Annotated in this window: 53 protein-coding genes (2 of these 53 cut by a window edge); all 53 read left to right on the forward strand. The window is 42.4% G+C overall.

Features of this window, described 5'->3' with window-relative positions:
• Nucleotides 1–736, forward strand: the 3' portion of a protein-coding gene (gene fliR / locus E0485_RS03695; RefSeq protein WP_132416622.1) for a flagellar biosynthetic protein FliR. The gene continues 53 nt to the left of window position 1, outside the view; only the last 736 of its 789 coding nucleotides appear in the window; its start codon lies off the left edge, out of view; the stop codon is at nucleotides 734–736.
• A gap of 14 nt (nucleotides 737–750) precedes the next feature.
• Nucleotides 751–1,842 (forward strand): flagellar biosynthesis protein FlhB, encoded by a 1,092-nt coding sequence (gene flhB / locus E0485_RS03700; RefSeq protein WP_132416623.1) that lies wholly within the window; start codon nucleotides 751–753, stop codon nucleotides 1,840–1,842.
• A 21-nt stretch (nucleotides 1,843–1,863) separates the two neighbouring features.
• Complete coding sequence (gene flhA / locus E0485_RS03705) at nucleotides 1,864–3,897, forward strand: flagellar biosynthesis protein FlhA (protein ID WP_132416624.1); 2,034 nt, start codon at nucleotides 1,864–1,866, stop codon at nucleotides 3,895–3,897.
• Entirely contained in the window at nucleotides 3,894–5,168 is a 1,275-nt protein-coding gene (gene flhF / locus E0485_RS03710; RefSeq protein ID WP_132416625.1) for a flagellar biosynthesis protein FlhF, read from the forward strand. The genes flhA and flhF overlap by 4 nt, the downstream gene beginning before the upstream one ends.
• The gene (locus tag E0485_RS03715; protein ID WP_132416626.1) at nucleotides 5,161–6,042 is read left to right on the forward strand and encodes a MinD/ParA family protein; all 882 of its coding nucleotides are present in this window, start codon (nucleotides 5,161–5,163) and stop codon (nucleotides 6,040–6,042) included. The genes flhF and E0485_RS03715 overlap by 8 nt, the downstream gene beginning before the upstream one ends.
• Nucleotides 6,043–6,090: 48 nt before the next feature.
• Entirely contained in the window at nucleotides 6,091–7,242 is a 1,152-nt protein-coding gene (locus tag E0485_RS03720; protein ID WP_132416627.1) for a protein-glutamate methylesterase/protein-glutamine glutaminase, read from the forward strand.
• Nucleotides 7,243–7,292: 50 nt separating this feature from the next.
• A complete protein-coding gene (locus E0485_RS03725) occupies nucleotides 7,293–9,389 on the forward strand; it encodes a chemotaxis protein CheA (protein WP_132416628.1) in 2,097 nt (698 codons plus the stop codon).
• 33 nt (nucleotides 9,390–9,422) lie between these two features.
• The gene (locus tag E0485_RS03730; RefSeq protein ID WP_132416629.1) at nucleotides 9,423–9,887 is read left to right on the forward strand and encodes a chemotaxis protein CheW; all 465 of its coding nucleotides are present in this window, start codon (nucleotides 9,423–9,425) and stop codon (nucleotides 9,885–9,887) included.
• 28 nt (nucleotides 9,888–9,915) lie between these two features.
• A complete protein-coding gene (locus E0485_RS03735; protein ID WP_132416876.1) occupies nucleotides 9,916–10,503 on the forward strand; it encodes a chemotaxis protein CheC in 588 nt (195 codons plus the stop codon).
• Nucleotides 10,500–10,994: a chemotaxis protein CheD gene (locus E0485_RS03740; protein ID WP_132416630.1), complete on the forward strand. Its 495-nt coding sequence runs from the start codon at nucleotides 10,500–10,502 to the stop codon at nucleotides 10,992–10,994. Before E0485_RS03735 ends, E0485_RS03740 begins: the two co-directional genes overlap by 4 nt.
• A complete protein-coding gene (locus tag E0485_RS03745; RefSeq protein ID WP_132416631.1) occupies nucleotides 10,994–11,398 on the forward strand; it encodes a hypothetical protein in 405 nt (134 codons plus the stop codon). Before E0485_RS03740 ends, E0485_RS03745 begins: the two co-directional genes overlap by 1 nt.
• 15 nt (nucleotides 11,399–11,413) lie before the next feature.
• Entirely contained in the window at nucleotides 11,414–12,196 is a 783-nt protein-coding gene (locus tag E0485_RS03750; RefSeq protein WP_132416632.1) for a FliA/WhiG family RNA polymerase sigma factor, read from the forward strand.
• Between the two features lie 64 nt (nucleotides 12,197–12,260).
• Nucleotides 12,261–13,670 (forward strand): DUF342 domain-containing protein, encoded by a 1,410-nt coding sequence (locus E0485_RS03755; protein ID WP_132416633.1) that lies wholly within the window; start codon nucleotides 12,261–12,263, stop codon nucleotides 13,668–13,670.
• A gap of 51 nt (nucleotides 13,671–13,721) precedes the next feature.
• Complete coding sequence (locus E0485_RS03760) at nucleotides 13,722–14,051, forward strand: hypothetical protein (RefSeq protein WP_132416634.1); 330 nt, start codon at nucleotides 13,722–13,724, stop codon at nucleotides 14,049–14,051.
• Nucleotides 14,052–14,065: 14 nt separating this feature from the next.
• Entirely contained in the window at nucleotides 14,066–14,713 is a 648-nt protein-coding gene (locus tag E0485_RS03765; protein WP_132416635.1) for a hypothetical protein, read from the forward strand.
• Nucleotides 14,710–15,186: a hypothetical protein gene (locus E0485_RS03770; protein ID WP_132416636.1), complete on the forward strand. Its 477-nt coding sequence runs from the start codon at nucleotides 14,710–14,712 to the stop codon at nucleotides 15,184–15,186. The genes E0485_RS03765 and E0485_RS03770 overlap by 4 nt, the downstream gene beginning before the upstream one ends.
• A gap of 288 nt (nucleotides 15,187–15,474) precedes the next feature.
• Nucleotides 15,475–16,173, forward strand: a complete 699-nt coding sequence (gene rpsB, locus E0485_RS03775) for a 30S ribosomal protein S2 (protein ID WP_132416637.1) — start codon at nucleotides 15,475–15,477, stop codon at nucleotides 16,171–16,173.
• Between the two features lie 95 nt (nucleotides 16,174–16,268).
• Nucleotides 16,269–16,919, forward strand: coding sequence for a translation elongation factor Ts (tsf, locus tag E0485_RS03780; RefSeq protein ID WP_132416638.1), 651 nt, complete (start codon nucleotides 16,269–16,271; stop codon nucleotides 16,917–16,919).
• 86 nt (nucleotides 16,920–17,005) lie between these two features.
• Nucleotides 17,006–17,737, forward strand: a complete 732-nt coding sequence (gene pyrH / locus E0485_RS03785) for a UMP kinase (protein WP_132416639.1) — start codon at nucleotides 17,006–17,008, stop codon at nucleotides 17,735–17,737.
• Entirely contained in the window at nucleotides 17,737–18,291 is a 555-nt protein-coding gene (gene frr, locus E0485_RS03790; RefSeq protein WP_132416640.1) for a ribosome recycling factor, read from the forward strand. Before pyrH ends, frr begins: the two co-directional genes overlap by 1 nt.
• 154 nt (nucleotides 18,292–18,445) lie before the next feature.
• Nucleotides 18,446–19,237 (forward strand): isoprenyl transferase, encoded by a 792-nt coding sequence (locus tag E0485_RS03795; RefSeq protein WP_132416641.1) that lies wholly within the window; start codon nucleotides 18,446–18,448, stop codon nucleotides 19,235–19,237.
• A 33-nt stretch (nucleotides 19,238–19,270) separates the two neighbouring features.
• Nucleotides 19,271–20,074 (forward strand): phosphatidate cytidylyltransferase, encoded by an 804-nt coding sequence (locus E0485_RS03800; RefSeq protein WP_132416642.1) that lies wholly within the window; start codon nucleotides 19,271–19,273, stop codon nucleotides 20,072–20,074.
• A gap of 35 nt (nucleotides 20,075–20,109) precedes the next feature.
• Nucleotides 20,110–21,261: a 1-deoxy-D-xylulose-5-phosphate reductoisomerase gene (locus tag E0485_RS03805; protein WP_132416643.1), complete on the forward strand. Its 1,152-nt coding sequence runs from the start codon at nucleotides 20,110–20,112 to the stop codon at nucleotides 21,259–21,261.
• A 249-nt stretch (nucleotides 21,262–21,510) separates the two neighbouring features.
• Nucleotides 21,511–22,776 (forward strand): RIP metalloprotease RseP, encoded by a 1,266-nt coding sequence (rseP, locus tag E0485_RS03810; RefSeq protein WP_132416644.1) that lies wholly within the window; start codon nucleotides 21,511–21,513, stop codon nucleotides 22,774–22,776.
• Between the two features lie 209 nt (nucleotides 22,777–22,985).
• Nucleotides 22,986–24,443, forward strand: a complete 1,458-nt coding sequence (gene proS, locus E0485_RS03815) for a proline--tRNA ligase (protein ID WP_132416645.1) — start codon at nucleotides 22,986–22,988, stop codon at nucleotides 24,441–24,443.
• Nucleotides 24,444–24,624: 181 nt separating this feature from the next.
• Complete coding sequence (locus E0485_RS03820; protein WP_132416646.1) at nucleotides 24,625–28,932, forward strand: PolC-type DNA polymerase III; 4,308 nt, start codon at nucleotides 24,625–24,627, stop codon at nucleotides 28,930–28,932.
• A gap of 221 nt (nucleotides 28,933–29,153) precedes the next feature.
• Nucleotides 29,154–29,612, forward strand: a complete 459-nt coding sequence (gene rimP, locus E0485_RS03825) for a ribosome maturation factor RimP (protein WP_132416647.1) — start codon at nucleotides 29,154–29,156, stop codon at nucleotides 29,610–29,612.
• Nucleotides 29,613–29,655: 43 nt separating this feature from the next.
• Nucleotides 29,656–30,753 (forward strand): transcription termination factor NusA, encoded by a 1,098-nt coding sequence (gene nusA / locus E0485_RS03830; protein WP_132416648.1) that lies wholly within the window; start codon nucleotides 29,656–29,658, stop codon nucleotides 30,751–30,753.
• 31 nt (nucleotides 30,754–30,784) lie between these two features.
• Entirely contained in the window at nucleotides 30,785–31,102 is a 318-nt protein-coding gene (gene rnpM, locus E0485_RS03835) for an RNase P modulator RnpM (RefSeq protein WP_132416649.1), read from the forward strand.
• On the forward strand, nucleotides 31,095–31,394 hold the full coding sequence (locus tag E0485_RS03840; RefSeq protein ID WP_132416650.1) for a YlxQ family RNA-binding protein: 300 nt from the start codon (nucleotides 31,095–31,097) through the stop codon (nucleotides 31,392–31,394). Before rnpM ends, E0485_RS03840 begins: the two co-directional genes overlap by 8 nt.
• Nucleotides 31,395–31,479: 85 nt before the next feature.
• A complete protein-coding gene (infB, locus tag E0485_RS03845) occupies nucleotides 31,480–34,116 on the forward strand; it encodes a translation initiation factor IF-2 (protein ID WP_407944828.1) in 2,637 nt (878 codons plus the stop codon).
• A gap of 4 nt (nucleotides 34,117–34,120) precedes the next feature.
• Complete coding sequence (rbfA, locus tag E0485_RS03850; RefSeq protein WP_132416652.1) at nucleotides 34,121–34,477, forward strand: 30S ribosome-binding factor RbfA; 357 nt, start codon at nucleotides 34,121–34,123, stop codon at nucleotides 34,475–34,477.
• A complete protein-coding gene (locus tag E0485_RS03855; RefSeq protein WP_132416653.1) occupies nucleotides 34,474–35,466 on the forward strand; it encodes a DHH family phosphoesterase in 993 nt (330 codons plus the stop codon). The genes rbfA and E0485_RS03855 overlap by 4 nt, the downstream gene beginning before the upstream one ends.
• On the forward strand, nucleotides 35,463–36,407 hold the full coding sequence (truB, locus tag E0485_RS03860) for a tRNA pseudouridine(55) synthase TruB (protein ID WP_132416654.1): 945 nt from the start codon (nucleotides 35,463–35,465) through the stop codon (nucleotides 36,405–36,407). The genes E0485_RS03855 and truB overlap by 4 nt, the downstream gene beginning before the upstream one ends.
• A gap of 20 nt (nucleotides 36,408–36,427) precedes the next feature.
• Nucleotides 36,428–37,381 (forward strand): bifunctional riboflavin kinase/FAD synthetase, encoded by a 954-nt coding sequence (locus E0485_RS03865; protein ID WP_132416655.1) that lies wholly within the window; start codon nucleotides 36,428–36,430, stop codon nucleotides 37,379–37,381.
• Nucleotides 37,382–37,578: 197 nt separating this feature from the next.
• Nucleotides 37,579–37,848, forward strand: a complete 270-nt coding sequence (rpsO, locus tag E0485_RS03870; protein ID WP_132416656.1) for a 30S ribosomal protein S15 — start codon at nucleotides 37,579–37,581, stop codon at nucleotides 37,846–37,848.
• Nucleotides 37,849–38,162: 314 nt separating this feature from the next.
• Nucleotides 38,163–40,262 (forward strand): polyribonucleotide nucleotidyltransferase, encoded by a 2,100-nt coding sequence (pnp, locus tag E0485_RS03875; protein ID WP_132416657.1) that lies wholly within the window; start codon nucleotides 38,163–38,165, stop codon nucleotides 40,260–40,262.
• Nucleotides 40,263–40,513: 251 nt separating this feature from the next.
• Nucleotides 40,514–41,533 carry a polysaccharide deacetylase family protein gene (locus E0485_RS03880; RefSeq protein WP_132416658.1) on the forward strand — a complete coding sequence of 340 codons (1,020 nt, stop codon included), beginning with the start codon at nucleotides 40,514–40,516 and terminating at the stop codon, nucleotides 41,531–41,533.
• Nucleotides 41,534–41,631: 98 nt separating this feature from the next.
• Entirely contained in the window at nucleotides 41,632–42,885 is a 1,254-nt protein-coding gene (locus E0485_RS03885) for a M16 family metallopeptidase (protein ID WP_132416659.1), read from the forward strand.
• Nucleotides 42,886–42,907: 22 nt separating this feature from the next.
• A complete protein-coding gene (gene dut / locus E0485_RS03890) occupies nucleotides 42,908–43,333 on the forward strand; it encodes a dUTP diphosphatase (RefSeq protein ID WP_132416877.1) in 426 nt (141 codons plus the stop codon).
• 159 nt (nucleotides 43,334–43,492) lie between these two features.
• Entirely contained in the window at nucleotides 43,493–44,392 is a 900-nt protein-coding gene (gene dpsA / locus E0485_RS03895; RefSeq protein WP_132416660.1) for a dipicolinate synthase subunit DpsA, read from the forward strand.
• The gene (locus tag E0485_RS03900; RefSeq protein WP_132416661.1) at nucleotides 44,392–44,985 is read left to right on the forward strand and encodes a dipicolinate synthase subunit B; all 594 of its coding nucleotides are present in this window, start codon (nucleotides 44,392–44,394) and stop codon (nucleotides 44,983–44,985) included. Before dpsA ends, E0485_RS03900 begins: the two co-directional genes overlap by 1 nt.
• A gap of 53 nt (nucleotides 44,986–45,038) precedes the next feature.
• Nucleotides 45,039–46,079, forward strand: a complete 1,041-nt coding sequence (locus E0485_RS03905) for an aspartate-semialdehyde dehydrogenase (RefSeq protein ID WP_132416662.1) — start codon at nucleotides 45,039–45,041, stop codon at nucleotides 46,077–46,079.
• Nucleotides 46,080–46,090: 11 nt separating this feature from the next.
• Nucleotides 46,091–47,308 carry an aspartate kinase gene (gene dapG, locus E0485_RS03910; RefSeq protein WP_132416663.1) on the forward strand — a complete coding sequence of 406 codons (1,218 nt, stop codon included), beginning with the start codon at nucleotides 46,091–46,093 and terminating at the stop codon, nucleotides 47,306–47,308.
• A 37-nt stretch (nucleotides 47,309–47,345) separates the two neighbouring features.
• Nucleotides 47,346–48,209 carry a 4-hydroxy-tetrahydrodipicolinate synthase gene (gene dapA / locus E0485_RS03915; RefSeq protein WP_132416664.1) on the forward strand — a complete coding sequence of 288 codons (864 nt, stop codon included), beginning with the start codon at nucleotides 47,346–47,348 and terminating at the stop codon, nucleotides 48,207–48,209.
• A 258-nt stretch (nucleotides 48,210–48,467) separates the two neighbouring features.
• Nucleotides 48,468–50,144 carry a ribonuclease J gene (locus E0485_RS03920; protein ID WP_132416665.1) on the forward strand — a complete coding sequence of 559 codons (1,677 nt, stop codon included), beginning with the start codon at nucleotides 48,468–48,470 and terminating at the stop codon, nucleotides 50,142–50,144.
• A 161-nt stretch (nucleotides 50,145–50,305) separates the two neighbouring features.
• Nucleotides 50,306–51,133, forward strand: a complete 828-nt coding sequence (locus E0485_RS03925; RefSeq protein WP_235857394.1) for a ClpP family protease — start codon at nucleotides 50,306–50,308, stop codon at nucleotides 51,131–51,133.
• Nucleotide 51,134: 1 nt separating this feature from the next.
• Complete coding sequence (locus E0485_RS03930) at nucleotides 51,135–51,353, forward strand: YlzJ-like family protein (RefSeq protein ID WP_132416666.1); 219 nt, start codon at nucleotides 51,135–51,137, stop codon at nucleotides 51,351–51,353.
• 85 nt (nucleotides 51,354–51,438) lie between these two features.
• Nucleotides 51,439–53,934, forward strand: coding sequence for an FtsK/SpoIIIE family DNA translocase (locus tag E0485_RS03935; RefSeq protein WP_132416667.1), 2,496 nt, complete (start codon nucleotides 51,439–51,441; stop codon nucleotides 53,932–53,934).
• A gap of 131 nt (nucleotides 53,935–54,065) precedes the next feature.
• Complete coding sequence (gene sleB, locus E0485_RS03940; RefSeq protein WP_132416668.1) at nucleotides 54,066–54,821, forward strand: spore cortex-lytic enzyme; 756 nt, start codon at nucleotides 54,066–54,068, stop codon at nucleotides 54,819–54,821.
• 109 nt (nucleotides 54,822–54,930) lie between these two features.
• A complete protein-coding gene (yfmF, locus tag E0485_RS03945) occupies nucleotides 54,931–56,208 on the forward strand; it encodes an EF-P 5-aminopentanol modification-associated protein YfmF (protein ID WP_132416669.1) in 1,278 nt (425 codons plus the stop codon).
• An 8-nt stretch (nucleotides 56,209–56,216) separates the two neighbouring features.
• Nucleotides 56,217–57,497 carry an EF-P 5-aminopentanol modification-associated protein YfmH gene (gene yfmH, locus E0485_RS03950; RefSeq protein ID WP_132416879.1) on the forward strand — a complete coding sequence of 427 codons (1,281 nt, stop codon included), beginning with the start codon at nucleotides 56,217–56,219 and terminating at the stop codon, nucleotides 57,495–57,497.
• Nucleotides 57,498–57,537: 40 nt separating this feature from the next.
• Nucleotides 57,538–57,671 carry the 5' portion of an elongation factor P 5-aminopentanone reductase gene (gene ymfI / locus E0485_RS03955; protein ID WP_132416670.1) on the forward strand. The gene runs 613 nt beyond the window's last position, so 134 of the gene's 747 nt are visible here — the first part of the coding sequence; its start codon is at nucleotides 57,538–57,540; its stop codon lies beyond the right edge, outside the window.

Consider the following 57,671-nt stretch of genomic DNA (forward strand, 5'->3'; position numbering starts at 1 on the left):
TAGCGCTTTCTTTGTCGTAGCTCCGATATTTTCTGCTCGAAATGTGCCAGTGATGCTCAAAATTGGACTCGCTGCTCTCATTTCATTTATTGCTTTTGCTACCGTCGGAACAGAGCTCCAAATTGAGATGAACGCGATGTATATCATGTATGTCATCCGAGAAGTGCTAGTAGGTCTAATGTTAGGATTCTTGGCATACATGTTCTTTACTGTCGTACAAATCGCAGGTTCCTTAATTGATTTTCAGATCGGGTTTGGTATTTCAAATGTAATTGACCCTATGTCTGGCACTGCTGCACCCGTAATCGGTAATTTTAAATTCATGTTAGCGACTTTGCTATTCTTAGCGCTGGATGGGCATCATCTGTTCATCAAGGGAATGCTAGAGAGTTTCAACTGGATCCCCCTAACGAATGAATTATTTGCAAAAATATATGATGGACAAGTCTCTACCTTTATCGCGGACTCATTTGTTAATGTTTTTGCACTTGCATTTCAGTTGGCAGCACCTGTGTTAGTTTCCTTATTCTTAACGGATTTGGGACTTGGGCTATTAACACGTGTTGCACCGCAGTTTAACGTGTTCGTAGTAGGGATTCCGGTCAAACTTCTAGTCGGACTCATTATGATTCTTGTATTGTTATCCAGCATGTCTTCTTTATTCCAGGATGTATTTATTCAAATGCTAAGGGCTATGGAGAAGCTGATGCACATTATAGCAGGGGAAGTACAGTAGGAGGTTGACCATCCATGTCTCGTTATTTTGTGAAGGTTGATCTACAGCTATTTTCCCAGGAGAAGACGGAAGAAGCTACACCGAAGAAGAAACAGGAATCTCGTGAAAAAGGGCAAGTTGCCAAAAGTATGGAACTGCCTGCCGCCTTTATTTTATTTTTTACTTTTTTGTTTTTTATTCTGTTTGGCGGCTTCATGAAAGAAAGATTCATGTCTCTTATCAGTGGGATATTTGAAAATAACTTATTGATGGATTTAACAGAAGGCAATGTAAGGCCATTTTTTACAAACTTGATATTTCAGGCAGCGATTATCTTAGCTCCAATCATGTTAATGGCGATGGTGATCGGAATTGTTGGCAATATCATGCAATTTGGCTTCTTATTCACTACAGAGCCTCTCAAAATGAAGCTGAGCAATTTAAGTCCACTCAAAGGCTTTAAACGTATTTTCTCCATGCGTTCATTAGTGGAATGTTTGAAATCCATCATTAAGATTCTGATTATCGGGCTTGTCGTTTACTCCACAATTTGGGGCCAAATTGACGAGATTGTCAAGCTTGGCAGAGTGCCTCTCACAGATGTGTTTTCTGTTGTAGCAGACATTACTTTATCGCTTGGAATCAAAATTGGCGGTATGCTGATCGTCATCGCATTTATCGATTTTATGTATCAGAAGTATGAATACAACAAAAATCTGCGAATGTCCAAGCAAGATATTAAGGATGAATATAAGAAATCAGAAGGTGACCCTTTAATCAAAGGGAAAATTAAGGAAAAACAACGCCGAATGGCGATGATGCGCATGATGCAGGATATTCCGAAGGCCGATGTTATCATTACGAACCCAACTCATTACGCGGTTGCGTTAAAGTATGATGACAAGCAGATGGAAGCACCTACGGTGATTGCCAAGGGAACTGATTTTGTCGCACTCAAAATAAGAGAAAAAGCCAAGGAACATGGAATCGCAGTTATGGAGAATAGGCCATTAGCTAGAGCGCTTTATGCTCAAGTCGAAATTGGAAAATCAATTCCTGCGGACCTATTCCAAGCTGTTGCGGAAGTACTTGCTTTTGTCTATAAGACAAAAGGCAAAAAGAGATAATTGTGAAAGGAGGCAGGAATCATGAAATTAAGAGATGTAACAGTGCTATTGGGGATTATCGGCATCGTACTCATGATGGTTATCCCTGTCAATATTCACCTCCTTGATTTTTTATTAATGATTAATATCGCACTCGCGCTTATGATTTTACTAGTAGGCATGAATACACGCGATGCGCTGCAGTTCTCAATTTTTCCTGCACTATTGTTAATTACAACATTATTTCGACTTGCGCTTAACGTATCAACAACACGTAATATTCTAGCTGAAGGGGAAGCAGGTTCAGTCGTAAGCACGTTTGGTAATTTCGTGGCTGGCGGCAAGCTAGTTGTTGGATTCGTCATCTTTCTTATTCTTGTGCTTGTGAATTTTATTGTTATCACGAAGGGTTCAGAGCGTGTTGCTGAAGTATCAGCCAGGTTCACACTCGACGCAATGCCTGGTAAGCAAATGAGTATTGATGCTGATTTAAATGCTGGACTCATCAATGAAATTCAAGCGAGAGAACGCAGGCAGAAGATTGAGCGAGAAGCGGATTTCTATGGAGCCATGGATGGTGCATCCAAGTTCGTTAAAGGGGATGCCATTGCGGGCATCATTATGTTGCTCATTAACTTAATTGGTGGTCTGGCCATTGGAATGTTCATGGAGAATCTTCCAATTGCGGAAGCACTTCAGAAGTATGCGATTCTTACCATTGGGGATGGACTCGTATCACAAATTCCTGCGCTGCTTATTTCGACATCTGCTGGTCTGATTGTTACGCGAGCAGCCTCAGAAGGCAATCTCAGCGAAGATATTATTAAACAAATTACAGCTCAGCCAAAAATGATGTATATCGTAGCAGGTACGCTTGTTTTTCTAGGAATCTTTACACCAATCACTTGGTATGTACCGATGTCTCTTGCAGCCGTTCTTGCCATTGGCGCATATCGAATGCAGAAGGATCTGGATCGTAAACAAGTACAGGAGGAGCAGCTGGAAGAAGAACAGCAGATCGAGGAAGTTCGTTCGCCGGAAAGTGTTATCTCCTTATTGCAAGTTGATCCGATCGAATTTGAATTTGGGTATGGCTTGATCCCGCTTGCTGATACACAGCAGGGTGGCGATTTGCTTGATCGAATCATCCTGATCAGACGACAATGTGCGCTAGAATTAGGCATAGTTGTGCCAGTTATCCGAATTCGCGACAATATTCAACTTAGACCGAATGAATATATTATCAAAATTAAAGGAAATACAGTAGCTACTGGTGAATTATTACTTAATCACTATTTGGCAATGAGTCCTGGAATCGATGATGATTCCGTTAACGGGATTGAAACCAAAGAACCTGCATTTGGATTCCCTGCTTTGTGGATTGATGAAGCAACGAAGGAACGTGCAGAGTTGTCTGGTTATACCGTAGTAGATCCGCCATCAGTTGTAGCTACGCATTTAACAGAGATTATTAAGAAGCATGCACATGAATTGCTAGGACGTCAAGAAACGAAAGCATTGATTGACAATACGAAAGAAGCATACCCAGCACTTGTTGATGAATTAATACCGAATGTACTTACGATAGGTGAAGTACAGAAGGTATTGGCTAAACTACTTAGAGAAAAAGTGTCTGTTCGAGACTTGGTAACGATTCTTGAAACATTGGCTGACTACGGGACTTATTCCAAGGACCCTGAAATTCTAGCCGAATATGTGAGACAATCGCTATCCAGACAAATTACAAACCAGTTTGCATCTAGCAATGATGCGCTTCGGGTTATTACAGTTGGTCCTTCACTTGAGAAGAAAATTGCTGAATCTGTTCAGCAATCAGAGCATGGTTCTTATCTCGCTTTAGATCCATCTTCCTCTCAATTGATTTACCATAAACTAAGTGAGCAAGTAACGAAAATGCTTCAATCAGGTCAACAACCGCTTATCCTTACTTCACCGACAATTCGCATGTATCTAAGACAACTATTGGAACGCACAATGCAGGAGATTCCAGTATTATCTTATAGCGAGTTAGAGCCTAGCGTTGAAATTCAAAGCGTGGGAGTTGTCAATTTATGAGGGTTAAACGTTACTTAGTCGATTCGATGCCTGATGCGTTGCAGAAAATTCGTAGTGAATTAGGTAATGATGCGATTATTGTAAGCACCAAGGATGTCAAGCAAGGTGGATTTCTAGGTATGTTCGGCAAGAAGAAGATTGAAGTCGTTGCAGCGATTGACACGGCTGCTGCTAATAAAGCGCCCGTCCAACCTGCTCCAAGACCAGTCCCGACAATACCTTTGGATCTGATTAAACCGTTTATGGGTGGATCAACCTTGGGTGGATCAACGTCGACTGATGAAACGAGACCGCAAGATACTAATATTTTCCAAATCAAACCTGAAGTTAAAGTGCAAACGCAAGCTGAACGCTCTCGTGTACCAGAAACAAAGAGTACATTGAATGAAGATGCCATTCTGGCTGAAATGAAGAGTATGCGAGAGATGATTCAGAAGCTCTCCACAGCATCAATGGGTTCGTCAGATAGCCAGAGTCTGCCAGATATGCTGCTCAAATACGAAGCGCGTTTTATTGATCAAGAGGTAAGCCAAGAGATCATTAAGCAGTTGATAGATAGGTGTTTGGAAGAGCTGAGTGTTGACGGAGATTTCTCAGAAGAAGCTGTACGCAAATCACTTCGAACTCAGCTTATGAGTTACTTCCCTTCCGAACAATATCGATCGATTTCTGAAAATACGCGTATCGTTCATTTTGTTGGACCAACAGGTGTCGGTAAGACGACTACAATTGCGAAACTTGCAGCTGAACAGGTCTTAAAATATCGTCATCGCGTTGGCTTCATCACATCCGATACGTATCGAATTGCTGCAGTCGAACAGTTAAATACATATGCTAATATTCTCAACATCCCAACTGAGGTCGTCTTCTCACCAAAGGATTTAAGCAGAGCATTCGATCAGCTTCGTGAAGTCGATATCATCTTTATGGATACAGCAGGACGCAACTATCGTAATGAAATGTACGTGTCAGAGTTGCATACACTTCTGCAATCTGAAGGACAGAGTGAGACTTATTTAGTTCTAAGCATGACAACCAAATATCGAGATATGAAAGCTATCACAGCTAATTTCCAAAAATTCAATTTGGACAAGGTAATCTTAACCAAATTCGATGAGACAGATTCGTATGGCTGTATTCTTAATCTAGTTCATGACTTTGGCTTAACATTCTCCTATATCGCTAATGGGCAGAATGTGCCAGATGATATTGAGCTATTTAAAGCAGAGCGAATCATTGATCTTATTATGGGGGATAGCTTCAATGAATGATCAGGCACAAGGATTACGCGACCTTGTGCAGGGTGGATGGGATAGTCGCACAGGTGAAACCAAAATCATCACAATCTCTAGCGGCAAGGGTGGAGTCGGAAAGTCGAATTTTGCACTTAATTTTGGACTTTCCTTGCAAGCTAGAGGACATAAGGTTTTGATATTTGATGCAGATATCGGAATGGCGAATATTGACGTTCTGATGGGAATCTCGCCTCAATTTAACTTATATCATTTATTAAAGAAACAGAAAACGATTTGGGAGATTGTGCAGACGACGCAATATGGCATTAGCTTTATCGCAGGCGGTTCTGGCTTTAACGATCTTATTTCCCTTACGGAAGAAGACTTAAGTTATTTCAACGAACAGGTAGGCGAGCTCGCAGGTCATTTTGATTATATTATTTTTGACACGGGAGCAGGTTTATCGAAAGAAACGTTGAAGTTTATTTTAGCAGCAAATGAGACAATTATCGTCACGACTCCCGAACCTACTGCAATTACTGACGCATATGCGCTTATCAAGATGGTGCATACAATGGGTCATCAGGTTTCATTCAGGCTCGTGATTAATCAAGTTACAGATATGAAGGAAGGTAAACAAACAGCCAACAAAATACAACTTGTTGCACAGCAGTTTTTAAGCCTTGATATCGCAGTATTAGGTTACATAGAAAGTGATTTGAATGTGTCGAAAGCTGTCAAAAGACAAATACCATTTCATATAGCCTATCCGAATAGTAACGCATCTAAGAGTATTCGTAGACTTGCTGATGACTTTCTATCGAACGAGCACAAAGCTCTTAGCAAGGTTACAGGCTCTAATGGTGTTAAAGGCTTTCTTATCAGAATGCTGCGGCTAATGAACAAATGATTTAATCGTCAAGAACTACATAAACTTACTAAATTTAGGGTGAAAATTATGGCTTCATATCGGGTATTAGTTGTTGATGATTCCGTTTTTATGCGCCGAATTATAACTGACCTCATAACGGAGAATTCGCAATTTCAAGTTATTGATACAGCCAAGAATGGCAAAGAAGCTGTTGAGAAAGTGAAGCTTCATAAGCCTGATGTTGTAACGATGGACATTGAAATGCCAGAAATGAATGGCTTAGACGCTCTGAAGCAGATTATGGCAGAGCAGCCTACTCCAGTCGTTATGCTTAGTTCATTGACACAGTCAGGAACGAATGAAACCATTCGGGCACTAGAGTATGGAGCGGTTGATTTTATCCGCAAGCCCTCAGGCTCTGTTTCACTAGATTTATTTAAGGTCAAAAAGCAACTACAGGAAAAATTACTAATTGCAGTGCAATCCAGCTTCAGGAAATCAAATTCGCTACCTGAGAATACAGAAACACCTAAGCCTAATGTTCTTACACCTAAGGCTCCTGTGACAACACCTAAGGTTCCTACTGCAATTCGCAAAGCGATTGTTAAACCCGAGGCTAAGGATGATCCGTCTGCAGTTCCAGGGAATTTGCAATATTATAAGCATATTGTTGCAATTGGAACCTCTACTGGAGGTCCAAGGGCATTAACCGCTGTTCTATCTCAGATTCCTGCTTCTATTATGGCACCTATTCTGGTTGTGCAGCATATGCCTCCTAATTTCACGAAGTCTCTTGCAAATCGTCTCAATGATATTTGCCAGATACAGGTTGTGGAGGCAGAGGATGGAATGAAGGTACAAAGAGGTACAGCTTATATAGCACCAGGCGGCTGGCATATGGAGATGGTCAAGGATGCTATGCAAGGGTACCGAATCACTCTATCCAAGTCAGATCCCGTATCTGGCCATAGGCCTTCCGTTGATGTTCTGTTCAATTCATTGGTACCGCTTAAAGAACTTAAACGACACGCCGTCCTGATGACAGGCATGGGCAGTGATGGAGCTAAGGGGATGTTAGCCCTGCTTGAAGCAGGTGCCAAGACAACAATAGCAGAAGCTGAAGAAACATGTGTCGTATACGGTATGCCTAGATCCGCTGTTCTACTGAATGCAGCCACAATTGTGTTACCGCAAGACAAGATACCGCAACAAATTATCCAAGCTATTCAGACAGATTGACTATATCCTAGGGCGAAGAGCAAATAGTTAATATCGGGGGTGTATGTATTTTGGAATTAAACCAGTACTTATCCATTTTCATCGATGAATCGAGAGAGCATTTGCAAGCACTCAATGATAATATGCTTACTCTTGAGAACAATCCAGAAGATATCTCGATCGTGCAGGATATCTTTCGTTCCGCTCACACCCTCAAAGGGATGTCAGCTACTATGGGGTTTGAGGACTTAGCGTCGCTTACGCACGAAATGGAAAACGTGCTAGATATGGTGCGTAATCATAAGCTCCAAATGGACTCCTTTATTTTTGATTGCATTTTCAAAAGTCTAGATTCACTAGAAACTATGGTAGACGATATTATTCAAGGTGGAACTGGCAAAGCCGATGTTTCACAAATTGTTAAGGATTTGAAGTCCATTGTTTCTGGCGAGTATCTTGCTAAACAGGAGGTTGCTGCTGCCCAAACTTCTAACAACAATGTAAGTTCGATTCTGGACGACGTGAATACAGATCAAATTCTTGACGAATATCAATATTCGATTATTCTTCAATCGATTGAATCTAAATTTCACGTATTTTTTGTAGAAGTAACTTTAAGCAGTCAATGTGTCCTTAAAGCTGCAAGAGCTTATATGGTATTTAATGTGCTCGAAAATCGAGGTGAAGTTGTTAAATCAAATCCTTCTGTTCAAGATCTCGAGCAGGAGAAATTTGACTTATCATTTTCACTTTTCTACATTTCACAGATTGATCGCGAATCGCTAGAGAAAGAATTGATTAACATTTCAGAAGTTGAGTCTGTTAATATTCTTCCACTCGATCGTACAACACTGGATGAAATGTTATACCAAGAAGCACTCGAGCTAGCAGCCACCAATCGTGCAGCAGAAGAAACAGCAGCGGCTACAGCAACAGTAACGCCTGTAGCGAAGAAGTCAGAAGAGAAAGTTCAAAATGTAAAGCCGAAAGCTGCGTCTGCGCCTCATGCAGCAGTAGCTACACGTACAATTCGTGTGGATATTGATCGATTAGACAAGCTGATTAATTTATTCTCAGAGCTTCTGATTGACCGTGTACGTCTTGAGCAATTGGCATCCGAAATTCGCAAGAATGAGCTGACTGAAACTGTTGAGCATATGGCAAGAGTAAGTACCGATCTTCAGAATATGGTACTTAAGCTGCGCATGGTTCCAATCGATTCTGTATTTAACCGTTTCCCTCGAATGGTTCGTGATTTAGCGAAAACCTTGAACAAGAAAATTGATTTTGTTATTACAGGTGCTGAAACCGAGCTGGATCGTACGGTTATTGAAGAAATCGGTGATCCGCTTGTGCATTTATTAAGAAATTCACTTGATCATGGCGTGGAAACAGTTGAGGAGCGAATTCAAGCTGGTAAGATTGAGACTGGAACTGTACATTTAAGTGCTTTTCACAGTGGAAACCATGTCTTTATTGAGATCGTGGACGATGGTAAAGGGATTAGTCGCGAGAAGGTTCTTAAGTCAGCGATTAAGAAAGGCAGCATAACCGAAGAGCAAGGCGCTAAGATGACCGACCAGGAAGTATACCAATTGTTATTTGCATCGGGATTCTCAACTGCTGAGAAAATTTCAGATGTATCTGGACGAGGAGTCGGGCTTGATGTGGTGAAAACCAAGATTCAATCCTTAGGCGGCTCGGTACAGGTTGAATCAACATTAGGCGTTGGCACGAAGTTCTCCGTTCAGCTTCCATTAACGTTATCGATTATTTCTGCGATGCTAATTCGTTTAGGTGATGAGAAATATGCGTTCCCGCTATCATCAATCGTCGAGACGGCTGCTATTGAAATTAGCAAGATTCGCTATGTTCATGGTAATGCGATGCTGGAATACCGTGATACGGTTATTCCGATTCTTACACTTGGAACGATGCTTCAAGTTCCTGGCTATTCACTCCAAGATAAGACAGAAAGCGATCTTGTCATTATTCGTAAGGGGGACAAGCTTGCTGCAGTGCTCGTAGACGAATTGGTCGGACAGCAAGAAATTGTTCTCAAGCCGCTTGGCAAGTATTTGACAAATCTATTTGCCGTTTCAGGTGCTACCATCCTTGGTGATGGACATGTTGCGTTAATTATCGATACGAATGCTTTACTTAAATAATAAGGTTAAGTAATCATAAGGAGGTTTCCTATAATGGCAGATGAGAAGAAAATTATCGTGTTTTCACTAGGTCAAGAAGAATACGGTGTAGAAGTTGAGAAGGTCAAAACAATTGAGAGAATGCAGAAGCTTACACGCGTTCCTAAAACTCCTGTATTTATCAAAGGGGTAATTAATTTAAGAGGCGTTGTTATTCCAGTAATTGATTTACGTTCCCGTTTCGGATTGCCTGAAAAAGAGTACACGGATAATTCACGGATGATCATCGTATCTCAAGGCGATATCGAGGTTGGTATGATTGTTGATTCAGCGAATGATGTAACGGATATCGATGGTGATCTTGTTGAGAATCCGCCTGAAATCGTTGGTGGCATTCGTGCCAAATATTTGGATGGAATCGCGAAGATCGGAGATCGCTTACTTGTATTGTTAAACCTTGAAGAAGTGCTAAACAAACAAGAACTTATGCAGCTAGAAGAATTAGAGCTTGGGGTATAATTCCGTGGAGCAATTAGCTGAATTCCAGATGGACGTGCTGAAAGAGATCGGAAACATTGGTGCAGGGCATGCAGCGACTGCACTATCCGTTCTTCTCAATAAGCCTGTAGACATGCTTGTTCCCATTGTCAATATTCTTCCATTTGAAGAGATCGCTTCGGTTGTTGGTGGACCTGAAGCACTTGTACTTGTCATTTACCTGCGCGTTATTGGTGAAGCGCCTGGTAATCTGTTTTTTATCATGAATGTAGAATCTGCTAAGAAATTGCTGAAAGAAATGGTTGGTATAGACATTGCAGATGATACTTGGTTCTCCGATATGGAGCTGTCTGCTCTAAATGAAATTGGCAACATTCTAGCAGGCTCCTATTTATCTTCTTTAGCTGATTTTACTAGATTAACGATGGTACCTTCCGTTCCAGCCTTAGCGATTGATATGGCAGGTGCGATTCTAAGCTTTGGCCTCATTCAATCCGGTCATATGGGGGATCAAGCTTTGCTGATTAATACGAGATTTTTGGAAGGAAGTCAAGAGGTAAAAGGGCATTTTTTCTTTATTCCTGATCCCGATTCTTTTTCGAAAATTTTTGCCTCCTTGGGAGTCGAGCATGCATGATTCAAGATAATGTAATTAAAGTAGGAATGGCTGATTTGAATGTTGCGCACACGACCGGCGTGCTCAAAACAACAGGACTTGGTTCCTGTGTTGGTTTAACTCTCTATGATCCTCAATATAAAATTGCCGGAATGGCACATGTGATGCTGCCTACTTCTGACATTGCAAGAGAAGAGAATTTCAATATCGCTAAATATGCAGATACAGCGATCCCTGAGTTAATTGACCGTATGACAAAGTTAGGTGCTTCTGTCCATCGGATAAAGGCCAAAATGGCAGGGGGAGCCCAGATGTTTGCCTTTACTTCTGGTCAAGACACGATGAGAATTGGACCACGTAATGTGGAGTCATGTAAGCAAATGCTTCAGAACTACAAGATTCCAATCATTGGTGAAGACACAGGTGCCAACTACGGTAGAACGATTGAATTTAGTGCTGAAACAGGAATATTACTCATCCGGAGTATTCAGCACGGTGTAAAGGAAATGTGATGATGATTGGTACTTTACTTTGGAATATAATTGGCGGCGGAATCGCTTTTGTAGGGACTTTTCTCCTATCGATACAATCTAATTTACTAACAACTTCATTACTCAGAGGGCTATATAGCTTTATCATTATGTTTGTTCTCATATTTGTTGCTCGATGGGTGATTGCTATTCTGTTGTTACCTTCACCTGCATCGAAGGTGCAATCTGCTGAGGGTGCCTCTCAAGAAGAGGAGCAATCACATGTTGGTCAGCGATTTGATATGGTGACACCAGAAGATGAGCCTGCATCTTCCGGGGGTTCAGAGGGTGGATTTACTCCGTTAAGCCCACCTAAGTTAGAGACGAAGCCTGATCCGACTCCCGAGAGTGTTGTTCAAGCGATTCGTCACCTGTCAGAAGAATAAAGGCGGTGAATGAGTATGATCGATAAAAAGGAGTCACATCTTGCAAATATCGACCTTTGGAAGAAGTGGAAGGAAGCTGGATCCATCCAAGCTAAACAGCAGATTATCGAATCTCATCTGCCATTAGTTGATTATGTAGCCAGCAGACTTGCCATTGGACTTCCCAAAACAGTATCTCGTGAAGATTTACAAAGCTTTGGAGCTATGGGGTTAATTGACGCGGTTGATAAATTTGACTATGAGCGTGGTTTGCAATTTGAAACCTATGCAACATGGCGGATTCGCGGAGCCATTATCGATGGCTTGCGTCAAGGGGATTGGGTCCCAAGGTCTGTTAGAGAAAAAGCAAAGAAAATCGAAGATGCTTATCAGAAGCTGGAACAGCAGCATATGCGTTCCGTTACTGATGCTGAGATGAGTGAGTACCTAGAAGTAAGTACCCAAGAATTTTCTCACATGGTACAAGAGCTTGCCGTGACAACCGTCTGCTCGATTGATGATCCAATTCGCGAAGAAGAATCAGAGACAAGATTGTCATTATTGATCGATGAGAGAGCGAAGAACCCGGAATACAAAGTAAATGAATTTTTTCTGAAGGAAACATTAGCACGTGCAATTGATAAATTAACTGAGAAAGAACGTACCGTCGTCTCTCTGTTCTACTTTGAAGAGTTATCTCTTAGTGAGATTGCAGAGGTCATGAACTTATCACCTTCCCGTATATCGCAATTACATTCAAAAGCTATTATTCGAATGCGTGGAGCATTAAGTCGATATAAAGTACAGCTTTTTGAGTGATATGGAATCATAGCTTTCGTATCACAACTTCTAAGTATAGTTTTTAGCGGAGGTGGAATCGGTTATGTCAAACCAGAATATGCCGTTAGACAAAATCATTCAGGTCACAGTATCTGAAGATAAGCTGTATGCTTATTTACAATTTATGTCGGTACCAGATTCTTTTTCTATTACTGTGGAACAACTTAGCGATGTGATTCGTAGTAACAATGTCGTTTACGGTGTTAATTTTCCTCATTTAATCGAAATTGCCAAGGATCCCAGATCATATATGTATGCGCGAACGGTAATCGCCAATGGAACAAAGCCTATTAATGGCCGTGATGGCAGCATCAAATATGTATTTGATATGAAGGTCGCAGCGAAGAAGCCGCTCGAACGTGATGATGGAACGGTTAATCTTAAAGAGTTAGTTACAATAAATAATGTAAAAAAGGATGAATTAATAGGTCAACGCTACATAGCAACAGAAGGTACGCCAGGCAAGTCCGTTACAGGTGATATTTTAGTGCCTACTCGTGGTAAGGATGCTAGATTCAAAATAGGCAAAAATGTCTATCTTGATCAAGATGGATTATCGGTATATGCAGCAATAAGCGGCATGGTTTCGATGACGGATCGCGATAAGATCAACGTATTTCCAGTTTACGAAGTTAATGGAGACTTGGATTATTCGATTGGGAATATCGAATTTGTAGGAACAGTCGTCATTCGAGGGAATGTACAACCAGGCTTCAAAATTAAAGCCGATGGTGATATCCGTATTACAGGCAGTGTGGAAGCTGCTGAGCTTGAGGCAAGTGGTTCGATTGACATTTCAGCAGGAATTCTAGGTCAGAATAAGGCGAGAGTGAAGGCAGGATATGATGTCAAAAGCTCATTTATTCAAGATGCCTTAGTCGAAGCCGGGAATAATATTAATGTATCGCAAAGTATTATGCATTCCACGATCCGCGCTCAGAATTCAGTCAATTGTACAGGTGCACGAGGGCTTATTGTAGGCGGAACGATTCAAGCAGGCGAACGTGTTATGTGCCGAACAATTGGTAACTCCATGTCAACAGCTACAACGATTGAAGTAGGTGTGTTACCTGAGCTTCGCAATGAACTCATTAGCTTACGCGGTCAACTTAAAGTGGTTATGGAAAATATAGATAAATCGAATAAAGCCTTATCTTTATTGGATCAATTAGCAATGAGTGGCCAAATTACTTCTGATAAAGTTCAAATGAAGGTCAAGCTCGGTCATTCCAAGAAGTTGTTAGATGCGCAACAGAGTGAATTGCGTGAGCGAATCTTGGAACTGGAAAAGAAACTGGAAGATACCGAAAATGCAAGAGTGAATGTGCTTTCTAATATATATGGTGGTGTCAAAATCGTAATTGGGCGTTATACCAAGTTTATTAAAGACCCAATTTCACACTGCACCTTCTATTTATCCAACGGTGAAATAGCCATTATTCCTTATGCGTAATTCTGTATAAATAATCCCGTATAAAATTGCCAAGAGTAGGGGGTTCTTCTGATGCACGTTAATGGAGCAGACATGCAATTTGTCATTCATAAGAATGATGAAGCTGGTAATAAGCAAATGAAGCATGTTCAAAGACCTATGGCTGATCAAGCAATGATTAGTCATGATGCGGAACGTGAACTGCAGAAGTCAAGAACACAAACTATGAAAACGGCATCAAGCAACGGGAAAACGATTAAAGAAGAACAAGAGTCAAGACAATCAGGGGACCGCGACCAGAAGGCTAGACAGCATTCAAAGCGCGGTCAAAGCGAACAAGAACACTCAAGTGAATCCAATATGCATCCTTATAAGGGGAAACATATTGATTTTACATTGTGAAACTAGGTGAAGGCATGACAGATCAACCCGTATTTTATATTGTTTTAATCGGACTCGTTATTATTGTTTTTGCTCAGATATTAATTAAGAGCAACAAGACAAGTTCTAAACCTAACACGCAAGCTTTTGAAGAATTTGAACAAACCGTTGAGCTTTTTGCTTCTGATCTTGAGGAACAGAATGAGGCAATCGTCCAGTTGTTTCAAGATACAAAGCGTGATTATGAATTGCATCTGGCGAAGCAGACAGGTAAGATCGAGTTCCTGGAGAAGCAATCTTCAGAGATGGCTCATGAGATGGCTGAACTAAGACATATGCTAAGTGAAATTCGGCTTGGTATCCATGCGAAGGAAAGCGAACAAGCTGCTGTACAGCAAATTCAGAGTTCAGAGAAGCTTGCAGCAATGGAGACAAGTCCTATGTCGGCATTAGTAAGCACACAAGCTGTAATTGTGGAACAAGCGATTCTTGATCCAATGGAAGTTGAACCTGCTGTTGAATCAGAAAAGACATTTCCAACTGTTAAAGATCGCTATCCTGAGGTTTTCGATTTATATGAGAATGGCAAATCAATCGAATACATCGCAAAGAAGCTTGGTAAGAATAAAGGTGAGGTATCGCTTATTCTAATGCTTTCTCAGCAAGAGGAGGCAGCGAAATGAATCGCAAACAGCTATGGATTGGAATTGGGGTAGGTATGATTATTGGGGCGCTATTGCTGCAATTGATGCTGCTTGTACCTCGTGATTCCGAAGCCATGAATTCCGAGAATCAAGCCTCGTCCAATTCAAATAAAGTATATTCTGAAGAGGAGTTTAATCAGAAGCTGCAAACTCGCCTTCAAGAAGAACTGGACAAGCAGCCTAAACCTACTCCTGAGCCATCCGTCAATCCTACACCTACGCCTGCTCCTGAGATTAGTAAGCAGACGGTTATTTTTGTAGCGTACCGAGCTACTTCAGATGACGTAGTCAAGATGCTAGCTAGTACAGAGCTGATTAATGATTCGGATGCCTTTATGAAAGAACTGGTGAAGCGTAAATTGACGAATAAGATCCGTACAGGTGTCCATACCTTTAATGGTAGTCCAACTATCGACGAAATCATTGATAATCTTGTTAAACCAAATAATTGATGCTAGAACCCTATGGATTGCACATGGGGTTTTATCTATTTCTTGCAAAGGACTACGGGAATGAAAAAATGGCTGAATCCTATTGCATTATATTGCCCATCTATGTTATAGTTATTAGCGGTGTTAAAACGCACGCTCATTCAATTTAGGCAACGGTGCTTATCGGATGATAAGTTTTGTCTAAAGATGCGAATAGCGGAGGAGCCCAGGGAAACAGTTTTGCTGTCTGTACTAGACATGCACGTTTCCTAAGAAAAAATAAAACCATTATAGAGGAGGTGTGTGAGGATGGCAGTAATTTCCATGAAACAGTTGCTAGAAGCTGGGGTACACTTCGGTCACCAAACTCGTCGTTGGAACCCAAAAATGGACAAATACATCTTCACCGAAAGAAACGGCATTTACATTATCGATCTTCAAAAAACAGTTAAGAAAGTTGAGGAAGCTTACAACTTTATTAAATCTGTTGCAGAAGAAAACGGTACTATTATGTTCGTTGGTACTAAAAAACAAGCGCAAGATTCAGTTAAAGAAGAAGCTGAACGTTGCGGCATGTACTACATCAACCAACGTTGGTTGGGTGGTACGTTAACTAACTTCAAAACAATCAAAATGCGTATCGATCGTTTACACACACTTGAGAGAATGGAACAAGACGGTACATTCGATCTTCTTCCTAAAAAAGAAGTTATTATTCTTAACAAAGAAAAAGATCGCCTTGAGAAGTTCTTAGGCGGTATCAAGCATATGAAAGGTTTGCCAAGCGCGCTATTCGTTATCGATCCGCGTAAAGAGCGTATTGCAGTTGCAGAAGCTCGTAAACTTGGTATCCCAATCGTAGGTATCGTTGATACAAACTGCGATCCAGACGAAATCGATTATGTTATTCCTGGTAATGACGATGCGATTCGTGCAGTTAAGCTTCTAACAGCTAAAATTGCTGATGCAATTGTTGAAGCTCACCAAGGTGAAGAAGCTAACGCGTAATTAAATAGAAATTCAGAAGAAGGGTGGTCTGAAGGTGTAAGAGCCTCTCGCCGCCCTTTTTTTTAAATGAAACTAAATATTGGGAGGTTTTATTAATGGCAGTTACAGCTAGCATGGTTAAAGAATTACGTGAAAAAACAGGTGCAGGTATGCTTGATTGCAAAAAAGCACTTGAAGAAGCACAAGGTGATATTCAAAAAGCATCCGAAATCCTTCGTGAAAAAGGTTTAGCGGCAGCAGCTAACAAAGCAGGCCGTATTGCTACTGAAGGTGTTGTTGAATCTTACATTCATGCAGGCGGACGCGTAGGCGTGCTTGTTGAAGTAAACTGTGAAACAGACTTCGTTGCGAAGACTGATCAGTTCAAATCATTCGTAAAAGATATCGCAATGCAAATCGCTGCTGTTAGCCCGCTATATGTTCGTCGCGAAGAGGTGCCAACTGAAGAGCTTGAAAAAGAAAAAGAAATTCTTCGCAATCAAGCACTTAACGAAGGCAAGCCAGAGAAAATCGTTGATAAAATGGTTGAAGGTCGCATCAACAAGTACTACGAAGAAAACTGCTTGATGGAGCAATCTTTCGTTAAAGACCCAGACAAAACGATCTCTACTTTGGTTAATGAGAAAATCTCCGTTATTGGTGAGAACATTTCCATCCGTCGTTTCGTACGTTTCGAGCTAGGTGAAGGTCTAGAGAAGAAAGTGGATAACTTCGCTGAAGAAGTAATGTCCCAAGCTAAACTATAATCAAAAGTTTAACAAGAAAAAGCTGGAACACATCTTGTGTTCCTTCTTTTTTAAAAAATGTTGTGTCTGGAAACGGAGGGTACTAAGTGTTAAAGCAACCTAAATATAAGCGTGTTGTGTTAAAATTGAGCGGAGAAGCATTAGCAGGTTCACAAGGTTACGGGATTGAATCCGAAATGATGACTTCAGTTGCCGAGCAGGTAAAAGAAGTTGTTGATCTTGGTGTAGAGGTGGCAATCGTTGTCGGTGGCGGCAACATATGGAGAGGTATCGCAGGTTCTGCAAAAGGAATCGATCGTGCGACTGCTGATTATATGGGCATGCTAGCGACAGTGATGAACGCACTTGCTTTGCAGGATGCGCTTGAGACTAGCGGTGTACCAACACGTGTACAATCATCGATTAATATGCAACAGGTTGCAGAACCTTATATTCGTAGACGTGCAATCCGTCATTTGGAGAAAGGTCGAGTTGTGATATTCGCTGCAGGAACAGGCAATCCGTATTTCTCAACAGATACGACTGCTGCCCTTCGAGCTGCGGAAATCGAAGCCGAGGTTATTCTTATGGCTAAGAACAAAGTGGATGGCGTATATTCAGCAGATCCGTTTAAAGATGCTAACGCGGTTAAATTTGAAGAACTGACCTATTTAGACGTTCTAAACAAAAACCTTGGCGTTATGGATGCGACAGCTTCTTCACTTTGTATGGACAACAATTTGCCTCTTATTGTATTCTCAATTACAGAGAGTGGTAATATTAAACGAGTTGTGCTTGGAGAAAAAATTGGAACGATAGTTAAAGGGAGTGTATCGTAATGCCACAATCCGTTAAGAAAAATGCGGAAGAGCGTATGGAAAAAGCCATCGGTTCTCTCAAAAGAGAATTAGCTTCGCTTAGAGCAGGACGTGCTTCGGCTTCGTTGCTTGATCGTATTCAAGTAGAGTATTATGGAGCTATGACTCCAGTAAACCAACTAGCAAATATTTCGACACCAGATTCCAGAACTTTAACGATTCAGCCATGGGATAAATCCTCAATCGGCGCAATTGAAAAAGCCATTCTGAAATCAGAACTGGGTCTTACTCCTGCGAATGATGGATCTGTTATTCGACTTGTTATACCAGCACTTACGGAAGAAAGACGTGCTGAGCTTGTGAAGCTTACTCGTAAAACAGGCGAAGAATCAAAAGTTGCTATCCGTAACATTCGTCGCGATGCGAACGATGATATTAAGAAGCTTGAGAAATCTGGTATTTCTGAGGATGAGTCTCGCGGTCATCAAGAGGACATTCAAAAATTTACCGATAAGTTTATCGCGGAAGTCGATAAAGTACTTGCTTCTAAAGAAAAAGAAATCATGGAAGTATAAGTCAAGAAGAAACGAATTCGCCTTCCTTAGAGAAGGCGCGTTTCTTAAGGTGATACTTAGAATTTATGATACGAAAGATATAAATTCTATATCACTAACTTAACCCCTGTTTAAGCGGGGGTTTTAGTCTTTCCTTTAATGGGGGAAAATGCATATGTGGAAGCGCTTGAAACATTGGTTCAACCCTTCATCTTCTCATACACATTCGGATACGAGCCGTGTAATAGATCAAGAGTTGCTAAAAAAAGACAATATACCTGCGCATGTAGCGATTATTATGGATGGTAATGGAAGATGGGCTAAGCAACGTGGTTTACCGCGAATTGCGGGCCATCATTCTGGAATGAAGAATATTAAGAACATCACGCTCATGGCGAATGCACTTGGAGTCAAGGTGCTGACTATGTATGCTTTTTCAACGGAAAATTGGAAAAGACCTAAAGAGGAAGTGGACTTCTTAATGAAGCTGCCACAAGAATTCTTTCCACTTGAGATTGAAGAGCTGATGGAGAATAATGTTCAGATTCGAATGACAGGCTGGAAGGAAGGATTGCCCACACACACCTTAAAGGCTGTAGAGGATGCAATCGAACGAACCAAGAATAATACAGGGCTTATTCTCAATTTTGCGCTTAATTATGGTGGTCGTAAGGAATTACTTGACGGTATTCAGCAAATGCTGAATGATGTGCAGGAAGGCAAGCTGACGCCAGAGGATATCTGTGAAGAGCGATTCTCTAGCTATATGCTTACAGCTGGACTGCCTGATCCCGACCTGCTCATTCGGACAAGTGGAGAGCAGCGATTAAGCAACTTTCTACTATGGCAAATAGCTTATTCTGAACTCTGGTTCACGAATGCTTATTGGCCTGAATTTACTAATGAGCATTTCTTACAAGCGATTGCTGAATATCAGCATCGCAGTAGGAGATATGGGGGAATCTAGTAACAATCGTACTAGCGATTGGAGGAATTTGCGTTGAAGCAGCGCATAATTACAGGTGTTATTGCAGCAGTTGCATTTTTAGCTTTATTAGTGTTAGGTGGTTATTGGTACTCAGGTTTAATTCTGATCATGGCCATTATCGGTTATTATGAATACATTCGTATGTTCGGTTTATTAAACCATAAATTTGCATCTTTCGTAGGCTATCTCTTGATGCTATGGATTGCGATTCCATGGGATATAGATCAGTTTAATATCGGTATGCCAATGAATAATAATGTAATCTGGCTTGCCATGTTCCTGCTATTGGCCGTTAATGTTGTTAGCAAGAATCGCTTTGTGATCGATCAAGCGGCAGCCTTGTTCCTTGGATCTGTCTACATAGGGTATGGCTTTCATTACATGATCTCAACCCGTTTGTTGGATTCGGGATTATTCTATACGCTGCTTATATTTGTCTGCGTCTGGTTATCAGATGCTGGTGCGTATTTTGTTGGCGTTAAATTCGGCAAGCATCCGCTTTGGCCGACGATTTCTCCGAAGAAGTCGATTGAAGGTTCAATTGGCGGAGTTGTGGTCGCGATTATCGCTGCCATCATTTTTGCAATCATAAAGCCAGAGCTTCTTAGCGTGCCGCAAGCACTGCTGATTGGTTTGATTGTTGCTGTATTTGGACAGTTTGGGGATTTGATACAGTCTGCGTATAAACGTATTAAAGGAATTAAGGATACAGGTACGATTCTTCCAGGGCATGGCGGCGTGCTGGATCGTGTTGATTCTTGGCTAATCGTATTTCCAATCATTCACCTATTCGGCTTACTGACTCTTAACTTATAAGCGTCTAAATCATCTTTTCTCGTTGGAGGACAAGCATGAATAAATCGAAATCAATTGCGATCCTCGGGTCAACAGGCTCTGTTGGAACACAGACTCTTGATGTTATTGCACAGCATAAAGAGCAGTTTCAGGTAGAGGCACTAGCCGGAGGAAATAATATACAATTATTGCTAGAGCAAATACATCAGTTTAGGCCTAAGAAGGTATCGATATCAACAAAGGAACTTGCTGAAGAATTAAAGCTAAGTGTTCCTGCAGGTATTGAGGTGTTGTATGGTGATGAAGGCTTGCGTGAGGTTGCTGCAGGTACGGATGCAGATTTTGTCGTCACGGCTGTTGTAGGAAGCAAAGGCTTGCGTCCGACGCTTGATGCGATTGAAGCAGGCAAAACAATCGGCCTTGCCAACAAGGAAACACTTGTGAGTGGGGGGCATATCGTAACGGAAGCTGCTCGTAAGCATGGTGTTGCACTTGTGCCTATTGACAGTGAACACTCAGCAATATTTCAATGCTTAAATGGTGAGCGAAGGACTGATGTTCACAAAATAGTAGTAACGGCATCTGGCGGTTCATTCCGTGATCGGACAAGGGATCAGTTAGTTGGTGTTTCGGTCCATGAAGCGCTTCAGCATCCAAATTGGTCGATGGGCGCCAAAATTACGATTGATTCGGCTACGATGATGAATAAGGGGCTAGAAGTGATTGAAGCACACTGGCTCTTTAATATGGATTATGATCATATTGATGTCGTAATTCATCCGGAGAGCATCATCCATTCTTATGTTGAATTTGTTGATCATAGTATCATTGCCCAGCTTGGGAGCCCGGATATGCGCGTACCGATTCAGTATGCACTTATGTATCCGAACCGAATGCCAAACTTGTCGGCACCTCTTGACCTGGTACAGGTTGGCAAGCTGCATTTTAGACAGATGGATATGAAGCGATATCCTTGTATGCAGATGGCATACGATAGCGGCCGAGCAGGTGGCACAACACCAACTGTGTATAATGCAGCCAATGAAGTTGCAGTTGCTCGTTTCCTAGACGGAGCGATATCATTTTTGGATATTGAAGAAGTCATTATACGCACACTTCATCAACATCAATCGATTGCGAGCCCAGATTTAGAGGCAATCGTTGAAGCAGATCAGTGGGCACGTACAGTGGCTGCTAAAATTATATAGAATTGGTTATAAATGAAAGAGAGTGGAGCGATGCTGCTTTACTCTCTATTTTTATAATTAGCAAGAATGAATAATCGATCAAGCTCATAAATTCTAACATTATTCCTATAGACATAGCCGTTTGCTTGTTTTGCCATTTCGAATCATGTAAGCTATTAACATGAATAAATGAACCCAAGTGAAATTTGCAGTGACTTCTTGCACATGCTTGTACACTTGAGCATTTGTATAAAAGGAGGAAGGTACGTTTTGTCATCAATTGAATTGGCACTAAAAGTTATCTTGTTGTTTTTTGTTTTGGTAACGATACATGAATTTGGACATTTTTACTTTGCAAAGCGTGCAGGTATCCTCGTACGTGAATTTGCAATAGGATTTGGACCTAAGCTGTTCTCTCACAAAAAAGGTGAGACCAGATATACGCTTCGATTATTGCCGATCGGTGGATTTGTACGGATGGCTGGTGAAGATCCTGAGCAGATCGAAATTAAGCCTGGGCAGACCATCGTCGTTAAATTGAATAAGGAAGAGCAGGTTTCTTATTTATATATGGACCAATTGGATCAACGTCCAAGTGTTATTCAAGGTGAGGTTACGGAAATCGATCTGACCCATGATCTCCAAATGACGATGAATGTTGATGGTGAAATGGTTACATTCTCAGTTCATCCACAAGCAATGATGGTGGCAAGAGGAACGGAAACCCAAATTGCTCCTTACGATCGTCAATTCGGTTCCAAGAGCGTTGGCAAACGCGCATTATCCATCGTAATGGGTCCAGTCATGAATTTTTTGCTGGCTGTTGTTCTCTTTTGTGTTGTCGTGATTATGCAAGGTATACCTGCCAATATTAAGCTCGATCAAGTGAATGCTTCAACGCCTGCACAAGTAGCAGGACTTCAAGCAGGTGACGTTATCACACATGTAAACGGTCTGCAGGTTGGTGCAGATACGACTAGCCTAAAGCAAATGATTCAGCAATCAGCCGATAAGCCGATGGACTGGACTGTAGAACGCGGTGGACAGACTTTAGATTTGAAGGTAACACCTAAGCTGGATAAGCAGCAGGGCAGCGTTCTAATTGGTGTTGTACTGGGCAGCGATAAACGTTCCGCAACTGCGGGAGAAGTGCTTGAAGGTACTTGGAATAACATCACCAGCTGGACAGTCAATATCCTGGATGGTTTTAAAAAGCTCGTCTTTGGTGAAGTGAAGATGGACGACCTCGGTGGTCCTGTTCGAATTGTTCAAATGACGTCTGAATTTGCATCGCACGGATTATCGTATTATCTTCTGTGGACTGCAATATTCAGTTTATATCTAGGCTTATTTAATTTACTGCCATTCCCGGCGCTGGATGGCTCTAGACTTGTTTTCTTAGGTATTGAAGCCGTAAGAGGCAAGCCGATAGATCCTAGCCGTGAAAGTCTCGTTCATTTTGTCGGATTTGCACTGATGATGCTATTAATGGTTGTGGTGACATATAACGATATCGTTCGTTTATTTACAAGCTAGATCGATGTAATAAATCGTTTTAGGAAGATGATAGTCAAACGACTGCATATTCGGTTATAATGGTTGAAGCATGTTTATAGCTAATGCTTACGATGCAGCTTTCCTTCGGAAAGCTTGTAGCTAATGCTTACAATGCAGCTTTCCTTTGAAAAGATTTTAGCCAATGCTTACGATGCAGCTTTCCTTTGGAAAGCTTTTAGGGGGATATTATGTCGAACGATAAACAGGATAAACAATTTGTTAAAGAAATTACACCGCAAAGCGAAGACTTCTCTCGCTGGTACTTAGATACGATCAAGAAAGCTGATCTAATGAGCTATTCACCTGTTCGTGGTTGTATCGTATTCAAGCCTGATAGCTATGAGCTATGGGAGAATATTCAACGTGAACTAGATCGTCGTTTCAAAGAAACAGGTCATCGCAATGCCTATTTCCCATTATTCATTCCGGAGAGCTTTTTCCAGAAGGAAAAAGAGCATGTTGAAGGCTTTAACCCTGAGCTTCCTTGGGTAACGGAAGCAGGCGGAGATAAATTGGAAGAACGTCTTGCTATTCGTCCAACATCTGAGACGATGATTGGTCATATGTATGCAGAGTGGATTAACTCTTATCGCGATCTACCTCTTCTTATCAATCAATGGGCGAATGTTGTTCGTTGGGAGAAGCGTACAATGCCATTCCTTCGTACGAGTGAATTCCTATGGCAAGAAGGACATACAGCTCATGAAGATGAAGCTGATGCGCGCAAAGAAACGATGCAAATTCTTGAGGTTTACCGTGATTTTGTGGAGAACTACCTTGCAATTCCGGTAATCGTTGGTCAGAAGACGCCTTCTGAGAAGTTTGCAGGTGCGGTTGATACGTACTCCATCGAAGCTATGATGCGTGATGGTAAAGCTGTACAAGCAGGTACTTCCCATTATTTAGGAACAAACTTCGCTGTCGCTTTTGATATTAAATATTTGGATCGTGAAAATCAGCATACCTATGTACATACAACATCATGGGGTGTGTCCACACGTTTGATTGGAGCACTTATTATGGTGCATGGTGATGATCGCGGTCTTGCAATGCCACCGAAGGTTGCACCTACACAGGTAATCATGATTCCAATTGGCCCTGCGAAGACGAGAGACCAAGTGATTGCCCGCACAGATGAATTGTATGCAGAACTGAAAGCTGCTGGCGTTCGCGTAAGAGTAGATGATCGTCCAGACCAAAGCCCTGGTTGGAAGTTCAACGAATATGAAATGCGTGGAATTCCGCTTCGTGTAGAGTTAGGACCACGTGATATGGAGAACGGTGTTGTTGTCCTCGTATCCCGAATTACGGGAGAGAAGCGTGTCGTTCAGCAATCAGACTTCGTTGCAGAGGTGCAACAAATGCTTGCTGATATTCATGATCAAATGTTTGAACGCGCGAAGAGTTTCCGTGATGAGAACATGGTAGTTGTGGATACAGTAGATGAATTCGCTGCATTCTTGGAAGAGAAGCGTGGATTTGCAACTGCTGGCTGGTGCGGATCAGATGCGTGTGAAGCACATGTTAAGGAAGTAACAGGCGCAACATCACGTAACATTCCGTTTGAACCGCTTGAGGAGAAGAAAACATGTTTAGTTTGTGGAGAACCAGCTAAGCATACGGTTGTTTACGGACGTTCCTATTAATTCTTAGTATAAATAAGCAATTTAAAGTTAGGGCAAAGCGATGCATTATTCCTTTGCCCTTTACTGTTCATATTACAGAATTTATAACATTCGTGTCATAAATTCTGAGTAATATCTTAAGAAACGCATCCGTCCTTAAAGACGATGAAACCGTTTCTTCTTGATAAGGGGGATACAACGCATGAGCCAAATGGGGGATAAACGTAAGCGTTTTGAGCTGTTGATGCAACAATCCGGGATACCAGTTGACGCCCAGCAGAACTATTTTGCCGATGCGTATTTGGATCAAGTGGAAGTAAGCCGCAATACGGCGGAATGGAAGTTCTATATGGTTGTTCCTAAGCTCGTCCCGCAGGATGTGTTTCGTCCATTCTGCCAACTGATTGCGGACAAGCATTCCCATATTGCCAAAATTCGATTTGTGACGCGATATGAAGACGTAGCTGCAGCAGATGTAGTGAATGAATATTGGTCGATGTTCATCACTTGGGTACAACGTGAAGCGATAAGCATTAACGGATGGATGACAACTGCAAAGGTTGAAGTTGTTGGCAATCAGTTAACACTGCACATGCTCGACGCGATTGGCATGGAACTGGCGAAGAAACGCAACGTTGATCAGTATATTGTTTCGTTTTTCCGCGATTTCTTTGGTGTGGAACTTAGTGTAAAGTATCAAGTAAATGAGGCTTCTGAAGAGAAGTTTGAAGAATTCGCCAAGCTGATAGAAGAAGAAGAGCGCAATGTAACACAAGAAATGATGGTTGCTTCCGTATTAGAGAAGGAAAGCAGCTCAGGACCTGAAGCGGACGTTAAGCTGATGGTTGGTTATGATATTCGTGATGCAGCTGTTCCAATCATGAATGTCCAGGATGAAGAAAAGAAAATCACATTGCAAGGAACCGTATTCGGATTAGAATCCAAAGAGTTGCGCAATGGTTCTACTTTGTTTACGTTTAATATAACGGATTACACGGATTCCTTAATGATCAAATGTTTTGCCAAGACGAAGGAAGATGTGAAGATTTATAGCTTAATTTCCAATGGTACTTGGATTAAGGTTCGTGGGCGTGTAGAGTATGACAGATTTATGCAAACACCAGAGCTAGTTATGATACCGACGGATATTAATGAGATTGCTTCTCTAGAAATTTCACGCAAGGATGAGGCACCCGAGAAGCGTGTTGAGTTCCACTTGCATACATCGATGAGTGCGATGGATGGCATAACATCAGTCGATCAGTATATCAAGCAAGCTGCCAAGTGGGGACATAAAGCAATTGCGATCACGGATCATAGTGGGGTACAATGCTACCCGGATGCGAATAAGAACGCGAAGAAGCATGGGATCAAAGTCATTTATGGCGTGGAAGCCAATGTGATCAACGATTCAGTCCCAATTGTGATGAAGCCGATTGAAGCGGACTTGAAGGATGCTACTTATATTGTATTCGACATCGAGACCACAGGTTTATCGATTGTGAACAATAAGATCATCGAGATCGCCGGTGTCAAAATGCAAGACGGCAAAGAAATCGATCGCTTCTCGACTTTCATTAATCCGCACGAAAAAATCCCTTATAACATTCAGCAGCTAACGAATATTACAGATGATATGGTCGTGGATGCACCTGAACTGGAAGAGATGCTTCCGAAGTTCGCAGCATTCTGTGAAGATTCCATTCTTGTCGCGCATAACGCGCGATTTGACGTTGATTTTATTCAGGCAAACCTGAAGCAGCTTGGACTTCCCGAGCTGACGAATGCTGCGCTTGATACATTGGAGTTCGCAAGATTGCTTTTCCCAGACATGAAGAATCATCGGTTAAATACGCTTGCTGATAAATTTAAAGTGTCACTGGAAAATCATCATAGAGCGATCGATGATTCGATTGCGTTAGGCTATATTCTGTTTCATTTGATCAATGAAGCGGGTGAACGCGGGATTCATAAGCTTCAGCGTTTAAATGATTTTGTCGGATCTAATTTGAAGACAGCCAGACCTTTCCACTGCTGTATTTATGCGAAGAATGAGCTTGGCAAGAAGAATCTGTACAAGCTGATCTCACTTTCTCATACGGAATACTTTCATCGAGTCGCTTGTATACCAAAGAGTAAGCTAGTTGAACTAAGAGAAGGGCTCATTATTCTATCGGGCTGTGAGAAGGGTGAATTCTTTGAAGCCGTTCTTAATAAATCCGTTGAAGAAGCGGAATCGGTAGCAGAGTTCTATGATGTTCTTGAAATACAGCCTGTCAGCTATAATCAGCATTTGGTGGACAAAGGCTTTGTCGGATCAAGAGCCGAGCTTCAAGATGCCGTTAAGCGAATTTGTCAAATTGGTTATAAGCTGGGTAAAAAAGTAGTGGCTACAGGCAATGTCCATTATTTGAATCCGAAAGATAAGCTATGCCGAGATATTACGATTAATGGAATAACGGGTTTCTCTCCACTTAAGGGGATGGAGAAGCCAGATGCTCATTTCCGTACGACACAGGAGATGCTGAATGAGTTTGATTTCTTAGGCGAAGAGAAGGCACTTGAAGTCGTTGTGACGAATACGAGCTCACTTGCGGATGAATTCGATTCCTATGACTTGTTCACAGATAAGCTGTATACACCGATTATTGATGGTGCGGACGATGAGATTCGAAGCACCTGCTATTCAACGGCGAAGAGCATTTATGGCGAAGAGCTGCCTGAGGTTGTTGTAGCACGGTTAGAGAAAGAACTTGTTCCAATCATTAAATACGGATTCTCTGCGAACTATTTGATCTCAGAGCGTCTCGTTAAAAAATCGAATGAAGATGGCTATCTCGTTGGCTCGCGGGGTTCTGTTGGTTCATCCGTAGTAGCGACATTCCTAGGTATTTCCGAAGTTAATCCATTGCCGCCGCATTATATTTGTCCATCCTGCCAGCTAAGCGAATGGTTCTTGGATGGAAGTGTACCAAGTGGCTTTGACCTGAAGGACAAGGATTGTCCGAATTGTGGACATAAGCTGAAGGGCGAGGGACAAGATATTCCGTTCGAAACCTTCCTTGGATTTAAAGGGGATAAGGTTCCCGATATTGACCTTAACTTCTCGGGTGAATATCAGCCTGTCGCACATAACTTTACGAAAATCATGTTTGGAGAAAAAAGTGTATTCCGCGCGGGAACGATTGGTACGATTGCTGAGAAAACAGCATTTGGTTATGTGAAGAAATATGCTGAAGAATACGGAAAAAATTGGCGTAGTGCTGAGATCAACAGACTTGCCTCAGGCTTTACAGGTGTAAAAAGATCAACAGGTCAGCATCCAGGCGGTATCGTTGTCGTACCTGACTATATGGATGTTGAAGAGATTACACCTGTTCAATTTCCTGCTGACGATATTACGGCAGAATGGAAAACAACGCACTTCGATTATCATGCCTTCGATGCGAACTTGCTGAAGCTCGATATTCTAGGGCATGATGATCCGACCATGATGCGGATGCTGCAGGATTTAACGGGCATTGATCCAACAACAATACCGATGAACGATGCGAAAGTTATGAGTATTTTTAACTCAACCGCAGCGTTAGGAGTAACGCCCGAACAGATTCGGACGCCAGTTGCAACTTATGGCATTCCTGAGATGGGTACAAAGTTCGTTAGGCAGATGCTGCAGGAAACGATGCCAAGCTCATTTGCCGACTTACTCCAGATCTCTGGTCTATCCCATGGTACTGGCGTGTGGCTAGGTAATGCACAAGAACTCATTCGTAGAGGGATTTGTAATATTAAGACCGTTATTGGTTGTCGTGACGATATTATGCTATTTTTGATCTATAAAGCTGGAATGGATGCAGGTCTTGCCTTTAAAATTACTGAGAGTGTACGTAAAGGTAAGGGTCTTACAGATGAGTGGAAGCAGAATATGAAAGATCATAATGTACCTGATTGGTATATCGAATCCTGTGAACGCATCGAATATATGTTCCCTAAAGCGCATGCCGCTGCTTATGTTATTTCTGCTGTTCGCTGTGCTTACTTCAAGGTTAATCATCCGATTCAATATTATGCAACGTATTTCTCTGTACGTGCAGAAGACTTTGAGCTTGATCTGCTATGTCAGGGTTATAACGCAATTATGAAGCGATTGCTCGAGATTGAGGAGAAGGGGTTTGCCGCATCTCCTAAGGAGAAAGCGATGATCTCGATTCTGGAAATGGCGCTCGAGATGACTTCGCGTGGATTGTCGTTTAAACCAATTGATTTATATCGTTCGGATGCAACCAAGTTTATTATTGATGGCGATTCTTTAATACCTCCATTTGCAGCCATGTCAGGGATCGGGGAAAGTGCGGCGAAGAATATCGCTGCTGCTCGTGAAGATGGAGACTACTTGTCCATTGAGGACTTCCAAATTCGATCCAAGGCATCCAAAACGATTGTCGAGCTTCTTGGCGAAATGGGTTGCTTCCGTGGTTTGCCTGAGTCTAATCAACTGTCTTTATTCTAGGAAATAGGCTTGATCTACAAGGGAATTCGAATAGGATACCTCTGGAAATTGTATTGTCAACCTCTTGACGGTTATGCTATACTTGATATTGGCAATAATGAAGATAACGTCTCGTGAACAAAGAGTGGGGAAACCCACTCTTTACATTTTGCTATAGACTTTTTTGGTATATGTAATTGACGCGAATTAACATCGCAATAACATTTAGGAGGGTAGGACGATTGAGCACTGGAATTCAAACAATCATCGATGAAATGCTGACGGATTTTTTAACAGAAAATGGTTACGAACTCGTTGATGTGGAATACGTTAAAGAGGGCAGCAATTGGTTTCTCCGTATTTATGTGGACAAAGATGGTGGGATTGATATTGAAGATTGCTCTCGAATATCGGAATACGCATCTGCAAAGCTAGACGAGAAAGACCCAATTCCAACTGCATACTTCTTGGAAGTATCTTCACCTGGAGCTGAAAGACCGCTAAGAAAACCAGAAGATATACACAAAGCTGTGGGCAAACATGTATTTATGACTACATATGAGAATATCGACGGTTCCAAGGAAATCGAAGGCAAGCTGTTATCTTTTGACGGTGAACAGTTAGTTATCCAAACTGGCAAAGCCAAAAGCACTATTCCATATGCCAAGGTTGCAAGCGCACGTCTGGCAATCGTGTTCTAAGAAACACGTAGGCGTTTAATTTGAAAGGGGGAACTGTTTTCTAATGAGTATTGATTTTATTGAGGCACTTTCTGACATTGAGCGTGAGAAAGGGATTTCCAAAGAACTATTAATTGACGCAATCGAAGCTGCGATGATTTCTAGCTATAAACGTAATTTTAGTTCGGCACAAAATGTACGAGTGGACATTAACAGACAAACAGGTGTTGTTAAAGTATATGCTCGCAAAACAGTCACAGAAGAAGTTCTGGATATGAGAACTGAAATTTCACTGCATGCTGCACGTGAATTGAATTCCAATTATCAATTGAACGACATCGTCGAAATTGAAGTGACGCCTCGCGATTTTGGACGAATTGCAGCGCAAACAGCCAAGCAGGTTGTTACTCAGCGTATTCGTGAAGCTGAACGCGGTCTGATCTACAATGCGTTCATCGAGAAGGAAGAGGACATCGTTACTGGTATTGTACAACGCCAGGATACACGCAATGTTTATATTGACCTTGGTAAAGTGGAAGCTGTCCTGCCGCTTAACGAAATGATGCCGAATGAATCATTCAAGCACGGTGATCGTGTTAAAGCTTATATTACCAAAGTAGAGAATACGACCAAGGGTCCACAAATTATTCTTTCACGTACGCACCCAGGACTACTTAAACGTCTATTCGAGCTTGAAGTGCCTGAAATTTTCCAAGGTGTAGTTGAAATTCGTTCTGTGGCTCGTGAAGCGGGTTTCCGTTCCAAAATCGCGGTTTATTCTCGTAATCCTGAGGTAGATCCAGTAGGTTCATGTGTTGGTCCTAAAGGACTACGTGTACAGACAATCGTGAATGAGCTTCGCGGTGAGAAAATCGATATTGTTCGTTATATGGATGATATTAAAGAATACGTTGCAAACAGTCTTTCCCCATCAAAAGTACTGGAAGTTACTGTATTCGAGAACGAGAAGATGGCACGTGTGATTGTGCCTGATTATCAACTATCACTTGCGATCGGAATTAAAGGTCAGAATGCTAGGCTGGCTGCTAAGCTTACAGGCTGGAAAATTGATATCAAGAGTGAAGCGCAAGCTGAGCAAGAATTTGGACGCCCGCGCTCTTATAACGAAGATGAGGGCCTTAATACTTTGCCACAGGATTAACAGTAGATTTCAAATGGAGAGGTGATAAGCGATGAAACAGCGTAAAGTCCCTTTGCGCAAATGTGTGGCATGTCAAGAAATGATGCCTAAGCGCGAACTGATCCGCATCGTTAGAACACCCGAAGAGGAAATCTTGATTGATCTGAAGGGGAAGCAATCTGGACGTGGTGCTTATTTATGCGGAAAGCTGTCATGCTTCAAATTAGCTAAGAAATCCAAAGCACTTGATCGAGCTCTCAAGTCTTCGGTAAGTTCAGAGATCTATGATCGTCTGGAAAGCGATTTTGTGAAAGTGGAAGATGAATTTATTCAAAATCAACAGGCAATGACGGATGACTTAGATGAGTGATAAATTCTATTCTGGTCTCGGACTAGCGACAAGAGCTCGTAAGCTAGTAACTGGTGAGGAAACGGTTCTTAAAGCGATTCGTTCTGGTGAAGCTAAGCTGGTTATTCTGGCTGAGGATGCATCAGAAGGTACGCATAAGAAATTTCACGATAAATGTACTTTCTATAACGTTCCTATCATTGTATATGGAACCAGGGAATCGCTCGGAGCAAGCATTGGCAAGGAAGCACGAGTTTCAATTGCCATCGTGGATGAAGGGTTCGTTAAAATGCTGCGCAAGAGCTTGCTATAAATCTCGGAGGTGAAAGGTATTGACAAACAAAAGCGACAATAATAAAGACAAACTTCGCGTATATGAGTATGCCAAATCTTTAAATATGAGTTCGAAGGAAATTATCACGATCATGAAACGACTAGATATCCCTGTTAATAATCATATGAGCGTGATGGAGAATGACGCGGTAACAAGTGTGGAGAAATTTTTTAACGATTTAAAATCCAATGCAGCGGCTAAGCGTGCTTCGGAAACACCTAAAGCTGCAGCACCTGCTACGGCAACAACACCTGTTAAGCAGACTGCGCCTGCAGCTGGATCAACTGACAAATCTGTCAGCGAACAAGCTGCCAAGCCTACAGCTGTACAATCACAACCTGCAGCGCAAGTTCAATCTCAGCAGCAAACATCGAATGCTAGACCGAACCATTCTGCATCAAACAATCAACAAGGCAGTGGACAACGTTCCAATGATCGTGGTGGTAACTATCCAAGACGTGACGGACGTCCACAAGGTCAAGGCAACTATGCTGGAAACCGCGATGGCGCGCAACGTGGTCAAGGCGGTCAGAATAGACCATACGGTCAAGGTCAAGGTCAAGGTGGTCAAGGCTCTAGCCGTCCACAAGGTCAAAGCGGTCAAGGATCGAATAGACCAAGCTATGGCAATAATCAAGGTGGTCAAAGCGCGAACAGACCTCAACAAGGTGGACAGCGCGATCAACAACAGCGTTCAAGCCAAAGTGCGCCGGCTGCTTCATCTAGATCAGCAGCAGACCAAGGACAACGTCGTCTAGTCAAAGACAAGGATAGCTTTGATTCCAAGCGTTCCAACTTTGAAGATGCAAATGGCAATAAAAAAGGTAAAGCTGCTCCTAACCGGTTCGATGATAATAAAAAAGGCTCCTTCAAGGGCGGCGCTAAAGGCAACAATAAATTTGGTAAGGGTCATCGTTCCCCTGAACCTAAAAAGGAAAAAATTGACAACACGCCGAAGAAAATTATTGTTCGCGGTACAATGACAGTAGGGGAAACAGCTAAATTACTTCATAAGGATGCATCCGAAGTTATTAAGAAGCTGTTATTCTTAGGTGTAATGGCTACAATCAATCAAGAGCTTGACTTGGATACAATTCAATTAATTGCAACGGAATTTGGTGTAGAGGTTGAATTGAAAATTCCTGTAGAGGAAGATAAATTCGAGCTAGTGGAAGAGAAAGACGATGAAGCAGATTTGAAGGAGCGTCCTCCAGTTGTTACGATTATGGGTCACGTTGACCATGGTAAAACAACACTTCTTGATGCAATTCGTCATACAAGCGTAACGGAAGGCGAAGCAGGCGGTATCACGCAGCATATTGGTGCGTATCAAGTTGATGTTAACGGTAAGAAAATTACGTTCCTTGATACACCTGGTCACGAAGCATTTACAACGATGCGTGCACGTGGTGCGCAAGTAACCGATATTACGATTATCGTAGTTGCAGCCGATGACGGTGTCATGCCGCAAACAAAAGAAGCAATTGCTCACGCCAAAGCTGCGCAAGTGCCAATTATCGTTGCCGTTAACAAAATTGATAAACCTGCTGCAGACGTAGATAAAATTAAGCAATCTTTAACAGAGTATGAGCTTGTTCCCGAAGAGTGGGGCGGAGATACGATATTCTGTGAAGTTTCTGCTAAGCAACGCATCGGTTTAGAGAACTTGCTTGAAATGATTCTTCTCGTTGCAGAAGTTCAAGAATATAAAGCAAATCCAAATAAGCGTGCGCGTGGTACGATTATTGAAGCAGAGCTTGATAAGGGCCGTGGTCCAGTAGCTCGTCTTCTAATTCAGCATGGTACACTTGCAGTTGGTGACTCTTTCGTAGCAGGGGTTTGCTTCGGCCGTGTTCGTGCGATGGTGAATGATAAGGGCAAACGTTTAAAAGAAGCGGGTCCATCTACGCCAGTCGAGATTACGGGTCTAACCGAAGTTCCGCAAGCCGGTGATCCGTTCATCGTGTTCGAGGATGAGCGTAAAGCTCGTGACATCGCTGAAAAGCGTGCAATTGCTCTTAAACAATCCGAAGTTCGCGCGAATTCCAGAGTTACACTTGAGGAGCTTTACAAGCATATCCAAGAGGGTGAAGTGAAAGACCTTAACGTGATCATCAAAGGTGACGTACAAGGTTCAGTAGAAGCACTTAAAGGTTCACTTGAAAAGATCGAGGTCGCAGGCGTACGTGTCAAAATTATTCTTAATGGTGTAGGTGCGATTACGGAATCGGATATCATCTTGGCTTCCGCATCCAATGCAATCGTAATCGGCTTTAACGTTCGTCCTGAGCCGCAAGCGAAGAATACAGCTGAGCTTGAGAAAGTTGACATTCGTCTGCACCGTATCATCTATACAGTAATTGAAGAGATTGAGCAAGCGATGAAAGGTATGCTTGATCCAGTCTATAAAGAGAATGTTATTGGTCATGCAGAAGTTCGTAACGTGTTTAAAGTTACAGGATCAGGAACAATTGCAGGTTGCATGATCACACAAGGCAAGATCTCGCGTAATGCAGAAGTTCGTTTAATCCGTAACGGCATTGTTATTCTTGAAGGTAAAATTGATTCACTCAAGCGCTTCAAGGATGATGTGAAAGAAGTGGCGCAAGGCTATGAGTGCGGTATATCTTTAGAGAAATTTAATGATATTAAAGAAGGAGACATTATTGAAGCCTTCATCATGGAAACAGTAGAGAGGTGATCATATGGCTAGAGTGCGTGTTGGCCGAGTAGGCGAACAGATCAAAAAAGAGCTCTCTCATATTATTCAAACGGAAATCAAAGACCCGCGTGTTGGGTTTTTGACCGTTACTGGCGTAGATGTGACGAATGATTTGTCACAAGCTAAAGTGTTCTTAAGTATTCTAGGTTCTGAAGAAGACAAGAATAATGCCGTTAAAGCTTTAACCAAGGCTACAGGTTATATTCGATCAGAGCTTGGTAAACGAATTCGTTTGCGTAAAGTGCCTGAATTGATTTTCAAAATCGATACTTCGATTGACTATAGCTCAAGGATTGAGAATCTTCTTCATCAAATTAAAGAGGAGAATCCGCCAGAATGATAACCTATGACGGAAAAGAATATGAGCCATCGCTTTTGAAAGTAGGAAAATTTATTTTAGATCATGATCATTTCTTGGTCGTGGCTCATATTCAGCCTGATGGCGACGCAGTCGCTTCCACAGCCGCAATGGGTTGGATTCTGAAACAGCTAGGCAAGCATTACACAATGGTTAACGAGAACAGCATGCCTGAGAAGTTTCTCTTTTTGCCTGGTGTTGTGGATATAATTAGTGGGACTAGCAGTATGGAAAGAAAATTCTCGAGCGTAATTGCATTAGACTGTGCGGATTACTCGAGAGTTGGTTCTATTCAAGGGTTAATTGCTGAAGATGCGCATATTCTGAACATTGATCATCATCCAACGAATGATTATTATGGAAAATGCCAAGTGATTAAAGCTGATGCCGCGGCAACCGTCGAAATTTTATACGATTTAGCCTGTTTGTTGGAGCTTAAGCTGGATCGTGATTTTGCTAACTTGATTTATGCGGGATTGCTGACGGATACGGGTGGTTTTAGGTACGCATCCACAACATCCAAGGTGCTAAAAATGGCAGCCAGATTATTGGAGCTTGGGGCCAAAGGGCCCGAGCTCGCTAATCTGCTACTTGAACGGATGACGTACGAGCAGGTATCATTGCTTCAGCAAACGCTACCGACACTTCAATTTACACCTGACCGCAGGATCGCATGGATCGTTGTAACCTCTGAATTAATTGAAGGAGCAGGAGCTTCCAATGAAGATTTGGACGGGCTAATCAATTATCCGCGCAATGTGGAAGGGGTAGAGGTAGGCTTGCTTATTAAGCAGAGAGGCGATATGGAATACAAAGTTTCCTTTCGCTCAGCTGGCTTAGTTGATGTTGCGTTAATTGCCAAAGGCTTTGGCGGTGGCGGACATGTGCGAGCGTCGGGTTGTACGATTCAAGGACAAGTGGAAGACATAATCAAGCAATTGATTCAGGAAGTAGGGAAACAGCTACAATGACGAAACAGCAGCTAGAAGGCGTCCTGGCTGTAATGAAGCCTGCAGGCTGGACATCACATGATGTTGTAGCCAAAGTTCGCAGACTTGTTGGTGTTAGACGAATTGGACATACGGGTACACTTGATCCGCAGGTGACAGGTGTATTACCGTTATGTATCGGTCGAGCTACAAGAATGGTTGAGTATATTCAGGAACTGCCTAAGCAATATGAAGCAACTGTCGTAATTGGACTTGCGACAGATACAGAAGATTTATCTGGTACTGTACTTGAGCGTGTGAATGAAGTCACAATCTCTGAGGCTGATATACGCTCAGCGATTTCTTCCTTTCTGGGAGAAATTGAACAAGTACCTCCGATGTACTCAGCTGTTAAAGTTGATGGCAAAAGATTGTACGAACTAGCTCGTAAGGGCGAACAGGTGGAACGGAAGGCACGTAAAGTCACGATTCATGAGTTTGAGCTGTTGGATATGCGATTAGATGAATCCTTACCTGAATTCTCTTTTCGGGTCACATGCTCCAAAGGAACTTATATTCGGACATTATGTGTAGACATTGGCCGTAAGCTGGGATTTCCTGCAGCGATGAAGGAGCTTATCCGAACTCGCACAGGGAATCTATCTCTTGATGACTGCTTAACCCTAGAACAAATTGCTGAGCTGTCAGCAAATGGTACACTGGCAGAACGGTTAATACCAGCGGATCAGGCAATTGGTCATTTGCCAATTCTTCATTTATCTGAGAAGCAAGCCGTACAAGCTGCTCAAGGACAAAGAATACGATTGCAAGCTGAAGCTGAACTGAATGAAGTAGCTGACCAGGCGATTGTTCGGGTGTATGACAGGCAAGAGAATTTCGTTGGACTATTCCAATGGAATGAAGGGAACCGGATCCTTGCTCCGCACAAAATTTTTAGCGAGCCTCCCACTTCATCCGTTTAACATATGGTAGGTGATCACTTATGGACGTAATTTCTCTTACTCATCCTTTTGCAGATAAGCCCCAAGGACCATCAGGCAAGCAAGTTATTGCGATTGGTGAATTTGATGGGGTACATCGTGGACATCAAGAAGTCATTGCTAAAGCGTGCAGTTCTGCTAAAGCAGCAGGGTGCGAGCTTGCGCTTATGACCTTTGACCCACATCCTCGTAAAGTAATCGGGATCGAAGGCTACGATCAATTGCTAGCGCCTGTTCCGCTCAAGCTGGAGTTGTTTGATAAGCTAGGGGTTGATCGAACTTATTTAGTTACGTTTAATGACAACCTTATGCGATTAAGTGCTTCAGAATTCGTAGAGCGTATTCTTATTCCACTAGAGCCTGAAACGATCATCGTCGGATTTGATTTTCGATTTGGACATCGTGCGGAAGGAAATGTAGATACGTTATGCGAGCTTAGCAAGGGACGATTCGCGGTTCAAGTCGTTCGACCCTATTTAATAGAAGGTGCTGAAGTTAAAATAAGTTCTTCCGCTATTCGTACTGCGCTCTCTGAAGGTGATGTCAAGACGGCCAATCAATTGCTAGGGCGGGCATACAGCATCCAAGGTGAAGTAATTCACGGCGATGCGCGTGGAAGAACGATCGGGTTCAGAACCGCTAATCTGCAGCTTCAATCTCCCTATTTGATCCCACGCTATGGTGTATATGCCGTACGTGTGGAATTGAATGGAAACATCTATAATGGAGTTATGAATATTGGGGTTAAACCTACCTTCCAGACAGGTGAGCTGAAGCTTTCCCTGGAAGTGCATATTCTTGACTTCTCCGAAGACATCTATGGGCAGCAGCTTAAGGTGGAATTGATTGATTTTATTCGTGGAGAGCAGAAATTCTCTTCAATAGAAGAGCTTATCAAAGAAATTCAAGCTAATGCCAATACAGCACGCTCGATATTATCAAGCATTTCCAAATAAGCGTCGGGTTTGCATGGAATAAGTTCATTTACGCTTGCTTATGCATTTGTTTAATGTTATACTGATGAACGTTGCAAGATTAGGCTATCATAGTCTGTTAGTCTGAATGTGACAAAAGAACCTCAGCGCGGTTATCGTTTTCACCGACGTTTACTGGGCTGCAGGCGATTATGAATTTTGAATAGGAGGTGAAAAGGATGGCATTAACTCAAGAACGTAAAACGCAATTAATTCAAGAACACAAAACTCATGAGTCCGATACTGGATCTCCTGAAGTGCAGATCGCTATCCTTACGGAAAACATCGTTAACTTAACGGATCATTTGCGCACACACAAGAAGGATCACCATTCCCGTCGTGGATTGCTTAAAATGGTAGGTCAACGCCGTAAGCTTCTAGCTTACCTAAAGAACAAAGACGTACGTCGTTACAGTGCTTTGATCGAGAAGCTAGGTATCCGCAGATAATCAAAGTTGCCCAAAAGCAACCGCGCTTAGCGCACCTCAAGCTCCTTATGCGAGCCGCGTGTGCTTAGCAGGTTGCTTTTCTTCTTTTCTCTATTTTAAAAGTGAAAAAGAAGGAAATACTAAGTAATATGCAGAATACATAGGTTGGATTACTCTTGAATTTATTATGGATTCAATTTTATCATATAACATTAAATTCTATTTATGACCTGAAGCGCAATAGTGAATCGTAATTTGGGTTGCCCCAGGACAAGCAGTCTGGTTGTATGGAATTTATTAATATATTCACATGGTATACTCACAGGAGGTTAATTATGATCAAAAAAGTTCAAATGGACTTAGGTGGACGACCGCTTATTCTTGAGACAGGTCAACTAGCTAAGCAAGCTAATGGATCAGTAACCGTACGTTATGGAGATACGGTTGTATTATGTACAGTAACAGCTTCAAAGGAGCCGAAGGATCTAGACTTCTTCCCGCTGACTGTTAACTATGAAGAGAGACTATATGCGGTAGGTAAAATTCCTGGTGGCTTTATTAAGAGAGAGGGCAGACCAAGTGAGAAAGCGATTCTTTCCAGTCGTCTTACTGACCGTCCGATTCGCCCGCTATTCCCTGAAGGCTTCCGTAATGATGTGCAAATCGTTTCAATGGTCATGAGTGTGGATCAAGAATGTGCACCTGAAATTGCAGCTATGATCGGTACTTCAGCTGCACTTAGTATTTCGGATGTACCGTTTAACGGTCCTGTTGGCGGTGTAATTGTTGGTCGTGTAGATGGACAATTCGTGATTAATCCAACGTCAGAACAAGCACTGCGGAGCGATATTGATCTTGTCGTAGCAGGTACAAAAGACGCTATTATGATGGTTGAAGCAGGCGCTGCGGAAGTTCCTGAGGAAGTTATGCTCGAAGCCATTATGTTTGGCCATGATGAGATTCGCAAAATTGTTGCGATTCAAGAGCAGTTCGTACAGGATGCTGGCAAACCGAAGATGGAAGTGAAGCTCCATGCTGTTGATGCTGATGTTAAATCAGCAGTTCGTGAATTTGCCGAAGCTAAATTAGTGGAAGCAATTAAAGTACAAGAGAAGCATGCAAGACAAGATGCAATTGATGCGGTTAATACGGAAGCAGTCGCTCATTTTGAAACGGTATATGCAGAGACATCTGACCTAATGGATGATGTTCATGAAGTTCTTCATGATATCGTTAAAGATGAAGTGCGCCGCTTAATCACACATGATAAAGTAAGACCTGATGGTCGTGGACTAAATGAGATTCGTCCAATTGAATGTGATATTGAGCTTCTGCCTCGTACACATGGCTCTGGACTCTTTACTCGTGGTCAAACTCAGGCACTTTCTGTTTGTACGCTTGGTGCACTAGGTGATGTGCAGATTCTGGATGGTCTTGATTTGGAAGAAACAACTAAGCGATTCATGCATCACTATAACTTCCCGCCATTCTCAGTAGGTGAGGCGAGACCGCTTCGTCCTCCTGGTCGTCGTGAGATTGGTCACGGTGCTCTTGGCGAGAGAGCATTATCTTATGTTATTCCTTCCGAGACAGAATTCCCATATACGATTCGTCTCGTTTCTGAAGTGCTTGAATCCAATGGTTCATCATCCCAAGCTAGTATTTGTGCATCAACATTAGCGATGATGGATGCAGGCGTACCGATTAAAGCACCTGTTACAGGTATTGCGATGGGATTGATTAAAGATGGAGAACATTTCTCGATTTTATCAGACATTCAAGGGATGGAAGACCATCTAGGAGATATGGACTTTAAGGTAGCAGGTACCTCTAAGGGTGTAACTGCTCTTCAAATGGATATCAAAATTGAAGGTATTAATCGTGAGATCCTTCAGCAAGCGCTTGAGCAAGCTAAAGAAGGGCGTATGTTCATTCTTGGCAAGATCATGGATCGTATCCAGCAGCCGAAGACATCTCTATCCCAGTATGCTCCAAAAATTATCGTGATGAACATCAATCCAGACAAGATTCGCGATGTTATTGGTGCAGGTGGTAAGATTATTAATAAAATTATTGAAGAAACTGGCGTTAAGATTGACATCGAGCAAGATGGACGCGTGTTTATTGCTTCTTCTAACCAAGCAATGAATGAAAGAGCACAAACGATTATCGAAGGCATCGTTCGTGAAGCTGTTGTAGGTGAGACTTATCTCGGTACAGTGAAGCGTGTAGAGAAGTTTGGTGCATTCGTTGAAATCTTGCCTGGCAAAGAAGGGCTAGTTCATATTTCGCAATTATCGACTGAACGTGTTGCTAAGACAGAGGATGTCGTGTCTGTGGGCGATCAAATTACAGTGAAGGTTACTGAAATTGATGCACAAGGACGTATCAACTTATCACGTAAAGCTACACTTCAAGTAGAAACACAAGCTTAATACACGTTTATAAAATTCACACCCTAAATTGCTGTGATTGTGCGGCATTTGGGGTGTTTTTGTTTTATTACAGAATTTATAACATTTGTGTCATAAATTCTGAGTAATACCATAAGAAACGCATCCGTCTTAAAAGACGGTGAAACAGTTTCTTCTTGTTTTCAAAAGATATTCGGACAACCAAAGTATAAATGTCCTGATTTTCGCATATGCCTAGGACAAACACTAAGGTTGATTTGAGGTGCCGTATAATGAAGTGGAGAAGATTGCTCGTCTTAAGTGGTTGTTTGGTCATTACTTATTATTTGCTTGGACAATCCAAGGAAATGGATGCTTACATTATGAGCTTGAAGAGTGAGCCTGCACAAGCAACCTTCAGTCAGATCGTATATTCGCCTCATGATGAAGAACTGCGCAAGCAAATACACCTGGAAGCGGAGAAGCGAAGACAAGCACCAATCGATGCTAAATCGGATCGGGTATGGGGGCTTATTCCTGGCTACAATGGTCTTGAGATCGACGAAGAGAAAACATATAAGCTTGCAATCAAAGAAGGTAAGCTCGATGACTCCACGATTGTATCCTATGAGGTGCCACCTGCCGTTGGACTTGATGAGCTCAAGCCTAGGGAAATCTACAAAGGTAATCCTAATAAACCGATGGTTGCACTTATGATTAATGTCGCTTGGGGAGATGAATATTTGCCCATCATGCTGGATGTCTTAAAGCGAGAGGATGTGAGGGCGACGTTCTTTTTTGATGGGACATGGCTAAAGAAGCATCTGGAAATAGCGAAGCAAATTCAAGCAGCAGGACATGAGCTGGCGAATCACGCTTATACCCATAAGGATATGGATAAGCTAAGTCGCTATAACGCCATACAAGAGATGTCGAAGACACAAGAATTACTATCGACTGGACTAGGAGTGAACAATACGTTATTTGCACCACCGTCTGGGGCATTTAATCAAGATACCGTGAATCAGGCTGCCGAACTCGGAATGCGCACTATTCTGTGGACAGTGGATACGATTGACTGGAAGAATCCGAGCAAAGAGCAGATATTAAATAAAATTCGAGCAAAAGTTACTGCAGGCTCTATGATTCTAATGCATCCAACAGAGTCTTCTTCAGGAAGCTTGGAAAGTATGATTCAAATTATTAAGGGCAAGGGACTAGTGCTGGATACAGTGTCTGAATTACTCTCGCCAAAACGCGTTCCAGAGCAAAAACTTTCAAACAAAACGCCTTCCAGCTTGAACGTCCATTGAGGTTAAGCCTGTTTTTTGGTATTATAGAATTTATAACTTTTGTGTCATATATTACTGATGTTAATTGCTTACTATGCAAATCTTAGGAGGTAACACTTTTGAATAAATATACGTTATCCAACGGTATTCGTGTAGTTGCTGAGCAAATTTCAACCTGCCGCTCCGTGGCATTTGGTATTTGGGTGAAGACAGGCTCGCGTAACGAAACGAAGCTGAACAATGGGATTTCTCATTTTATCGAGCATATGCTGTTCAAGGGCACTTCACGCTATTCTGCCAAAGATATCGCTGAAATTTTCGACGGGATTGGCGGTAACGTGAATGCTTTTACTTCCAAGGAGTACACTTGCTTCTATGCCAAGGTGCTCGATGAGCATTTACCGATTGCGGTTGATGTGCTTGCAGAGATGTTCTTCCATTCAGAGTTTGATGAGTCCGAACTTCAGAAGGAGAAGAATGTTATTTTTGAAGAGATTTCGATGTATGAAGATACACCTGATGATCTCGTACATGATTTGATTGCAAAGGCTGCTTACGGGACACATCCACTTGGCTATACGATTTTAGGAACGCAGGATGTTCTATCGAGCATGAATTCGCAAGATCTTCGCAATTATATGAATGAATTCTATAATATCGAGAATACCGTTCTTGCGATTGCAGGCAATATCGATGATTCGACGAAAGAATTGCTTGAGAAACACTTTGGCAGCTTTAAGAACAGTGGGAAGAAGACAGACTACATAGCGCCAGAGTTTCAAAGTGAAGTTGTATTCCATTCGAAAAAAACAGAGCAGAACCATATTTGTCTCTCGTTGCCAGGATTATCGCTGCGTGAAAATAATCTCTATCCAATCGTACTCCTCAACAATATGATTGGCGGAGGTATGAGCTCTCGCATGTTCCAGGAAATTAGAGAGAAGCGGGGACTTGCTTATTCCGTATTTTCTTATCATACGGCACATGCAGATACAGGTCTGTTCACTATTTACGCGGGTACAGCCCCTAAGCAAACGCAAGAAGTGCTCGATGTTACATTAGAAATGTTGAATGAGCTTGCTCGTACAGGTATGACTGAAACCGAACTGAATAAAGGCAAAGAGCAGCTGAAAGGTTCGTTAATTCTAAGCCTGGAGAGCACCAGTTCACGAATGAATCGACTTGGGAAGAATGAATTAATGACGGGTCGTCATTTTACGTTAGATGAGATGATTAAACGTATTGAGACTGTGAACATGGAGCAGATCGACGAACTAATTAAACGTTTATTCTCACAACCATTTGCTGTAGCTATGGTCGGCAGTAACGATCAAGTGTTACACTCATTTAATAGAGGTGAAATCATTGGCTAGTGTATTATATGATGTTGAAATAATGAGATTGAGCGGCAATGAGGATATTGCACTTCCTGCCAAAATGTCTGAAGCGGCAAGCGGCTTCGATTTATGTGCTGCAATAGCTGAGCCCGTGACGCTGGCTCCAGGACAGCGCGCGCTGGTCCCGACTGGGTTTGCGCTTGCGATGCCAATAGAGCTTGAAGCTCAGATCCGTCCGCGCAGCGGTCTTGCGTATAAGCACGGAATTACAACGTTAAATTCTCCGGGAACCATTGATGCAGATTATCGTGGAGAAGTAAAGGTGCTGCTTATCAACCACGGACAAGAACCGTTCGTGATTAATCGCGGTGAACGTATCGCCCAAATGGTATTTCAAGAGGTGCCAGGTATCCGTCTTCAAGAGGTAACTAGCTTAAGTGAGACGGTTCGCGGCGCTGGTGGATTCGGACATACAGGTAAATAAAACAATCGATTATACGCTCTCGCAGCTACTAGCTGCAGAGCGTTTTTTACTGTAGAGGGGCCTCACTTCGCTTTGCACCATGCTATAGGCTTAAGCATAGTATATTTTAGTTCATATATAGTTTGATTTGGACCAAACGCGAAGGGAGGCGGAAGTCTCTTGTTAACAGGAATAGAAGTTGCCTTTGTTGGCGGGGATGCAAGGCAGCTTGAGGTGATTGATAAGCTGAGTCAGCTGGATGCGTCGATCACATTGATCGGATTCGACAATTTGCAGCAATCCTTTAGTGGCATCCATAAGATGGTTGATTTAACCAAAGATGCATTCGTTAGGAAGGATGTCATTATATTACCACCAGTAGGGACAGATGACGCAGGTCGTGTTGACTCCATCTTTTCAACGAAGGAGTTAATATTGACCGACCAGATACTTGCTGGGTTGCCGAATCATGCGAAAATTTATACAGGCATGTCCAAAAAATATCTCAATGATTTATGCGCGGCTCATGGCATTCAAGTTATTGAACTGTTTGAACGAGATGACGTTGCGATCTACAATTCGATACCGACCGCTGAAGGAGCGATTATGCTCGCCATTCAGAATACGGATATTACAATTCATGGCTCGCAATCGATGGTGCTTGGGTTTGGTCGCACGGGTTTTACAATGGCACGTACGCTCAAGGGTCTAGGGGCATCGGTTAAGATAGGTGTAAGACGTCCGGAACATTATGCACGTGTGTGGGAGATGGGCTTTCAGCCTTTCTACATCAAGGATTTATTCGAGCAAGTGGCTAATATTGACTTGCTTTTTAATACAATTCCTACTATGATAGTCACAGCGCAAGTTATCATGAATATCCCGCATCGGGCGGTCATTATTGACCTTGCTTCCAAGCCTGGCGGCACGGATTTTCGGTTCGCCGAGAAGCGTGGCGTGAAGGCAATATTGGCGCCTGGATTACCTGGATTAGTCGCCCCCAAAACAGCTGGACGAATCATAGCGAGCACATTAAGTCAGCTCATTGAGGAAGACTTCAAGAAGGGGAATGATGCGTAATGGATTGGAATGGGATAACAGTTGGCTTTGCATTAACAGGTTCACATTGCACGCTCGAAGAAATTATGCCTCAAATCAAGCGATTTGCTGATCATGGTGCTAACGTAGTGCCTATCGCGTCACACTCGGTGATGACGACAGATACTAGATTTGGCAAGTCTGCGGATTGGCTGCAACAGATTCGAGAAATTACGGGCAATGAGATTATAAGCTCAATTGTTGAGGCGGAGCCACTTGGTCCGTCTAAATTACTAGATGTTATGGTAATAGCACCTTGCACGGGCAATACAACTAGCAAGCTCGCCAATGCCATGACGGAAGGGCCAGTACTGATGGCTGCAAAAGCGCAGATGCGCAATCAGCGTCCACTTGTACTCGCGATTTCTACCAATGATGGACTTGGTCTTAACTCTATGAATATCGCTAAATTGTTGATTACCAAAAATATATATTTTGTCCCGTTTGGGCAGGATGCACCTACTGTAAAAAGCAATTCGTTAGTAGCACGCATGGATCTTGTTATGGAGACTTGTGAGATGGCACTTAGCGGCAAACAGCTCCAACCCATGCTGATAGAAAGATATAATTACTAGAATGCTTTAGTGAATTACTGAATTAAAAGGTTCGTTTTAAGGGAGAGATGATCATGGCGAAACACAAACTTTTCAACGTAGCGGTAGTTGGCGCAACAGGAGCAGTAGGCGTACAAATTCTTCGTCTCTTGGAAGAAAGAAATTTCCCGATCGCAGAACTTAAGGTATTATCTTCAGCTCGATCAGCTGGCAAAGTGATTAAGTTTAAGGGTCAAGATGTTATCATCCAAGAAGCTAAACCTGAAAGTTTTGATGGTGTTGAAATTGCCCTATTCTCAGCAGGTGGCGATGTTTCTCGTGAACTCGTACCAGCAGCGATTGATCGCGGTGTAATCTGTATCGATAATACGAGTGCTTTCCGTATGGATCCAGAAACGCCACTTGTTGTACCAGAAGTTAACGTCGATAAAATTAATGAACATAAAGGGGTTATTGCAAATCCCAACTGTTCGACGATCCAAATGGTTCATGCATTAAAACCACTCTATGATCGTTACGGTATATCTCGCATTATCGTTTCTACTTATCAAGCCGTATCTGGTGCAGGAGTATCGGCGATCAATGAGATGCTGCGTCAATCCAAGGACATTCTTGAGACTGGCAGCACCAAGCCAGATATTCTGCCTGTATCCTCACTTCCGGTGAAGCATCAAATCGCATTCAACGCAATTCCGCAAATCGATAAATTTCATGAGAGTGGCTTCACATATGAAGAGCTTAAAATGATCAACGAAACGAAAAAGATCATGGGTGACGACTCTATTGAAGTTACAGCAACCTGTGTTCGCATCCCTGTCGTATATGGACATTCCGAATCAGTGTATGTGGAGCTGAAAAGTGATTTTGATCTGAGTGAAGTGCGTAGCTTGCTAGCTGATGCGCCTGGTATTGTCCTTCAAGACAATCCTGCTGAGCAGGTATATCCATTAGCGTCAGAATCTGCTGGCAAGAACGAGACGTTCGTAGGGCGTGTTCGCAGAGATTTAAGCAATCCACGTGCACTTAACATGTGGATTGTGTCTGACAATCTGCTTAAGGGCGCAGCATGGAACGCTGTGCAGATTGCTGAATACATTGCAATAGAACAGGAATAGAGGGGCTAGCTATGCGTATATTAGTACAGAAATTTGGAGGAACATCGCTTTCTACTATCGAAGCTAGACAGCATGTTATTGGACATATTAAGGATGCTTTGGAGCGGGAATACAAACTTGTCATTGTCGTTTCTGCAATGGGGAGATTAGGCGATCCATACGCTACGGATACTTTATTAGGATTAGTCTCCGGTAATGGCAAGTCTTTACCTGCTAGAGAGAAAGACATGCTATTATGCTGCGGTGAAATTATATCAGCAACGAATCTTTGTTCTCAATTGCAAGCTGAGGGAATCTCATCTGTCGTTATGACAGGCGGGCAAGCCGGCATTCAGACGAACAATGTATTTGGCAACGCACAGATCGTTTCGATTGACACATCTGCTATTATCGAATACTTGAATCAGGATCAAGTTGTAATCGTTACTGGATTCCAGGGAATGACTGCTTCACATGAATATACAACACTTGGGCGCGGTGGCAGCGATACTTCTGCTACCGCACTTGGTGCTGCACTTCGTGCTGAAATTGTTGATATATTTACAGATGTCAATGGCATTTTAACTGCGGACCCTCGCATTGTTGAGGATGCAAAGCCGCTAACACAAGTTAGCTTTGTTGAAATCTGCAATATGGCGCAAAATGGGGCCAAAGTTATTCATCCACGTGCTGTTGAGGTTGCGATGCAGGCTAATATTCCTGTACGTGTCCGTTCTACATTCTCGAAGGATACAGGAACACTAGTTACCTCTACGGAAGCGATCAAAGCCGATTGGGGTCATGTAGCAGACCGATTTGTTACGGGAATTGCACACACTAGTGGCGTTACGCAAATTCAAGTGGGCGCTGCCGAACAGCAATATGATCTTCAATTAAAAGTGTTTAAAACGATGGCACAGCATCATATTTCAGTTGACTTTATTAACGTAAATCCATCGGGTGTAGTTTACACGGTATATGACTCAGAAGCAGAGCGTGCAATCCAGCTTCTTAGAGAGGCAGGATTTGAACCTAAGTGGTTATCAGGCTGTGCGAAAGTTGCTGTAATTGGTGGGGGAATTAACGGCGTACCAGGAATAATGGCACATATTGTAGAAGCATTAACTGAAGAAGATATTCAAATTTTGCAATCCGCTGATTCGAATACAACCATCTGGGTGCTTGTCAGTCATGATAATATGATTGAAGCAGTACGCGCGTTGCATCGTAAGTTTGAACTAAACAAATAATCTAAGTATCATGCTTGCTTATACGGAGGGAATTTACATGGATTTCGGAAGAGTAGTCACCGCGATGGTGACTCCATTCGATGACAATTTACAAGTTAATTGGAATCAAGTTGAAAGGCTCGTTAATTATTTGATCGAGGAACAGCAAAGTGATACTTTAGTTGTATGTGGTACAACAGGCGAATCACCAACGTTAACAGATGACGAGAAATTACGTCTTTTTGCAGCTGTGAAGACAGCAGTACGCGGTCGCTGCAAAATTATTGCCGGAACAGGATCCAATTCAACAGCACATACAATTCACTTATCCAAAGAAGCAGAGAAGCTTGGTGTTGACGGATTATTGCTTGTTGCGCCTTATTACAATCGTCCTTCACAGGAAGGGATGTATCAGCATTTTAAAGCTGTAGCTGATGCTGTAGAGATTCCCTGCATGATTTATAATGTACCAAGTAGAACATCAGTGAATATTGATGCAGATACGACTATTCGCCTGTCACAAATCCCTAATATCGTTGCAACCAAGGATTGTGCAGACGCAAACCAATTGACACGTATCGTAGCGGGAGCTGCTGAAGGCTTTCGTGTGTATAGTGGGGATGACTCCTCTGCCATTACAGCATTAGCTGTTGGCGCTTACGGCATCGTATCAGTTTCAAGTCATATTGTTGGTAAGGAAATGCAAGTCATGGTACATCGCTTCTTGAATGGAGATGTCATAGGTGCCGCTAAGCTGCATGCGCAGCTGTTGCCGATCTTCAAAGGTATATTCCAATACCCAAGTCCAGGTCCAATCAAGCATGCACTTAATTATAAAGGTTTATCTGTAGGCGGTGTTCGGATGCCGTTAATTCCATTAACGGAAGATGAAGCTGCTTTTGTTCAATCTTTATTATCGTAAAAAAAGGATTATATAAATCGATGCCCTGGTGAAGGGTATCGGTTTTTTTGTTTATAGGTGTATCCCGCTTTATGTGATGCAATAGGAATTTGTTTGCCTTGTTTGGAGAACCTAGAATAACGGTATGTTTGAGGTATGTAATTTTCATTGTTCAGTTAACTTGTAATTGCTTCAACTTATCCTGTATAATGGTGGCAAGTGACTAGGTTCGGTTTCATCATATAAATCGTCGTCAAATAATTTGAGGAGGTATTAGGTTTGTCTAAAAAGAATATTGATAAAGTTACGATTTTTGCCTTAGGCGGCGTAGGCGAGATCGGAAAGAATATGTATGTGGTGCAATATGCGAATGATATTGTAGTTGTTGATAGTGGTCTGAAATTTCCAGACGTTGATATGCTGGGGATCGATGTGGTAATCCCGGATATTACATATCTTCTGGAGAACAAAGATAAAGTTCGCGGTATTTTAATTACGCATGGACATGAGGATCATATTGGTGGTTTGCCATATGTGCTGAAACATCTGAATGTTCCATTGTATGCAACGAAGTTAACACTCGGTCTTATCGAGAACAAGCTTAGGGAAGCGAATTTGTTAGGAGAAACAAAGCGGCATTTGATCAATGCGGATTCAGTGATCAAGCTTGGATCTATTACAGCTTCGTTCTTCAAAACAAATCACAGTATTCCAGATTCCGTCGGAATCGCGCTTGATACACCAGAGGGTGTAATTGTGCATACAGGTGACTTTAAATTTGACCAGACACCAGTTAATGACGAATATGCTGATTTGCACCGCATGGCAGAAATCGGAAGTAAAGGCGTATTAGCATTATTATCAGACTCGACCAATGCGGAGAGACCTGGTCAAACAGGATCCGAGAAAAGTGTCGGGGTTGTAATTGAAGATATATTCCGTAAAGCAAAGCAAAGAGTCATCGTGGCGACATTCGCATCGAATATTCACCGTGTTCAGCAAGTTATTGATGCTTGTGAAGTAACGGGAAGAAAGCTGACCGTAATAGGTCGTTCAATGGTGAATGTGGTGTCGATTGCTTCGGAGCTTGGATATTTGAATGTCCCTGACGGGATGTTAATTGAACCGGAAGAAATTAATCGGCTTTCAGCGGATCGCGTAGCTATTCTGTCAACAGGTTCACAAGGAGAACCGATGTCGGCGCTTACAAGAATGGCGCGTTCTACACATCGGAAGGTAGATATTCTGCCTGGTGATACTGTTGTTATTTCCGCTACTACAATTCCTGGAAATGAGCGAGATGTTGGACGAACAGTTGACGAGTTATACCGTATTGGCGCTAATGTTATTTATGGCTCAGGCTCACAAACAGGTGTGCATGTATCTGGACATGGTTCCCAAGAAGAATTAAAGCTGATGCTTAATTTAATGAAGCCTAAGTTCTTTATCCCAGTTCACGGTGAATACCGTATGTTACGTCAACATGGTTTGCTTGCTGAATCCGTTGGGATTGATAAAAGCAATATTTTCATCCTTGATAATGGGGATACTGTCGAGATTCAGAATGGAGCTGCTCGAAAAGCAGGCAAAGTGCAGGCTGGCAACATCTTAATTGACGGACTTGGCGTAGGCGATGTAGGTAATATCGTTCTGCGTGACCGTAAATTACTATCCCAAGACGGGATCTTAGTTGTTGTCGTTACACTTAGCAAGCAGGATGGCAAAATCATGTCGGGTCCTGATATTATTTCCAGGGGCTTCGTTTATGTTCGTGAGTCGGAAGGCTTGCTAGATGAAGCAAATCGGATTGTAACGAATACATTAACGAAATTAATGAGTGATAATGTGAATGAATGGGCATCACTCAAAACACATGTAAGAGACGCATTAGGACGATTTTTATATGAACAAACCAAGAGAAGACCAATGATTTTACCAATCATTATGGAAGTCTAGCCACAAGTCACTTGAAACAAGAACCGAAACTATGCAAGCTTTCTATATGCACGATGTGCTTATGAGGAAGCTTGCTTTTTTTATGAGGGAATTCAGTTTAAAATCAGTTATCCTATCCCATACTAGTTGAGATATTTCTTGAAAGGGAAAGGATGGAATCTATGCGTAATGAGATGAACAGGTTTCACGATGAAGGCTTTAAGGATCAATTATCCAACAATTTAGTAAATGATGCGTACAGTAAAGAGCCGAATGGTGAGGCAGCTAACGAGCCCACTAACCCGGAGCCGAATGAAACGAATAAAGACAAGAATCCATCGCTTCAGAACATTGAGACATTAGGACAAACGCAGGTAGCAGAAACACCACCTGAGAGTAATATTTTTTGTCTGACGATTATTGGTCAAGTTGAAGGGCATATGGTACTGCCTCCACAGAATAAAACGACAAAATATGAACATCTCATTCCGCAATTAGTCGCGGTCGAACAGAATCCTAAAATCGAAGGTGTACTAATTGTATTAAATACGGTTGGTGGAGATGTGGAAGCGGGTCTTGCTATTGCAGAGATGATAGCTACTTTATCTAAGCCGACGGTTACCTTAGTCTTAGGTGGAGGACACTCAATCGGTGTGCCAATTGCGGTAAGTGCAGATTATTCTTTCATAGCGGATACCGCAACGATGACGATTCATCCTATTCGATTGACTGGACTTGTGATCGGTGTACCGCAATCTTTTGAGTATCTGGATAAAATGCAAGACCGGATCAATCGGTTTGTAACAGGACATTCAAAAGTAACAGAGGCAAAATTCAAAGAGCTTTTGTATAAAACAGGTGAGTTAGCTAGAGATATTGGCACTACAGTTATCGGAACAGACGCCGTGAAGTTTGGTCTAATTGATGCTGTTGGCGGGATTGGAGATGCGATGAAAGAGCTTAGTCGTCGAATCGCTGCCCAACGTTCAGGTGATAAGGGAGTGTCGTAATATGATTCATGATTCGTTAATTCCTCTTGAGCTTGTTTTTGAAGGGATGGACAGCTTTGTGCCGAATTATATCAATGTTGAGATCAGTGGGGTACAAATGCAAGTAGAAGCTCTTGAGGCTGGCAAAGCACGAATTATTCGATTATATAGTCCTGATCCTGCGGATTATTTAAATCCAGCATGGGCACCAGGTTCGATTGTTTATTTGGGTAAGTCTTGATCGCTTCTAAATACGAAAATTTGTTCCCATACTAGTATTCTCCTCCGGGTAAACTATGGTATAATGAGACATTGGAGGTGAGGGTATGGCAAGGAAAAGCAAACGAGGTAAAAAAAATGCCATAAAGAAAAACTTAATGTATGAACTTTACGGGATTCTGATCCTGACGTTCTCAGTCATCGCTCTCGCTGGGCAAGGACATGTCGGACGTACACTTATCAATTTATGCTTTGTTTTTTTTGGTAATCCAATTGGTTATGTACTGCCACTTGTAGCCATAGGTATTGGATTATATATCATGATTAGACGCACCTCGCCACAGATCGTAACGATGCGGAATGTTGGGGTATTCCTGTTCATTCTTTGTTTGGCAGGCTTTAGTCATGTTTCGTTCTATAATGAATTCCCTAAAGAAGTATTCACTTCATCAGGCATGATCTGGTCGATTACATGGGATGAAATTATGAATGCTTTCACAAATTCAGGTACAAGCAATGGATTAATTACGGGAATTGGCGGCGGAGTTGTTGGAGCAACTTTATTCACGATTACTTATTTTCTATTCGATGTTGCAGGTTCCAAGCTTGTGCTAGTCGTCATGACGATTATTTCGGTCATTATGATTACAGGCTTCTCGGTTGTAAATGCAATTGAGCGCTTTAATGGCAAAATCAAGGGCAAAGGTAGATCCAAAGAGAAATTCGCCGCTTGGCTGCGCTCAATGTTAGTAAAGCCCAAATCGGCTAAGCCGGCACTTGCTCAAGAAAGCAAAGTTAGTACATACATAGAGGAAGACGAAGAAGAAGAATTCGTAGAGGAATATACACCTCCAGCCAAGAAACCAAGCTGGTTACAGCGTCTCCAAGCGGATAAATCAAGTAAATCAGCAGCACCTGCACCTGCACGTTCCAGTTATGTTCAAGAAGCTGAGGATGATGAGGAAGAAGGGCTCGAAGAGCTTGAAATGCAGCAAGAGGAAGAGACGCCGCTAATCAGAAGTTTCCAAGATCACGTACTGAATAGTGATGATTCAGAGGATTCGAATGATCAGATTCAGCCAACTCCTATTGCCAATAACAGTCGAAGTCAGCAAGAATCCGATACTGATGAGACAGGCGATTTAACGTTGGCGGGTCTCGAGAAACAAGTCAATACCGTTCCATATGTGATACCATCATTTAGCTTGCTTGCTAAGCCACAAGGCTCAAGACCAGGAGAACAGGCTGATTCCAAGGCTAACGCGAAGAAGCTGGAGGCTACATTAGAAAGTTTCGGTGTACGTGCCAAGGTACTTGAAGTTGTTCATGGACCTGCAGTTACAAGATATGAAATTCAGCCTGATGTCGGGGTAAAGGTCAGCCGTATTGTATCCCTTACGGATGATATTGCTCTAGCGCTTGCGGCTAAGGATATTCGGATGGAGGCGCCAATTCCTGGGAAATCAGCGATTGGTATCGAGGTGCCGAACATGGAGGTTTCCATCGTTACATTGCGCGAAGTGATGGAAACGTCTGCATTCCAGGATGCCTCTTCGCGGCTTACAGTTACATTAGGTCGTGATATTTCAGGACAGCCAATTGTAGGAAATTTAGCGAAAATGCCGCATTTGCTCGTGGCAGGTGCTACAGGCTCAGGTAAGTCCGTTTGTATCAACGGGATTATCACAAGTATCCTCTATAAAGCGAAGCCAAATGAAGTGAAATTCATGATGATCGACCCCAAAATGGTCGAATTGAATGTATATAATGGAATTCCGCATTTGCTTGCACCTGTTGTGACGGATCCAAGACGCGCATCATTAGCGCTGAAGAAGATCGTATCGGAGATGGAGAGACGCTATGAATTATTCTCCAAGAGCTCGACTCGTAACATTGAAGGGTATAATGCCTTATTAACGGAGAATGGCACAGAGGAACCGTTGCCGTATATCGTTGTCATCGTGGACGAGCTTGCTGACCTGATGATGGTCGCAGCACATGATGTGGAGGATGCGATCTGCCGGCTTGCTCAGATGGCACGTGCTGCAGGTATCCACCTCATTATTGCTACGCAGCGTCCATCTGTCGATGTCATTACAGGAGTTATTAAAGCTAATATTCCTTCGCGGATCGCTTTCGGCGTCTCCTCACAAGTTGACTCTCGTACGATTCTGGATATGGTTGGTGCCGAGAAGCTTCTTGGCCGCGGGGATATGCTGTATCTGCCAGTTGGCGCATCTAAGCCGATTCGAGTTCAAGGTGCTTTCTTATCTGATCATGAGGTGGAAGCGGTTGTCAGCTTCGTCAGCTCTCAGGAGAAGGCCGAGTATCAAGAAGAGATGGTACCTGAAATTGAAGATACACCAGACAATGTGGATGAGCATGAAGATGAATTGTTCGACCAAGCCGTCCAAATTGTGTTAGAAGCCAAACAAGCCTCCGTATCTCTGCTGCAGCGTCGTATGCGAATCGGCTATACACGGGCAGCTAGATTAATTGACTATATGGAATCTAAGGGTATTATCGGACCATACGAGGGTAGTAAGCCACGTGAAGTATTGATGTCGATGGAACAGTTTAACCATAGTCGCATCCCTTCCTAAATATTAGCAGTAACGGTTTTGCCGTCTTCTACAGTCGGCAAAACCGTTTTTAGTTTGTGCATAAGATACTTCATCCTTTCTCATAATAAGCCATATCAAAAGGCTAATGGAAGGAAAGGTTGAATAAGGCTATGAACAAGCGATTGATAGTAATTACTTTATGCGCCATCCTGTTATTATTTGCCGGGGTACAATTGAAGGCTGATTTAATGACCAGAGAAACATTTTCCAAGAACTTGGTCAAGTATGGCTCTACTGGTTCTGATGTAAGGGAAATGCAGGGCAGATTGAAATTTCTAGGGTATTTTCATGGCAAAGTGGACGGGATTTTTGGGGATAAGTCACTAGCGGGGCTCAAGAGCTTCCAGAAAGCTTTTGGGATGAAGGTAGATGGACTTCTAGGTCCCAAATCCAAGTTAAAGCTGTGGGAAGCCACTAAGCACTGGAAGCCTACTGCTGAAGAAGTGCAACCTCAGACACCTCAGGCAACAGCCACTAAGCCCAATATAAGCCCATCGGGTCATAAAGGTTATTCTAAAGAGGATATCCAGATTATGGCAAACGCTGTGTATGGAGAGGCTCGTGGTGAGCCCTATGAAGGTCAGGTTGCAGTTGCAGCTGTTATTCTGAATCGAGTGAAGTCATCGAGCTTCCCAAACACAGTGCATGGCGTCATTTTTCAACCAAGGGCATTTACGGCCGTTTCGGATGGTCAGATTTATCTCACTCCGAACGAAACGGCTACTCGAGCTGTACATGATGCAATAAGCGGTGTCGATCCTACAGATGGGTGCGAATATTATTTTAACCCGAAGACAGCTACTTCTCCATGGATTTGGACCAGACCTCAATACAAGACAATTGGGCAGCATATTTTCTGTAGATAAATGGATCTATGTGTTAGGAAAGATGAAGAAGTAACCGCTTTGGTTGCTTCTTCTGTTTCTATATGAATATAATGGAAATACCATGTATGGGAAGGGAGAAAATTGATTAATGACGTTAAATTTCGAGCGAGCCATTACAGGAAATATGCGTATTCACGTCCTGCCTACAGATCGATTTAAAACCTTTGCGATTTCAGTATATATAGGGCAATCACTGGGTGAACAGGTTGTGACACCAACAGCATTAACGCCATTCGTTCTTCGCAGAGGTACGAAGCGTTTGCCAGAAACACAGCAATTTAGAGAGTATCTTGATGAACTATACGGTGCAGGATTCGGATTCGATATTTATAAACGGGGCGATAATCAGCTAGTGCAGTTCCGAATGGATATGATTAATGAGCGGTTTGTTTCTTCATCCGATTCGCTGCTTCGAAGAGCAATCGATTTTATGAGTGATGTTATTACGAAGCCAGCAATTGAAAATAACCATTTTCGAGATAAATATGTTTCAGCCGAAAAAATGACACTGCAGAAAAAAATTGAAGCAATTGTTAATGATAAAATGCGCTATGCGGCTGAACGCTGTATGGAGATTATGAATGATGGAACTCCTTATCGTTTGCATCAACTAGGTAAAATTGCTGATATAGCTTCGATAACATCAGTCAGTCTTTATGAGGGCTATCGCAAATGGCTGCAAGAAGCACCCATTGATATTTACGTCGTAGGAGAGACAACACTTGATGAGGTAAAAACTTTAGTGGAAGAAGCTTTTCAAATCGATCGTCAAGCTTGCTCGTCCTATTCTTCTTTATCATCCAAGCCTGTTACTCGTGATACGAAGACGGTGGTTGAGAAGATGGATGTGGGTCAAGGCAAGCTGAATCTTGGATTATGGTCGAATGTAACTTATGCCGATGAAGGATACGCAGCTGCTTTAATGTATAACGGAATTCTAGGCGGTTATACGCATTCAAAACTATTTACGAACGTTCGTGAAAAAGCATCTTTAGCATATTACGCAGCATCACGATTTGACGGACATAAAGGGATTATTGCGATTCAATCTGGAATCGAGATTCAGAACTACGAGAAGGCAGTCACCATAATTCGCGAACAGATTGAAGCGATGAAGCAGGGTGTAATCTCAGAGGCAGAGATAGAACAAACTCGTGCCATGTTAGGCAATCATTTGAGAGAGCTGCAGGATTCGGCATATGAGTTGATCTCACTTGATTTTAATGCGGTGCTGTCAGGCAAAGAACGGACAATTCAGTCGTTATTGCAGGAGATTGATGAAATTGATTTATCCGCCATTCGCCAAGTAGCAGAGCAAGTACAGTTAGATACCATTTATTTCTTACGAGATAAAGGGGGAGTATAGTGATGGCTATTCAAATCATTCCGTATAAGAGACTTAATGAAACCTTATATGTCGATAGGCTGCCGAATGGATTAACGGTATATGTTCTTCCGAAACAAGGATTCCAGAAAACTTATGCCACATTCGCAACCAAATATGGTTCGATTGATAATCATTTCCAAGCCCAGGGTGCCGAAGAGATGCGGGTACCGGATGGAATCGCACATTTTCTAGAGCACAAGATGTTTGAAGAGCCAGAAGGAGATGTGTTCAATAAATTTTCCACCCTTGGCGCATCTGCCAATGCATTTACGAGCTTTGATCGAACCGTTTATCTGTTCTCTGCAACGGAGCATGTGACCCATAATTTGGAGACGTTGCTGGATTTCGTGCAAAGACCTTATTGGACCGAAGAGAGTGTCGAGAAGGAGAAGGGGATTATCGGGCAAGAGATCAAGATGTATCAAGATAACCCTGATTGGCGCGCCTATTATGGTTTGATCGAAGCGATGTATAAGGTGCATCCGATCCATATTGATATCGCAGGAACGATTGAGTCTATCAGTAAAATTACGAAACAAACGCTGCTCGATTGTTATCATACGTTCTATCACCCAAGCAATATGGTCTTATTCATTGTAGGTGGGGTAGAGCCTAATGAGATTATCCAATTCGTAACCGATAATCAGGCGAGCAAAACATTCCCTAAACAAGGGGAGATTAATCGTTTCTTCGAGCCTGAACCATCCGAAATCAATGAGAAGCAGAGGGTGAGTGAATTTGAGATTTCTTTACCCAAATGCTTGATGGGCTTCAAAGAGGATGCGCCCCGCGTTAAAGGCAAGGAATTGCTTAAGCAGGAATTAACGACTAAGCTAATGATGGATATGCTGTTCTCTGGATCATCACCGATCTATCAGCGTTTATATGATGAAGGACTGATTTCAGATGGGTTCGGCTATGAATATAATTGTGCATTGAACTATGCCTTTTCGATGATTGGCGGGGATACGAAAGACCCTGAACAGCTCATCGCAAGATTAAAACAAGAAATTGGGGCTGTTATGGACTCAGGTATTGATGCAGCTAGTTTTGAGCGAATTCGCAAAAAGAGAATCGGCAGCTTCCTGCGTATGCTCAATTCGCCTGAGGCAATTGCGAATGACTTTACGAAGTATTTATTTAATGGCATGAATATGTTTGACATCTTGCCTATATATGAACAGATGACAGTAGAAGAAGTGAATTCGCGATTACGTGAACATTTTGATTGGAGCCGTTCTGCAGTTAACATCGTTAAATCTAAGTAAGAAAATAAATAATGGGGAAATAGGGAAGAGGAAAAAACGAATGAAGCCGTTTAATGAACAGACCGTGCTAATTACGGGGGCGTCGAGGGGGATCGGCGCTGCGATTGCACACAGATTTGCCTCAATCGGAATGAATGTTGTCATTCACTATTTGCAATCACATGAATTAGCGAA

It is taken from the genome of Paenibacillus albiflavus (assembly GCF_004344915.1).
In the GTDB taxonomy this organism is placed as follows: domain Bacteria; phylum Bacillota; class Bacilli; order Paenibacillales; family NBRC-103111; genus Paenibacillus_AM; species Paenibacillus_AM albiflavus.

Bases quoted from the DNA above. Each gene is read 5' to 3' on its own strand.
- E0485_RS03820 (WP_132416646.1), top strand. From the start codon at position 24,625: ATGAGCCAAATGGGGGATAAACGTAAGCGTTTTGAGCTGTTGATGCAA.
- E0485_RS03840 (WP_132416650.1), top strand. From the start codon at position 31,095: ATGAGTGATAAATTCTATTCTGGTCTCGGACTAGCGACAAGAGCTCGT.
- E0485_RS03765 (WP_132416635.1), top strand. From the start codon at position 14,066: ATGACAGATCAACCCGTATTTTATATTGTTTTAATCGGACTCGTTATT.
- E0485_RS03755 (WP_132416633.1), top strand. From the start codon at position 12,261: ATGTCAAACCAGAATATGCCGTTAGACAAAATCATTCAGGTCACAGTA.
- E0485_RS03715 (WP_132416626.1), top strand. From the start codon at position 5,161: ATGAATGATCAGGCACAAGGATTACGCGACCTTGTGCAGGGTGGATGG.
- dut (WP_132416877.1), top strand. From the start codon at position 42,908: ATGAGATTGAGCGGCAATGAGGATATTGCACTTCCTGCCAAAATGTCT.
- flhA (WP_132416624.1), top strand. From the start codon at position 1,864: ATGAAATTAAGAGATGTAACAGTGCTATTGGGGATTATCGGCATCGTA.
- sleB (WP_132416668.1), top strand. From the start codon at position 54,066: ATGAACAAGCGATTGATAGTAATTACTTTATGCGCCATCCTGTTATTA.
- frr (WP_132416640.1), top strand. From the start codon at position 17,737: ATGCCACAATCCGTTAAGAAAAATGCGGAAGAGCGTATGGAAAAAGCC.
- tsf (WP_132416638.1), top strand. From the start codon at position 16,269: ATGGCAGTTACAGCTAGCATGGTTAAAGAATTACGTGAAAAAACAGGT.
- rbfA (WP_132416652.1), top strand. From the start codon at position 34,121: ATGGCTAGAGTGCGTGTTGGCCGAGTAGGCGAACAGATCAAAAAAGAG.
- E0485_RS03795 (WP_132416641.1), top strand. From the start codon at position 18,446: ATGTGGAAGCGCTTGAAACATTGGTTCAACCCTTCATCTTCTCATACA.
- rpsB (WP_132416637.1), top strand. From the start codon at position 15,475: ATGGCAGTAATTTCCATGAAACAGTTGCTAGAAGCTGGGGTACACTTC.
- dapG (WP_132416663.1), top strand. From the start codon at position 46,091: ATGCGTATATTAGTACAGAAATTTGGAGGAACATCGCTTTCTACTATC.
- E0485_RS03750 (WP_132416632.1), top strand. From the start codon at position 11,414: ATGATCGATAAAAAGGAGTCACATCTTGCAAATATCGACCTTTGGAAG.
- E0485_RS03770 (WP_132416636.1), top strand. From the start codon at position 14,710: ATGAATCGCAAACAGCTATGGATTGGAATTGGGGTAGGTATGATTATT.
- rpsO (WP_132416656.1), top strand. From the start codon at position 37,579: ATGGCATTAACTCAAGAACGTAAAACGCAATTAATTCAAGAACACAAA.
- flhF (WP_132416625.1), top strand. From the start codon at position 3,894: ATGAGGGTTAAACGTTACTTAGTCGATTCGATGCCTGATGCGTTGCAG.
- pnp (WP_132416657.1), top strand. From the start codon at position 38,163: ATGATCAAAAAAGTTCAAATGGACTTAGGTGGACGACCGCTTATTCTT.
- E0485_RS03745 (WP_132416631.1), top strand. From the start codon at position 10,994: ATGATGATTGGTACTTTACTTTGGAATATAATTGGCGGCGGAATCGCT.
- truB (WP_132416654.1), top strand. From the start codon at position 35,463: ATGACGAAACAGCAGCTAGAAGGCGTCCTGGCTGTAATGAAGCCTGCA.
- E0485_RS03935 (WP_132416667.1), top strand. From the start codon at position 51,439: ATGGCAAGGAAAAGCAAACGAGGTAAAAAAAATGCCATAAAGAAAAAC.
- E0485_RS03930 (WP_132416666.1), top strand. From the start codon at position 51,135: ATGATTCATGATTCGTTAATTCCTCTTGAGCTTGTTTTTGAAGGGATG.
- dapA (WP_132416664.1), top strand. From the start codon at position 47,346: ATGGATTTCGGAAGAGTAGTCACCGCGATGGTGACTCCATTCGATGAC.
- E0485_RS03740 (WP_132416630.1), top strand. From the start codon at position 10,500: ATGATTCAAGATAATGTAATTAAAGTAGGAATGGCTGATTTGAATGTT.
- E0485_RS03855 (WP_132416653.1), top strand. From the start codon at position 34,474: ATGATAACCTATGACGGAAAAGAATATGAGCCATCGCTTTTGAAAGTA.
- E0485_RS03880 (WP_132416658.1), top strand. From the start codon at position 40,514: ATGAAGTGGAGAAGATTGCTCGTCTTAAGTGGTTGTTTGGTCATTACT.
- proS (WP_132416645.1), top strand. From the start codon at position 22,986: ATGTCGAACGATAAACAGGATAAACAATTTGTTAAAGAAATTACACCG.
- E0485_RS03905 (WP_132416662.1), top strand. From the start codon at position 45,039: ATGGCGAAACACAAACTTTTCAACGTAGCGGTAGTTGGCGCAACAGGA.
- E0485_RS03865 (WP_132416655.1), top strand. From the start codon at position 36,428: ATGGACGTAATTTCTCTTACTCATCCTTTTGCAGATAAGCCCCAAGGA.
- nusA (WP_132416648.1), top strand. From the start codon at position 29,656: ATGAGTATTGATTTTATTGAGGCACTTTCTGACATTGAGCGTGAGAAA.
- E0485_RS03720 (WP_132416627.1), top strand. From the start codon at position 6,091: ATGGCTTCATATCGGGTATTAGTTGTTGATGATTCCGTTTTTATGCGC.
- E0485_RS03805 (WP_132416643.1), top strand. From the start codon at position 20,110: ATGAATAAATCGAAATCAATTGCGATCCTCGGGTCAACAGGCTCTGTT.
- yfmF (WP_132416669.1), top strand. From the start codon at position 54,931: ATGACGTTAAATTTCGAGCGAGCCATTACAGGAAATATGCGTATTCAC.
- E0485_RS03760 (WP_132416634.1), top strand. From the start codon at position 13,722: ATGCACGTTAATGGAGCAGACATGCAATTTGTCATTCATAAGAATGAT.
- flhB (WP_132416623.1), top strand. From the start codon at position 751: ATGTCTCGTTATTTTGTGAAGGTTGATCTACAGCTATTTTCCCAGGAG.
- infB (WP_407944828.1), top strand. From the start codon at position 31,480: ATGAGTTCGAAGGAAATTATCACGATCATGAAACGACTAGATATCCCT.
- E0485_RS03900 (WP_132416661.1), top strand. From the start codon at position 44,392: ATGGATTGGAATGGGATAACAGTTGGCTTTGCATTAACAGGTTCACAT.
- rnpM (WP_132416649.1), top strand. From the start codon at position 30,785: ATGAAACAGCGTAAAGTCCCTTTGCGCAAATGTGTGGCATGTCAAGAA.
- E0485_RS03925 (WP_235857394.1), top strand. From the start codon at position 50,306: ATGCGTAATGAGATGAACAGGTTTCACGATGAAGGCTTTAAGGATCAA.
- E0485_RS03735 (WP_132416876.1), top strand. From the start codon at position 9,916: ATGGACGTGCTGAAAGAGATCGGAAACATTGGTGCAGGGCATGCAGCG.
- E0485_RS03730 (WP_132416629.1), top strand. From the start codon at position 9,423: ATGGCAGATGAGAAGAAAATTATCGTGTTTTCACTAGGTCAAGAAGAA.